The following is a 57,671-nucleotide window of genomic DNA, read 5'->3' as shown; positions in this document are numbered from 1 at the left end:
AAATAAGAAAATAGTTAGAAGGAAATTTATAAAAAATTTTAGATTATCTCTAGTTTTTAAAAATCGAGGGGTAGTCTCTTTTGTTAATAATAGAATATATATTTTATTTAGTTTGTTTAAGTTCAATAAAATATGTATTCTAATTAAGAAAATATAGAGAGGGTTGTATTATTATGTGGATAAAGTTCTTAATGGAGTATTTTAAGTCGCCAAGAACTGTTGGAGCTGTAGCTCCTAGTTCTAAAAAGCTTGCGGAAAAAATGGCGCATGATATTGATTTTGACCATGCAAAATGTATTGTGGAGTATGGTCCTGGAACAGGAGTGTTTACTGATAGACTAATGAAAAAAATAAAGGATCATACGATGTTAATGCTCGTAGAATATAATGAAGAATTCTGCAGAGAACTAGAGGAAAAGTATGGTGAATATAATAACGTTGTAATAGTAAATGATTCAGCTGAAAATGTAGATAAATATTTAAAAGAATACAATATTAAAGAAGTAGACTATGTTGTATCAGGATTACCATTTGCTAGTTTGCCAAAGAATATGTCAAATAGTATATTGAAAAAAACAAAAGATATATTAAAAAAGAATGGATTATTCATAACATTTCAATATACATTGCTTAAAAAGGGATATATAGGAAGTTATTTTGAAGATATAAGTTTAGAAAGAGTAGTGTTAAATATACCACCAGCGTATGTTTTAAAATGTCAAAATACCTAATATGATTAACATAATTTTAAGTTATGTGAGAACTTGCTAAAATGATAGTAGTAAGTTTATTTTAGAAATTAAAGATGTTGGTATCTAGGAATATAAGTTTTGTACAAGCTTTAGAATTTCATATCAAGTTTTAAAGAAGTTTACAAATATATATTTTGAAAATAATAATTTTTAGCATTTAATTAATACAAGTGAAGCTCTCAATGTATGTTGAGAGCTTTTTATTTTTAAGGTTGATGTATAAGAATAATTATTATATATACTTTACCTTAAATCTCCGAAGTAATATTATACCGTAAAAATAACATTTATTAAGAAGTATAAAATAAAGGATTTTTGAAATTATTGTAGAATTATAGAAATCATAGAAGTATTTTAATATAGTAGTGAATATAACATTACAATAAGTTTGTATTAAAAAAGATAGTTTGCAAGGGAGGAATACAAGTTGTGTAAACGTTTTTTAAGAGGCTTATATTTGTTATAAATTTAACAAATATGATATCTAAGTAGTTATTGTGTATTAAAAGGATTGAATTACTAATATGATTAGATGCTACCAAGGAGGAAAGTCAAAATGGAAATATTAAATTTTAGGTTACGCAAATTAAGTTGCATTGTATTAATAATTTTGGTTGGAAGTATTTTATCAGCTTGTTCCCAAGTAGGTAAAGTAATTGTTGATAACGAACCAAAAGAAGACAGGCAAAAAGATTATATTGAAGAAGTTCCAACACAAACTGTAACAAATGAGAAATCAGTGGATTTGGCACCGTTGTACGATCAGGTAAGAAATTTAAAAGGACAAGAGGCATTGGATTTTTTTGAAAGCCTTAAATCAAAAGGGTTATCGGATAGTGATATATTAGAATTTTTTATTAATTTACCTCTTTCAGATGCAAATAAAGAGATTACGGATATATATAAGAATGAAAAATTTGAAACTTATATGAGTACATATCCTACGGGAAAGCCTTTCGGTAACTATAAATGGACAAATGGAGATGGAACTAAGATAAAAGGAGCATTTAGCGAGCTGGATTTGAAATTACCATTTTCAAATTATGTGGCCTTAAAATCAGGACCAGTTGGAGACTTAAATAAAAAGTATAGAATTGGTGTTGCTATTCATGGATTTGATCAGCCATGGAATGTTAGTTTAGCTGATGCAGCTCAATGGGAAGCAGAAAGACATCCAAATGTCGAAGTTGATGTTAAGGATGCTCAATGGGACAACGATAGAATGGCAGATATAATAGATAGTTTTGTTCTGCAGAAAGTGGATGGGATTCTAACTTGGCCTATGGTTGAATCAGAGACAACTATTGCACCAGTGAAAAGGGCAATTGAGGCAGGTATACCAGTTGTAAGCGTTGATAGAATGACAGGACTCGAGGAGACCACGAGTAGAGTTACTGGGAATTTTCCAGCAAATGGCGCTCAATGTGGTATGTATTTAATTTGGAAACTTGCAAAAGAAGGCAGCCTAAATGCAAATGTAGTTCTTCTTAGAAAGCCTTCTGGAAGCACTGCTGATGCTAATAGAACTGGTCATTTCCTTAAAGTACTAAGTTATTTCCCTGATATTCACATATTAAAATCATATCATGATGATGATAATACAGCAGAAGCACTTGCCAATATGCAATTAGCATTAAATGAGTATCCTTCTATTGATGTTGTATTTGGAACAGGTGATCATGAAGCTATTGCTGCTTATGATGCATCAAAGAATGCTAATAGATTAAATAGCAGAAAGGATGCTAAAAAGATGATGTTTTTATCAATTGATGATTCTAAAAAGGCAATTACATCCGTAAAAGATGGATTATTTGAAGTGAATACACCATACACGCCCTTAATATCTGATATTGGAATGAGAACTTTACTTAATATAATCACTAAGAATGGTTCAATGCCACATGATATTATTACACCTAATATACCTATGGTGACAAAAGACGGAGATACTATATTTGGATTGAAAACTCAAACACCTGATCAATGGTATGAATATACTTTTGGGGCACCAATTAAATAATATATAGATATTAATTTAGAAGTTAAAATTAGATCTGAAAATTTTACATAATCAATGACATAAGAGGAAGGAGAAACTTCAAGATGAAAAAAATAAGCTCAGTTCCAGGAAGAATTCCCTTAACAATAAAATCAAAGCTTATTATAAGCTTCTCATTAATAGTATTCTTGATATCTACAGTAGGAATAACATCTTATATGACTATGAGGTCTTACTTAGTACAAGAAAATATTATGATTGAAAAAAACGTTATGGCGAACGATATCATAATTTTAATAAACTCAATTCCTCAGGATATATCAAAATATATATTAAATCCAACAGCGGAGAATAAAAAAATTATAGATGATAAGTTTATAAATATTAACAAAAATCAAGAGTTTATTAAAGATAATCTATCGGGAGAGAAGACACTGAAATCTTTTGATGCTGTAAGCAGAATGTTAGAGTCCTATTCTGAGGAAAATATAAAACTTTTTGAAAGTAAGAATGCCACTGAAATGGTGGAAAAAAATAAACTTATGAACAGGTTTTCTAAACTAATTCAAAATAGCATGCAGGAATATATGTCAGTCGAATTAGATCAACAAAATAAAGCTAGAGCAGATTTGGCTAAAAAATCTAATTTTACAGGAGTGCTAATCATTGTTTTTATAGTATCCATAGGTTTTTTTAGCATAATTTTTGCTATTTTCTTTTCGATAAAGTTAGGAAAATCATTGAATAAAATTGTACTATTAGCTGATGATATTGCTAATGGAAATTTACAGGTAGAAGAATATAAAGTGAATTCTAACGATGAAGTATCTTTATTGACAAGTTCTTTTAATGAAATGACAAAAAATCTAAGAACTATGATTAAGGGGATTATTAATAATAGCAAGGATTTATATGAATCTTCTACTATGATCAAGGATAGGGCGAAGGAAAGTGTCAAAGCAGTTAATCAGATCGCAGTATCTACTCAAGATGCTGTCGATGGTTCGCAGTATCAATTTAGTGAAGCAAAAAGGACTGAAGAAGCAGTTAATAGACTTATTAAAATGAATAGCAAAATAAAAGAAAAGTCAAATAATGTTTTGTCCTCGGCTAATAAATCTCTTAAAATAGCTGAAGGTGGAAATGAGAAAGTTAGATCCATGTTAAATCAAATGAACACTATTAAAGAACAAGTTATGAATATCCAATCGGTAACTGGCATTTTAAAAGAAAATTCATCGCAAATAGAAACCATACTAGATACTATTTCTAAAATTACAGCCAGTACGGAGTTGTTGGCTCTAAATGCTGCGATTGAAGCAGCTAGAGCAGGTGAATATGGAAAAGGATTTGCAGTTGTATCAGATGAAATTCGCAAACTAGCAACAAGTTCTGCAACATCTACTGTAGAGATATCTAAAATTTTAACTCAAATTCAAAATTACATTAATGTATTGATTAAAAGTATGTCCATTGCGGTTAGCGAGGTAATGAGTGGCTCAGAAAAAGTTTTGGAAGTTGAAGGAGCATTTAAGAATATTGTGGAGTCAAACAATGATGTTGACGGTGAAATAAAAAATATTTCAGATGAAATTTTAGTAATGGTTAATGAAATAAATGCAATTGAAAAAATATCTAAGAATATATGTGAAATTTCAAATAAATCACTAGAAGGAAGTACAGATATATCTGCAATAGTGGAAGAGCAGCTAGCAACTCAGGAAGAATTCTTTGCATCTGCCACTACTTTGGCTAACATTTCAAGTGAGTTAGCCAACGTTGTTTCTAAGTTTAGGGTTTAAGCGAACTTTAGAAATTTTAATAGTAGTGATACAAGATTATTGGAGTGCCGAAGCATATGTTGAGTTAGTGAAATTTTTAGGAATAGAAATTGTGATATAATAACACTAGATTTAAATTATAAATATATTTCGTTTTAATTTAATGTAGGAAGAGGAGCGTATTATATGAAAAGTCTATGTGTAATTGGAAGTTTAAATATGGATTTAGTAACTACAGTAGAAAATTTTCCTGTGGCAGGACAGACTGTCATGGGGAAAGCGTTTAATACATTTCCAGGAGGAAAAGGTGGTAATCAAGCAATAGCACTAGGTAGGTTGGGTTCAGATGTGCTTATGGTAGGAAAAATAGGGGAAGACATGTATGGAAAAAGATATCTAGAAGTTTTAAGAAGTAATAATGTCAAGTCTGATGGAGTAAGCATTGAAAAAGGCATGTCTTCTGGAGTAGCAGTGATACAAGTAAGTAATAATGGAGAGAATAATATAATTGTTGTTCCAGGAGCTAATGCAGAAGTTGATATAAATTATATTGAAAGCAAATGGAGTTTGATTGAGAGAGCAGATATATTTTTGTTTCAATTAGAAATTCCATTAGAAACAGCAATTGCAACTATGAAAAAACTAAAGAAACAAGGTAAGACAGTAATACTTGATCCAGCACCAGCGGTGGGTCTTCCCGATGAAATTTTTAAATATGTGGATTATTTAACACCAAATGAAACAGAGTTGGAGACTTTAATTGGAAGAAAGATAAATAGTGAAGAAAACCTTGTAGAAGCAGCAAAAACATTATTTGATAAGGGAGTAAGAGTTATAGTTGCAAAGTTAGGTAGTGATGGGGCTGCAATTATTAAGAAAGATAAATGTACTAGAGTTCCAGGATTTATTGTTGATCCAATAGATACAACGGCAGCGGGAGATTCTTTTAATGCGGGATTTGCTTTTGCCCTAGCAAAAGAAAAAGAACTTAAAGAATGTGTAATATTTGGAAATGCAGTAGGTGCTATTTCAACAACCGCACTAGGAGCTCAGGAAGCTATGCCAACTTTTGAAAGAGTTGACAAATTTATTAGAGATAGATAAATTTATCAGAAAAATTAATAAAAGGCGAAAGAGTTTTTGATATTGCAGAGGCATATAATCTTTCAGATGATAGTATAAGAAAAATTATATTTAAGTTAAATAATGAAAAATTAGAATCATCACATATAGTGCTAAAAAGTAAGGCCAAGTAAAGACAAAGTTCATATTTATAATATAAAATGATTTGCAAGGTACAGGAATCCTATAAAGAAACTGTTGTAAATAATATACAACTCAATATCTAATTAATTATTAGTTGGATATTGCGTTGAAAATTATATTCAGCAGTTTTTTGCTGATTCTAAATTAAAGAGTCGGAATTAAGAAAGTTTAATTATAATAATTTTTTACATATCATTTAATTTGTGGTAAGGGTAAACTATTATTGTGGTGCTAGTTTATTATTAAATAAGCTGTTTCAAAAATTTTAAAAATACTAAAAAAGGAGTGAGTTAAATGGAATATCATGAAGCAGAATTTAGGGAGTATTCAAGGAAAGGAATTATAAAAAATACGGAATGAAATTTGGAATTAGTAGAGGTAAGATAAATATGAAGAATAAAAATGAAATAGGAAACTTATTTGTTAAGTTAAAACGAAAGGCTAAAGCTTTTATTGTAGCAATCTTTAATTTCGCGCCTAAAGATACTATAGAGAGTTTTGATTACTACAAGTTTAGAAAGCTAAAATCTAACGATTATGGGGAATGCAGAAATAGAATTAGCATTCAGATGCAAAGAGATAGGCTCTTATTTTAGAATTATAATAATAGAATTTCAAATCTGAAAGTATTAAAAAATACAAGTAAGTTTTAAGATATATCTAATATATTAATAGGTCAACCATAAACAATAAATAGAGATGGTTGGCCTATTTTTATTTGAAATAAATAGAACATTGAAAAATCCTATGAGGTGTACTCAGAAAGTTTATGCTGATAAAATTGTAAACTTTAGTGATAAATGTTTGTTTATATATAGACAAAATAAATAAAAGTCTGTAATATATTAAATAGAAAGTAGTTATATTGAAAGGGAATGAGATTAATGGATATAAAATCAAATGAATTATTTTGGAATGCTACTATAAGTGAGCTCAAAGAAGGGATTATTGAAGAAGATGATGGATACAGGTGTATAATATGCGAAGAAGAATTCCAGAGGGGAAGAATATATGAAATAAATTCAAAGCTATATGATGCAAAGAAATCAGCAGAGTTGCATCTTGAAACAAGTCATGGTTCAATGCTTGAATATTTATTAAATATGAATTCAAGTTTTACTGGAATATCAGATGTTCAAAGAGAATTAATAAAATTTATTGCTATGGGATTATCTGATAAAGAAATTTCAGAGAAACTTAAAGTTGCGCAATCAACAATACGAAATCACCGGTATAAATTAAGAGAAAAGGAAAAGCAAGCAAAATTATTTTTAGCTATGATGGATTTGCTTTCAAAAACAACAAATAAGAAAATTAATAAAATTGGCAAAGAGACTATATGTGATGCTTATAAAACAGCAACTACTTTAGATGATAGGTATAATATAACAGATAAAGAAAAGAAGAGTGTTGTTGAAACTTATATGAATGAAAATGGTGGTTTAAGGAGTTATCCAGCTAGAGAAAAGAAAAAGATTATTGTATTAGAAGAGATATCAAGAAATTTTTCAAAAGGAAAGCAATATTCTGAAAAAGAGATAAATAGGATTCTAAAGAGAGTGTATGAGGATTACGTAACCATAAGAAGAGCTTTAATAGAGTATGGTTTTATAGAAAGAAAAAAAGATGGAAGCAGCTATTGGATTAAGGAATAAGTTTTTATGCCAAAGTGGAATTGTTTAGATGATAATAGACCTAATTTTTGATATAATGATTTATAGCAAAATTAGTAGAGGGGGATATATATGGCAATTGGAAGAAGTAAAGTAGTAATAGTTGGAACGGGTTCTGTTGGGGCAGCAGTAGCATTTGACATGGTAATGAATCATGTTTGCGATGATTTAATACTGATTGATATAAATAAAGAAAAATCATGGGCTGAAGCGACGGATTTACAACATTCTCTTGGATATAGCGGAAGTAAGATGAGGGTAAAAGATGGGGAATACGAAGAATGCAATGATGCAGATATAGTTGTAATTGCAGCTGCATTACCTTATATTACAGGGCAAACAAGATTAGATATGTTAGAAAAAGCTGCAGGAATAATGAATAATATAGTGCCGAACATCATGAAAAGTGGATTTTCAGGCATAATAGTTGTGATAACAAATCCTGTAGATGTTATGTCATATTATGTGCACAAACTTTCAGGTTTGCCAGCAAGTAAAGTCATTGGAACAGGAACAGCTCTAGATTCAGCACGTTTGAAATATCATTTAGCTGATGTTATGAGTGTTGACCCACAAAGTGTTCATGCTTTGTGCATGGGAGAACATGGAGATTCACAGATAATTCCATGGAGTCAAATTACAGTTGGGGGTAAAAAGTTTTTAGATATAATCAATGACAATAAAATGAGATTAAAAGGTTTTAATTTAAATTCAGTAACGGAAGATATTAAGAAAATAGCATATCGTATTGTGAATGCTAAAGGTGCAACTACTTTTGGTATTGCAGCAACTACTGTTCAGATTGTAAAAGCAATATTACGCGATGAAAATAAAGTTATTCCTGTATCAGCTATGCTTAATGGAGAGTATGGGGAAAGTGACACATATGCAGGTGTTCCGGCGGTTTTAAATAATCAAGGAGTGAAGGAACTTGTTGAATATCACTTAGTTGAAAGTGAAAAGGCAGAATTAAAAGAATCTATTGAGATTATAAAAGACTACAATAAAAGACTAAAATTATAAAATATGATATTTAATATTTTTGTATAAATGATATTTTATATAAAAAATTGAGAATGAAAGCATTTCTTTTTATAGAAATACTTTCATTCCTAAAATTTATAATCGTTCTTCAATTTATTATGTTACGATTTTAGTAAACCATATTTAAACTAAATCTATTAGTTAAATAATTCTATGACTCCGAGGCTTATAAGTAAGAGTCCTGAAATTAACGGAGCAAATTTACCTAAAAATTTGCCTAAGATATGGTTTCCAGCTCTTTCGCCAAGTTTAAGTGTGCAAATACTTATTATAAATGTTAATATGACTGTAAGTTCTATATTAACGCCTGTTACGCTTGCAGCAACTCCTGTACCAAAGTTATTAAATGTTAATGCAAAAGCTACCAAAAGTGCCTCTTTTTTATCTATATCTCCTGATTTATCTAAATCTGATTTTTCTGCATATTCGATCATATCATTAGTATTCTTTAAAGCGAGTTCTTTTATTTTTTTATTATTTATAAGTTTAAAAATACTTTGAATTACAAAGTATAATCCTAGAATTATAATAATTCCAGCACCTAAGCTATTTGATAAAAAGCTTGGTAAAAATTTAGATACATATATGCCAAGTAACATAGATAAAAATGTTCCAGTAGAAGTTACAAGTGCTACTATAAGATTTGCAGCTGTGTCTATTCTTATTTTTTTTATTCCATATGCAATACCTATAACTAAATTATCTAAGTTAGAAGATAAACTAAATAATAAAGCAGATAAAATTAATATCATATATGTCATTCCTTCTTAATTATTACTTATATTTAATATATGGTTGTAAATTTGTGTGGTGATTAAGAATTTTTAAGAGAAATTACGTTTAATTACTAATATCTATTAAATACATAAAGATATTTAAGTTATATTTTATAAGATGTCCATACAAAAATGTGTAGATTAAATTAATAGTGGGAAGAAAACTCTTCTAAGGCTCTGGAAGACCGAAAAGAAGAGTTTTTATCTTTTAACATGTTAATAGACTTAATCACAAAACACTCCTAAAATATTACTATTAAGCTTGGCCAGTAAATGTTAAATATAAGAGAACCATATTTAGTGATATGATTATAGCTGCGATGATAATACCTAAAATTCTTACCCAATTGCGATTTGCCATAATACCCATTAAATCCTTACGTCTAGCTATAGTTAGCATTTGTATTATCGGAAATGGCAATATGAAGCTAAGTGCTACTTGGCTTAAAACAAGGGTATTCATTGGATTTATTCCAAGTGCAATTATAGCCAATGCAGGCATCATAGTTATAAGTCTTCTAATATTAATTGGTATACTTAAATTCACAAAACCCTTCATAATTGTTTGACCTGCCATAGTACCCACAGCAGATGATGACAAACCTGAGGCAAGTAATGCTATTCCAAAAGCTCCGCTAGATAATGAACCTAGTAAAGGTTGTAATGATGCATGGGCTTGCTCCATTGTATCAACAATTAATCCATTTTTATTGAATACAGCAGCGGATACAATAACCATTGCAGCATTCACTATAAAGGCAATATTCATAGCTATTGTTACATCAATTTTTTCCATTTTTAAATGTTTTAGCTTTCCTTCAATGGATGTATCAGTTCCTCTATGCTGGACCAAATGTGAATGAAGGTATATTACGTGAGGCATAACTGTTGCACCAAGCATTCCTACTGCGATTAATAATGCCTGACTATTTGGCAGTGATGGAATTATTGTATGAATTCCTACTTGAAACCAATCAGGTTTGGCAAGAAATAATTCTATTGTATATGCAATACAGATTACTGCAACAAGAATTGATATTATTATTTCTATAGTTTTTTGGCCATACTTTTCCATATAACAAATGAAGAATGTTATTATTCCTGTAATAATCCCAGCATATATCATTGGTATATGGAACAATAAATATAATCCCAAAGTTCCACCTAGAAATTCTGCTAAGTCAGTTGCCATTGCACCTATTTCTGCAACAATCCAAAATACCCAATTTGTTTTTTTAGAAAATACTTTGGCACACATTTCTGGAAGGTTATGGCCTGTGGCTATTCCTAATTTTGCAGACATTATCTGTAAAAAGATAGCCATTAAGTTACTAAATAAAATTACCCAAATTAACGCATAGCCAAATTCCGATCCTCCACTAATATTAGTTGCAAAGTTTCCAGGATCTATATATGCTACACTTACAATAAAAGCTGGACCTAAATATTTTAATAGTTGCCTAAATTTACTAATATTAGCACTCCTGTCTTTTTTAAATGGAACAAATCCAGTGACAGATACATCAGTGCTTCTTAAACCTCTTTCGTTCTCCAAGAAAATACATCACCTTTCTTACTTTATTTTTTTATGTGTCTAATTTTTTAATCTTATATGTAATTAAGATAGTTATTAACAGTTAACTTTCTTAGCCTAGTCTAAATTATTTTATATTATAAGTTATGCAATAATATTCTAAATGTTACAGTAAAGTAACTTTTTCGCCATTAAAGCATATAATTTATTAAGTAGATTATTACGGGGAGCGAGTAAGTATATGGGCAAAAATGATTTCTATACTTTTAACGAATATATGAAGAAAGAAGACAGCAAGCTAACTGCGTCCATGGAAGATTATCTTGAGATGATATATAGATTGTCATTGAATAAAGGGTATTTAAGAATTAATGAACTTTCAAATGCACTTAATGTTCAACCTCCTTCTGCCACAAGGATGGTACAGAAGTTATCAGAGGAAAGACTTGTAAAGTATGAAAAATATGGGATTATAATACTTGAAGAAAGTGGTAAAGAACTTGGCGCAGCACTTCTTAACAGGCATCATATTATTGAGAATTTTCTAAGGATACTTGATATTCCTGATAAAGAAATATTAGATGAAACAGAAAAGATAGAACATACTGTAAGTAAAGAAACATCAAAATGCTTTCAGGATTTTGTACAATTTATAGAAAGCAATCCTAGTATAGCTAAGGCTTTTAAGGAGTATAGAGAGTCTATAAAATAGAAAGATGGAGATTGTTTATTTAAACATTAATAAAGATAAATCAGATAGCAAGTTAGATCTTAATTATAAGGCTTAATTTATTATCTGATTTATTTATGTTGCTTTTATTTGAGTTTGAGTAGATATAATTAAATAGTAAATATAGTTTTTATTATTTTTTAAATAAAGATGCCTGTTGAAATTACACTATATTTAAAAAAGTGAGCCACAAATTGTATTTTTGAATGTTCTGTTTTATAAGTGGAAGAAACTTAGTTAATTGTTGTATGTCTATGTAAAAATCTTTATTACTATCTGTATACATAATAATGTGATTAATTAACATAGACTATATAAGAAATATATATTCAAAGAATAAGGGGAGAAAATTTTCGATGGTAAAATGTAAGAATCTTTTTGAAAATAAAAATATTGAAATTGTAGAATCAAGAGGGGGCGTTAAGGTTCTTGAATATAAAAAAGATTTGAGTGTAAGCACTACAACTGCAATGGCAGCATATTTTGCTTCAGAGATGAATGTTAGAAAAAGACAGGTTTTAATTGAGTTGAATGGTAATGCTTACACAATAAGTTCCGGAGTAATGCAGTGGACAGCAGGATCTGTGAGTATGGCTGCTGATATTAAGGGAATTGGTGATTTTTTTGGAAAAGCTATATCATCAAAGGTAACAAAAGAGTCTGCTATTAAACCAAAATATCAGGGAAATGGTTTATTGATGTTAGAACCAACATATAGGCATATTTTGCTTGAGGAAGTTTCGGAATGGGGAGGGATGGTTTTAGATGATGGACTTTTCTTAGCGTGTGAGTCTAAGGTTCAGCAAAAGATAGTTGCGAGGACAAATATCTCTTCGGCAATGCTTGGGAATGAAGGACTATTTAATTTGTGTCTAAAAGGTGAAGGGATAGCCGTGCTAGAAAGTCCTGTTCCAAGAAGCGAATTGATAGAATTTATATTAGATAATGATGAGGTGCGGATTGATGGGAATTTTGCAATTGCTTGGTCTAATTCTTTAGAGTTTAGAGTTGAAAAGTCTAGTAAAAGTTTAATTGGATCTGCAGTCTCAGGAGAGGGATTGGTTAACGTATATAGGGGAACAGGAAAAATACTTATGGCTCCAATATCATAGAAATACGGATGTGAATATTTAATTGTAGAAGGATTGGTAAGAAATATTATAATCACCAATCCTTTTGCTATAAGAAATTAAAAGGTAAGTCAAAAATAATGTTTATTTGGGATTAATAGTAAACAGGATAATATAAAAAGTTAATAGAATAATAAATATAAATATTAAGATTGCTTAAAAACTAATATTCGGAATAATTTTACATGCGAGGAATTATAGCTATATTATTAGATTTTTTTTGCCCAAAACATATAAAAACACGAACATTAGATAAATAAAAATAAAAAAAATACATAAAATATTTAATTTACTATTGATTTATAGTCCAAAGTATTGTAGCATTAAGTATGTAAAATAAAGAGCTATATATTACGCACTGAATATATTACATTTTATTTATTCTATGCTTTAACATTCGATGATTGTATAGAAATTCAAAAAGTAATTTATTAGTATGTCATATATAAATAATGAAATTTTACCCGTATATGCTTGAAAATAAGGTTCAAGCGTTTCTACCGGACTACCGTAAATTGTCTGACTATGGGTGTTTATAGGTACTTGTTACTTATAAGCCCCTTTGTAAAAAAACAAAGGGGCTTATATTTTACAAGAAATCTTTAAATTCTTGTTATTATCTTTTATATTTTTTTCAACGTTAGTGCATCCTACTAACAGATGTATTATTTTGGAGTAGCAGTGTTAATTTGTGTAGCTCAAAAATAGGAGGAATCTATATTGGACAATGTATTAAAAAAATCGGTAAAAACAACGGAGGAGAACGGTATGTTAGAAAAAATATTTCACTTATCAAAAAATAAAACAACTGTTAAGACAGAAATGTTAGCGGGGTTAACAACCTTTTTAACTATGGCGTATATCTTAGTAGTAAATCCTAGTATCTTAAGTCAATCAGGTATGGATGTATCAGCTGTATTTACTGCAACTGCATTGGCTTCTTTTATTGGTACTGTAATTATGGCGCTTATTGCTAATTATCCATTTGGTATGGCACCAGGTATGGGATTAAATGCTCTTTTCACATTCACAATTTGTTTGGGAATGAAGTTCTCTTGGCAAACAGCTTTGGCGGCTTCATTAATCGAAGGATTTATATTTATGGCGCTTAACATATTTAAAATTAGACAAGTAATTATTGATAGTGTTCCGCCAACATTAAAATATGCAATTAGTATTGGGATTGGTTTCTTTATAACATTTATAGGTCTTCAAGATGCTAAGATGATTGTTGCTAATCAAGCTACATTAGTTGGAATAGGAAATTTAAAAGATCCAACAGTACTTTTAGCTGGTCTAGGTGTTATTATAATATCAATATTATATTATAAAAATGTAAAAGGTTCATTCATTATTGGAATGTTTTCTGTATATGTATTAGGAATGATTTTTGGAGTTGCTAAGGTACCTACAGGAATAATATCTATGCCACCATCAGTTGCTCCAATATTTATGCAATTTGATTTTAAGAGTGCAATGGTAATTGGTATAATACCAGCAATTCTTTCTATGTTATTTATAGATGTTTTCGATAGTATAGGAACTCTAATTGGTTTAGCTTCAAAAGCTGGATACTTAGACGAAAAAGGTAATGTTAAAAATGCAGATAAAGTTTTAACAGCTGATGCTATTGGATCTGTAGTAGGTGCATGTTTAGGAACATCTACACCTGTAGCGTTTGTTGAGTCAGCAGCTGGTATTGCTGAAGGCGGAAGAACAGGACTTGCTGGTCTTACAATAGCTGGATTATTCTTCTTGTCATTATTCTTTTCACCAATTTTAACTGCTATACCAGGTTTTGCTACAGCGCCTGTTCTAATAGTTTTAGGTGCAGTAATGATGGAACCAATATCAAAGGTTAATTTCTCAGATTTCACTGAAGGAATGCCTGTATTCTTAACATTGATATTAACTCTTTTAACATATTCAATTACAGATGGGTTAGCATTTGGATTTGTTTCTTATGTATTAATAAAATTATTTACAGGTAAATCAAAAGATATTCCTGTACCAATGTATTTTATTGCCTTAGCATTTGTAGGATTATTCGCGCTTATGTAATAATAGATAAGAAGAGCCTCATGGTGTAAGAAAATTCACCATGGGGCTTTTATAAATTAATTACTAACTATTAATTTTCTATGTTATTTGTTAAAAAATAATGATAATAGTGCTTTGACTTATTATTTAGTTGGCAATTTTGATTTTATATTGAAGATATTTTTAAGGACGTCCGAAGATTTATAATTCCATACGTAACTTTACATACTTCTTAATATATTTTACGCATTTCTCGAAGCCGAGCTTGCTGGTATCTAGAGACAGATCATAGTTTCTTACGTCCTCCCATTTATTACCAGTGTGGTAATAGTAGTAGTCACTTCTATATTTATTTAATTTCTTAATTTCCTTAATTGCTTCTTTTTCAGAAGCGCCAAGGATATCCATTTCATGCTTAATACAGTAATCTTCTGATGCATGAATAAAAATTTTAAATATATTTGGTTTATCCTTTAAGATATAATCAGCACAACGCCCTATCACAACATAAGATTCTTTATCGGCTAATTCACGTAATATCTTAGCTTGATAATTGAACAAATTGTCATTTGAAGTAAAATCATTACTTTCAGGTGGGATTAATTCACCATTATATACTTTCTTTGAAACCTTATATAACAAACTATTTTTTACACCTTCGTCTGCATTGGCAAATAGAGCTTCATTTATACCACTGTCATCTGAAGCCAAACGTAATAACTCACGGTCATACATATTTATACCCAAATCTTTAGATAACATTTTTCCTATTGTTGTCCCACCGCTTCCACAAGTTCTTGTTATTGCAATTACAAACTTATCCATATAATCTCACTCCTTCCCTATATAGAAATTATACCACATTCTATTAAATTATTTTCATAAATATGATATTCAAACGAAAGATAATAGAATAATTTAGATGGATTTTGTTAATATGATCAAATCAGAAAAGTTCTTTTGCATTTTTATTTGTTTAAAGATATCTAGGAATAATACTGAGAAACAATAATAAAATATTATCAGCATGCAATTTATAAGCGTTTTTAGAAGGGAGGAATTTTATGATTTATAATATTTTAATTGGAGGAGCAGCTGGGCTAGGAATGGAGACTATTTCCTCTATATTAGAGAAAGTTTTAAAAAGGAAAGGCTTCGAAATATTTACTATACAAGACTATATGTCAAGGGTAAGAGGCGGGCATAATTTTTTTCAAATACGCTTTGGAAATGAGCAAATAAATTCCCATTGGGATGATATCGATGGAATAATCGCTTTAGACAAAGAAACAATAGATCTTCATATCGGCAGATTAAAGGAAGACGGGTTTATAATTGCTGACGAGCAAATTAAGCTTGAAGATAAAAGATTCTTTGGTCTTACGCTTAAAGCTTTAGCTAAAAGCATTGGGAATTCAAAAGTATATGGTAGCATAGCTTTGGGCGCTTTTGTAAAGTTATTTAATTTGGATTTAAGTGGCATTAAGGAAGTATTAGCAGAAAAGTTCAAAGAGGAAATCGCCAATAAAAATTTCAATGCCTTTGAAGAAGGATACAAGCTAGTTGCACCAAAGTATCAAATTGAACCTAAGAACAATGATAAGAGTATTTTAATTGGAGGAAATGATGCTATTGCTCTTGGGGCTATTGCAGCTGGATGTAAGTTTTATTCTGCTTATCCAATGACACCATCTACAAGCATAATGAATTATCTTGCTTCAAAGATGAATGAAGCAGAAATTGTAGTTGAACAGGCTGAAGATGAAATTGCTTCAATAAATATGGCTATTGGAGCTTCTTATGCAGGTGTTAGAGCAATGACAGGATCGTCTGGAGGAGGATTTGCGCTAATGGTAGAGGCTGTAGGCTTATCGGGAATGCTTGAGGTACCTCTTGTAATAGCAGAAATACAAAGGCCTGGGCCTACTACAGGTTTGCCAACAAGAACAGAACAAGCAGATTTGAAATTTGTTATATCCTCATCACCAGGGGAAATACCTAAAATGGTAATAGCATTAAGGGAACCTGAAGATGCATTTTATCAAACTATAAGAGCATTCAATCTTGCTGATAAATATCAAATACCAGTTATTTTACTTGGAGATCAGTTTTTAGCTGATAGTATAAGAACTGTAAAGCCTTTTAATTTTGATAAGATTAAAATAGAAAGGCATTTAAAAGATGATGAATATATAAATGCTAAAGATTATAAGCGTTATGAATTAACAAAGACAGGTGTTTCGCCACGTATAACGCCAGGTAAAATACCAGGATTAACAGTATTGGTAGATAGTGATGAACATGATGAATATGGACATATTACTGAATCAGGTGAAGTAAGAAATAAAATGAATGATAAGAGACTAAGGAAAATGGAATATTTAAAAGAAGAGCTTTTAGAACCTGAATTCATCGGTGAAGAAAATGCAGATACTTTAATTTTAGCATGGGGATCATTATATAGTCCGGTTAAGGAAGCTATAAAACTTCTTAATGGACGTTCAGGAAATAATAATAAATACTGCTCATTAGTATTTGGGGATGTCTGGCCTTTACCTGAGAAAAATCTTAGGAAGTATGCAAAAAAAGTAAAAAATATAATAAACATAGAGCAAAATGCGACAGGACAACTAGCAGGACTTATTAGAGAATATACAGGTATTGAATGCAATAGCAGTATCTTAAAATATGATGGAAGACCTATTTCATCTCAAGAAATATACAGTAAGCTAATTGGAGGTGAGCAATAATGAATAATGAAATATTTCTAACATCAGAAACAGCTTGGTGTCCAGGATGTGGGGATCATAATATTCTTGATGCTCTAAAGCAAGCACTTATAGATTTAGGTAAGGCTCCACACGAAGTACTTATTGTTGGTGGAATAGGTCAAGCTGCTAAAACACCTCAATATATAAATACTAATGGATTTTGTGGACTTCATGGAAGATCATTACCACCTGCAGTTGCAGCAAAGATTGTAAATAAAAGATTAACTGTAATAGTAAATACAGGAGAAGGGGATTCTTATGGAGAAGGAGGAAATCACTTTATTCATAATATTAGGCGTAATGTAGATATAACACATTTTGTTCACGATAACCAAATATATGGGTTAACAAAAGGACAAGCATCGCCTACAACTGATATCGGACATGTAACAGATGTTCAGCCAAATGGGTCAAATAACATTCCTATGAATCCAGTAGCACTTGCAATAACACTTGGTGCCGGTTTTGTTGCTAGAGCATTTAGTGGAGATAAAGAGCACTTGAAGAAAGTTATGATTGAAGCTATTAATCATAAAGGCTACTCTCTTGTTGATATCTTACAGCCATGTGTGTCATTTAATAAAGTTAATACATTCCAATGGTATAATAAAAGAGTTTATAAGCTTGGAAAAGGATACGATCCAAGCAATAAATTGAAGGCTATTGAAAAATCAATGGAATGGGGAGATAAGATTCCTTTGGGAATTTTATATAAAGAAGAAAAATCCACTTTTCATGATAAAGTTAGCTTTTTAAAAAATGGAGAATCACTTGTTGAAAGTGAAGTTAAAATAGATAAGATCAAGGAATTTATGAAAGATTTCCTATAAAAATAGCATAGAAAAAAATTAATGATCAAAAGTAATTACATTTTAGTAGTCAAGGCCTGATTTTTATTAAATCGGGCCTTTTAAATGCGAATAATTGTTATAAAGCTTATATATTTTCTTAAACAGATAATTTCTAATGAAATCTTAGTTTGTATTTTAATAAATGTTATATTTTTATATTACATTTATCGAAATAGATATAAATGAAAGTATATTATGCAGATTTTAAATAAAAACTTATAAAGTAAGATATGCTATAATTATGATAATAAAAATTAAGGAAAAATGTGGAGGAAAGCAAAATGAATACAGATACATTAAGAAAGTACGCAGAGCTCGTTGTTAAGAAGGGGATAAACTTACAAGATAAGCAACAATTGCTTATAAATTCACCAATAGAATGTGCAGAGTTTGCTAGACTGATAGCAGAAGAAGCTTATAAAGCTGGTGCTATTAATGTTATAGTTGATTACAATGATGAAGAACTTGCTTTAATAAAATACAATAAAGCTCCTATGGAAAGTTTTGAAAGGGAGCCAAAACATGCTGTATTATCAAGAGAGCAACTTATAAAGGAGAAAACTGCATTTATAAGTATTTCTGCTAGAGATCCAGAGCTATTAAGCGGAGTAGATCCTAATAAGATTTCCACTTTAGCAAAAACAGCAAATAGAGCTATGAAAGATGTTAGCGCTGCCATGATGAGTAATGAAGTTCAATGGTGTGTTGTTTCAATACCTACAAAGGGATGGGCAAGAAAAGTATTCCCTGATTTATCAGAAGCAGATGCAGTAGAAAATCTTTGGGACTCAATTTTTAGTATAGTAAGAGCTGATAAGGAATCACCTATTGAAGCGTGGAATGAACATTTAGAAAAATTAAAAAATAGAAAAGATTATTTAAATGAAAAGAATTTTAAATATCTTTATTATAAATCAGAAGGCACAGACCTAACTGTAGAACTTCCAGAAGGACATCTATGGTTAAGTGGTGAAGAGAATTCTAAATATGGTATTAACTTTGTTGCTAATATACCGACAGAAGAGGTATTCACCCTTCCAAAGAGAGATGGAGTAAACGGCTATGTAACTAGTAAAAAGCCACTTAACTATGGAGGAAATTTAATTGATAACTTTAAGTTGACATTAAAAGATGGTAAGATAGTTGACTTTACTGCAGAAAAGGGAGAAGAAATATTAAAAGGATTACTAGATACAGATGAAGGTGCTAGATATTTAGGAGAAGTTGCCTTAGTTGGTTATAACTCACCTATATCAAATTCAGGACTAATTTTCTTTAATACATTATTTGATGAAAATGCATCATGTCATTTTGCTTTTGGAAAAGCGTATCCAACTTGCCTAAAAGATGGTGACAATATGTCGGAAGAAGAACTAATAAAAAATGGAGCTAATGATTCGTTAACTCATGTAGATTTTATGGTAGGATCTGAGGAACTTGAAATAATAGGTGAAACTGCCGATGGAGAAAAGATCCCAGTATTTAAAAATGGTGATTGGGTGATATAATTGTGTTATCTATATAGATTGCCAAGTGAAAACTTGATGAGAGATTAACCAATATAAATGAAGATAGACATTTGTTTAGGTTGTTAAGTGTTCAGAATTTGGTTATCTATTGAAAAAATCAAAATTATTAAATTTGAACCTAATAATTAAAAAAGGCTGTTAAATATCAAAATTTACTAGATATTTAACAGTCTTTTTAATTATTAAGGATTTTATATTAATTTATAAAAGTTGCTATTTATACAAAATGGGCATAAAAAAATACCATTGACTTTCCATATAGCCGATGATAGAATTAATTGTTAGAAAGAAATTTTATTTATCTGTATATAATAATCATAACATATTTAGAAGGTAAAGTCAATACTTAAAAATAAAAAAGTTTGGATGGTGTTATTTATGAAAAATTATCTTATGTCTATTTCTGATTCTATAATAAGTAAACAAACTTTTGAAGAGATTTTGCAGTGTAATGAGGAAACAGTGGAATATGGATTAAAGCTGAGTGAAGAAAATGTTAAAGAGATAGTTGAGATAAGAAGCGAAGCTTTAAGTAAGAATGGCAGAGTTGAATTTGGTGGAGGTATAATAAAACAAATAATATCAACCTTTTGCGAGTCGCCATATATTTCTCAATATAATTATATTGAAACTATAGAGGAGCTAATAGAAACATTTTATTATTATAAAAATGAAACTATGGAAGAAATAGGTGACATTGAATTAATTAATTTAATGAAAGGCTATTTCGATAATGAATGCCAAGGATCTTTAGAGCTACTTAGATATAAGTATTTGGATACTATAGCTCATAATATTAAATATGGGGTTTCTGATTATTTAAATGTGGATGGAGATGAAGAGTTATAATGGATAATTATATTACTGACAGAAATGATACCATTGAAAATTTATTAAGTAAGGAACATTATTTTCAGTCATTACTACAAGTACTTCATTCAAATGATATATTAAATAATAAAGAACTAGAAAATATTCAAGTTCAAATATTAGATATTTTAAGAGAAACTGCAAATTATTATACAAAAGCTGAAAGCTATTCGGTAAGAGTTGAAGTTGCAGAGCAAATAATGTTATCAATTTATTATACTATAGGTAGCTTTCTAAAAGGTAAAACATCAATAAAGGAACGGATTACGTTAATAAAAGAAAATACAATGAAATATTTATTTTCTGAAGGGGAAAAAGTTTTAAAGATTAAAATAGAAGAAAGTAAAGAACTATTAAAGAATGTGCAAAAAAATAAATTAAAGACAGGTAATTATGCGTATATAGATACTATAAATTATGGGATTCCATTATTTTTTATAGAATACGATAGTAGATTCGCAGCTCATGAAACTCAGGGGTCTATAGATTATCCACTAGCTATAGATGAGATGGATTTAGTAGGCATAGAATATATAAACGAATATTTAAGAAAAATAGACTTTGAAAATCAATTTTGTTCCCACTTTGATAGTCATGAAATTGAAAATTTGCTTAAAAGTTTTGATAAAAATTCAGATCATATATTAATAAATATCTTTGAATTAGTTCTGACTAATTATTTAGGATGTATGCTATTAGGGAAAGAAGGAATAACTCTAGATATAACAGATATTGAAAAACGTTATCTTAAAAATAAATTAGGAAAATTGAAAGAAGAGGAATTTAATGAAGTAATATCTAGGATAGTTGAAGATATTTTCAAGGAGTTTACTATAAATGATATAAATTTTATTAATTATATAAATAAAACTATTTACAAGATTATGCCAAATATTAAGAAGAATATTGAAATTAATAAATTGGAAAATACATTTATAACATTTAAAAATGCAAATGAAAATTTAATTAGATATGAAGATGGAGAAAGTTTAGAGAACAGCAGATTTAAGGGTATAACTGAAGAAATTAGAGAGTGTGATAAAGTAGAGAATAAGATACAAATTATAAGGGAAGAAATTCATAGTCTTAGGGATTTAGTAGATGTTCTTGGCTCTGATTGCATATTTGATTATGAATTTATTGAGATATTTAAGGTCTTAGATGATTTTGAAATATCATTGCTACTTAAATATATTCCAAATGATTCAGTTATGGATGTGGATTATGGAACTGAAAGTGAGAAGGAGTGGCATGAAAAGCTTAAGGAATATCTTAATATGATTAATGAAGAGAAAAAAAGTAAAATAATTGCTGAATCCTTGAATATTATATTGTAATACTAGTTTGGCATATATAGGCAGTGGGATATGTCCTAGGTTTATAACATGAAATATATCCTGACTTAAAATAAGAGATACGTATAATGTGATTATTATCTAGAGCTATTGCTGATAAAAATAATGTGGATTATTATGGTATTATAAATATATTTCTATTAGACTAAAACATTAAATATAAGGAGTAGAGAAAGATATGAGATTAATAATGAATGCAGATGATTTTGGTATTTCAAAAGCAATTAATTTAGGTATAATTGAAGGATTCAAAAATGGAATAGTAACATCTACCACATTAATGTGTAATATGGAGACAACGGAACATGCGGTTAATTTGGCAAAAGAAAATCCTAAATTAGGTGTAGGAATTCACCTGGTTCTTACCGCAGGCAGACCATTATCAAAGAACGTGAAAACCTTAGTTGATAATGAAGGGAATTTTTTAAAATATGATAATATTGTTGAGTCAGCGTGTATTGAAGATATACGAAGGGAATTTAGAAAACAATTTGAAAAGTTTTTATCTCTTGGGATAGTTCCAACACATATAGATACACATCATCATGTACATTCTATTGAGAGTGTTTTTGAGGTAGTTGCTGAGTTGGCAAAGGAGTATAATATACCAGTTAGGCATATTAAGGCAATTAGAGAAGAAAAGTATGAAAGTATTAAAACAACAACTAAGTTTGTTGATAGTTTTTATAATATTTCTATGATTGAACCCAAAATGTTAATAAACATTTTGGAAGATAATATTAATGTAGATTCTTTAGAAATTATGTGCCATCCAGGGTATCTTGATTCTAAGATTATTAGTAGTAGTTCATATGCATACCCAAGAGTAAAGGAATTAGAAACATTAACTAATAAAGAAGTAATACAGTTTATTAACGAAAAAAACATTGAATTAATAAATTTTAGAGGTATATAACTAAAATTTAAAAATGATTCTTATATATGAAGCAATACATTTAAAGGTTACAATTATTTGGAAATAATGGTTAAGGTTTTTGGTAAAGATATTATTAAATATATTGATAAATAGTATTTTGCTATTAAAGTGCTTCTGAATTTAATAAAAACACAACTGTACTAGCACAGTTGTGTTTTTATATTATTGAATAGGGGATTATATTGAGTTACGATATAGAAAACAGATCTGTTATAATTTTATGAAAATAAGAGAAAATACAATTTTTATATAAAGTATAGAAGAGGAAATTTCCTATAAGAGTATCTAAATAAATTACTTAAAGAATAAAAAAAAAGTATACCAATATAAACAAATACTTAAATTATTAAATCAAAATTTAAAAATGATTATGCTTATATTTTATAATATATAGGAGGATATCTGATGGAAAAAGGAATTAAAATAGTAACAATTGGTGGGGGATCGAGCTATACTCCAGAATTAGTGGAAGGGTTTATAAAAAGATATAATGAACTTCCGGTAAGGGAATTATGGCTAGTTGATATTGAAAGCGGAAAAGAAAAATTAAATATCGTAGGGAAATTAGCTAAAAGAATGGTTAAAAAAGCTGGTGTACCTATGGAAATTCATTTAACTTTAAACAGAAGAGAAGCATTAAAGGATGCGGATTTTGTAACTACACAATTAAGAGTTGGTCTGTTAGATGCTAGGATTCAGGATGAAAGAATACCATTAAGCCATGGAGTAATAGGACAAGAAACCAATGGTGCTGGAGGTATGTTTAAAGCACTAAGAACAATACCTGTAATTTTAGATATAGATAAAGATATGTCAGAGCTATGTCCAAATGCATGGCTTGTAAATTTTACAAATCCTGCAGGAATGGTAACAGAAGCTCTTCTTAGATATGGAAAGAATAAAAAGATTATTGGATTATGTAATGTTCCAATTGGCATGGAAAAAGCAGTAGCGGACATGCTTGAAGTAGAGCATAGCAGAATTACTATGGATTTCATGGGATTGAATCATATGGTATTTGGTAGAGAAATTTATTTAGATGGTGAAAAAATTACAGATAAAGTAATAGACTCACTAGCAGAAGGTAAACTGGGGTCAATTGTAAAAAATATTCAAGATTTAGAGTGGAACCCAGAATTTATTAAAGCTCTTAGAATGATGCCATGCCCATATCATAGGTATTACTTTCAAACAGCAGATATGCTTGAAGAAGAATTAAAAGAATTTTCTAAGGGAGAAACTAGAGCAGAAGTAGTTAAGAGATTAGAAAATGATTTATTTGAACTATACAAAGATGAAAATTTAGATATTAAGCCACCGCAATTGGAAAAGAGAGGAGGAGCATATTATTCAGATGCAGCTTGCAGATTAATTAACTCTATTTATAACAACAAGGGAGATATTCAACCAGTTAATACTAAAAACAATGGGGCTATTGAAGGAATAGAGAATGACTCAGCAGTTGAGATTTCATGTATTATAACTAAGGATGGGCCTAAACCTATTGCTATGGGGAAATTACCAGTAAGTGTGAATGGATTGGTTCAAACAATAAAATCATTTGAACGTTTAGTGGTTGAAGCAGCAGTTGAAGGGGATTATAATAAAGCACTTCTTGCATTAACTATTAATCCATTAATTCCATCAGAGAAAATAGCGAAAATATTATTGGATGAATTACTAGAGGCACATAAAGATTATTTACCACAATTTGCTTAATATTATAAAAGATTTAAGGGAAAGAATATGACCCTTAGATCTTTTATTATTGTATTTATGATAATTTTAATATTTCATCATAAATAATATTTAATGCTAATTTCAAATCAGTAGAATTAATTCTAGCAATACTGAGTCTTAGACTATTGTCAAAATTCTCTGTATTGTAGTATGAGGCCGAATTATGGGCTAGAAGAATATTTTTATTTTTTAAATTGTCTAATAATTTATTACAGTCGATATGAGGAGCTAATCTTATAGTAGAATAATAACCAGAACTTCCGCCAAGTATATTAACTAAATTTGAATCCCAAGCAGAAGTTATTTTCCTAAATAATTGTAAAGTGTCCTTTAAATTGCTAGAAAGAATGGCTACATGCTTATTATATATAGAGCTTTTTATATATGATTCAAGTGTTGCTTGAGAAACCAATGATGGCATATAATATGAAAAATAATATGAGTATTTCATCCATTCCTTAAAGCTATTAATTAAATCATCAGGGATTATAGCTACACCAATTCTTATATAAGGTATTGTCTTAGAAAAGCTTCTAAGATATATACAATTTCTAAAATCCGAATAATAATAAATAGGTGAATATCTTGACAAGGTACTTAAATCTGAAAAATAATCATCTTCGATAACATATACATTGTAAGTATGGGCAAGCTTCATTATTGCTTTTCTTTGATTTAATGAATAATAAGTGCCTAAAGGGTTATGATTTCTAGGAATCGTGTAAAAGAATTTAATACTTTGGTTTTTAAATATTTCTTCAAGTTCATATAAATTAATTCCATTCTCGTCTCTTTTTATAGTTCTAACTTTCATATTCTCATACTTTAAAAAGTTTATATAATAAGTATAAGAAGGATCTTCGATAAGTATAGTATCATTGCCATTTGGAAATTCCATCTTTGAAAAAAGAGTTAATACTTGCAGAATACCTTGGGATAGAATTAAATTTTTACTTTTAGAATATATATCATCTCTCATAAGTAAATCAGTTAACAGTTCACGTAAAGAAGGAAGGCCTTCTAAATCCATGTTTAGAGACATGTTGCTGTGGAGCTCCAGAGCTGAGTTTAAGCAATGCTGAATATCCTTTATTGGAATATTGCTAACCAAAGAGTTACCAGTTGATAGATCATAAATATTAGCTTGATTTGTGCCAAATCGTACAAGGTTATCAGCAACGTAAAATCCACTCTGAGGTGAAGAGTAAACTATATGTTCATTACATAGGTTATTGTAGGCTTTAATCACAGTTCCTTTACTGCATTTGTATTCCTTGCAGAGGGAGGTGAGTGATGGTAGTTTAGCACCTTGAGACATTTGATCAAGGATTATTTTTTGTTTTATGTCGTATGAAATTTGTTCGTATATCTTCAACAATTTAATCCTCCCTAAATTTTTATAAAATTAGTTTAACATATGTAGATAATTTTATAAATAATCTCTAAATGGCTATTAGAGATTATAGTATATAATTGTTATTTTCAAATATTGAATGATAGGTTTATTTAAAAATAATTTTAGTATTATAGTAGGAAAAATTCTACAATGTCACATTTTATATTAATAATTATATATATCAATATATTTACTCTAATTAAGTCTAAAAATTCGATATTTTAATGAAAGAATATGTTATAATTTTCTTGTTAAAACAGAACATATTTAAATAAAATGTTGAAGTTAGAAATCAGAGAAGGCAGACAATGTACAGTAAAAATAATTAGTAAATTATATATAGATAAGAAGTAAGATGGACTTGTTTAAAAATAAACTATTTAATATTAGTAGCTTAGGAGAAAATAATGGAGAAGAATTCAGTTAGATATACTAGAGTTATAAAAACTATAAGAAAGAGATATATATTAGCATTGTGCATAATTATTTTTGCATTATTACTAAGCCAGATAATAGTTCAATGTAATATAAATAATGAAATGAGCTATTCTAGGATAATCAATAAAGATTAAAAATAATAGAAGATTCAGATGGTAAAACATATAAACTAGAAATAAGTTTTGCATCAACTAGCTATAAGCTGAGTGAAGCAGATAATTTAGAGGAGCTGTTAAGGAAAGCTGATTATAAAATGTATGAAAATAAAAAGTTGAAAAGAGTTTCTAGGTAATGAAATATATGCCTCTTATAATCTCAATGAAGGAGGTATATATTTCATTATAAATCTGGAACACGTGTGCAAAAAGCGTTATTTAGTTAAGATACATATGAAAGGCAAGCTACATGCAAAAGTGAAGATTATATAATGAATAAGAATTTAAGCATGGTAGGAGAAAGTAAAAATGATAAAATATTTACAATCTAAAACTCTTAAAATGGCACTATCAGCTACAATAGCGATTATTATATCAAATTATATTGGTTTACAATTCGGAGTGACTTCAGGAATTATTGCAATACTAAGCATTCAAGATACAAAAAAAGAATCTTTATTAGTTGCAGGAAGAAGAATAATTGCATCTGCATTAGCCATTCTTTTGTCGTTTATGCTATATTTATTACTTGGAAATAACCCAATCATATTTGGATTATTTTTAATTATATTTATACAAACGACAACAATCTTAAAAATAGAGGAAGGAATGGTAGTTGGATCTGTATTATCAACACATTTACTTACAAGCACAAATATAAATATTTCATGGATTATAAACGAAGCACAATTAACTGTAATAGGAATTGGAGTAGCAATGATGTTTAATCTATATACTGCGTCATTAGAAGAACAATTTGAAAAGAATAAAGAAAGAATAGAAGATTATTATAGAGCTATATTATCAGATATGGCAGTAAGCCTTGTTACTCAGGCTGTACCAATTTATGAAAAACAAATATCAGTGAATGTTGAGGAATTAATTAATAAGTCTAAATTTATGGCACAGATAATAAATAATAATCGTTTATTTAAAAAAAATGATTATTATTTGAGTTATATAGAGATGAGAATAATACAGCTAGATACAATGAAAAGAATGAAGAGGCATTTTTCGAGATTTTATATGACTTATGATCAAACTAGAATATTATCAGAATTTACAAATGAAGTTGCAATGAATCTAAAGGAAGATAATGATTGTGTAGAGCTTATAAATAAACTAAATTTACTTAGAAAAGATTATGAAAAAATGGATTTACCTAAGAATCGAAACGAATTTGAAAACAGAGCGTTGCTATTTCAGTTTTTGAATGATTTAGAAGATTTCTTAGTTATTAAGAAAGAATTTAAAGAATCTTTTCAAAATAGGTAGAGATTATAAATATAACTTACTAAAATTAGTTTTAATGCCATTAATGGTAAAAATATTAGTATAAATATTGAAATTTATCAAAAATAAGTGTAAAATTATGCATATCATATGCATTGATAATAGCACACTTGCCGAAAGGCAGGGCCGCAAAGCTATGGGTCTAAAGAAATTTATTTTCAATGATTGCCAGGTTGCCAAAATGTAGTTATATAAACATTAGTCATTTGTTTATTTTTGGTGCCTATTAATAATTAATAGGCACCTTTTTATTTTAATAGAAAATCATTGAAATATGTGTATATGATAAGAATTTAAATAAAGAAAGGTTAGGTGTAGTAAATGAAAAAGTATCAGTTGTCTTTGGACAAAGCAAAAAAGGAGATTAATATAAGGATATGGGGAATGTTTGAACCAGACGATGCTAATAGTTTTGTTGAAGATTTTAGAAAAGAACTATCTCCTATACAAACTTCAGAATATGTATTAAATTTTGACGCAAGAGAGTTAAACGTTTCAAGACAAGAAATGTTACCGATGTTAGAAGGATGTTTTCAAATGTACAAGGCTTGCAAGTTTGTAAAGGTTATAGCAAATGTTGGTAGTAATATAACTTTAAAGATGCAATTATCAAGAATAAGTAGGAACACTGGATTGGGAATTGAAATAATTTAAAACAATACATAATTTATAATATTAAATTTAATTACATTAGCTAGGAGATTATTATGGGAATAAGATTAAGTTGCATTGATATTTGTCATGCATCTAAAGTTGTTTCAAATGATATTTATATAAAACATTTTGAAAAACAAGATAAGGATGTAGAACATTTATTGGTAGATGTAATGGGTAGAGATAAACGCTTTATGTTTAATGAACAGGAGACAACTTTATCTCTAGCAGTAAAAGTAGCAAAATCAGCATTAGATAAAGCTAACTTGACAGGTAGTGACATAGATGTGCTAGTATATTCATCTATATTATCTGAATATGTAGCACCAGCAACATCTATTTTAATACATAAGGAATTAAATGCGGGAAGAAATGTAATGTGTTTTGATATGAATGCAAATTGTGCTGGTATGACTGTCGCCTTAGAGAATATATCAAATTATTTAGAATCGTCAAAGCGAGCTAAAAGAGCATTGATTATTGGTTGTGATGATGTCGATTCGTTAGCTGATCCCAATAATGAGCTTTGCTATGGAAATTATGGACATGCTGCATGTGCAATGATTTTGGAAAAAGTTGAAGAAGAGTGTGGAATAGTTGATGCAGAATATTATATAAACACAGAGGAAAGTCATAATATTATGTATCCAAGTAAAGGATTCTCTAATTTCTTCAAATCAAATGATGTAGGTGAGCTTTATTTGAAATGGTTGCCATTCGATGGTGGGGCATGTGTTTATCCAGCAGCAGAGATTGCTAAAAAGATGCTGAAGAAAAATGGCTTAGAAAATGAAGACATTAAAATGTTCTGCTTTTCTCAGTTTGCGTTTATAAATATAAAAAATATAAGACAACTTTTAGATATAGGAGAAGATAAGAGTATATATATAGGGAATAAATATGGATATACTGGAACTACTAGCCCTTTCATAGCATTGTATGAATCGATAAAGGAAGGTAAAGTTAAGAGAGGGGACTATGTAATTTTCTGGACTATTGGATCTGGTTCTCAGAGTATAGTTATGTTATATAAATATTAGTATTAGAAAACGCACTTCATAAATATAACCTTCTGTAGTAAAATCTATAGAAGGTTATATTTATGAGTTTGATGCTATTATATGAAATGCAAGTAAGTAAATATACTTCAGATAAATATATATTAGAATATCACTAATTTAAGAATAAATGCTTATAGATGATTTAATGAAGTAGAAAAATATATAGAGATAGCGTTAGAATTTAAAAAATACTATATTAATTAAAGAATAACAGGGGAGATGGTTTGATAATGTACGATTATCCACTATATAGACCTCCAAGTGAAAGTAATAGTCTTATAATACAAGTAACTTTAGGGTGTTCTCATAATAAGTGTAATTTTTGTAATATGTATAAATCTAAAAAATTTACAATAAAATCTTTCGAAGATATCAAAACAGATGTAAATTACTTTAGAGAAATGTATTCGCATGTAGAAAAAATATTTTTGGCAGATGGCGATGCATTAATAATTCCAACGGAAAAATTAAAAGAAATATTAACGCTTATAAGAAATACATTTTCTGAATGTAGGAGGGTAACTCTTTACGGGACACCCAAATCAATATTAGGTAAAACTCATCAAGAGTTGAAAGAACTTAAAGATTTAGGCTTATATATGATATATATGGGCGTTGAAAGTGGAAGCGATGAGGTTTTAAACGATATAAATAAAGGAGTGAGTAGTAACGAGATAATTGATGCTGCTAGAATAGTTAAAAATGCTGATATCTTACTATCAGTAACAGTTATAGCTGGAGTTGGTGGCATTGAAAAGAGCGATATTCATGCAATCAAAACAGGCAAATTAATAAGCGATATGGCTCCAAATTATTTAGGCGTATTAACTCTTATGGTTGAAGAAGAAACGGATTTGTATAATAAAATATTAAAGAAAGAATTTAAACTTCTAAGTGATAGAGAAATATTAAATGAGATAGGGATATTAATACAACATATTAATGTCAATGAATCAGTTACATTTAGATGCAATCACGCATCAAATTATGTTTCTCTAAGAGGAAGTTTACCAGAAGATAAAGAAAAATTGCTTAATCAAATTAACTACGATTTAAAAACTAATCAAATAAAACAAGAGGAATATAGAAGATTGTAAGCAAACAATTGAAGTTAATAATCCAGCATTTGATGTTATTGGGATAAAATCCATTGATGGAGCAGGAGAGTTTAGAAGTGATACAGACGGTAGAATACAAAACTTTAGGGCAGCGATTAAGCAGTTAAAGGATATAGGGGAGACTCGGTATATCAAAAATATTGATGAGAATGATATTAGAATAATTGGAGCTGTAGTGGTTGGAAGACCAAAAGAACTAAAGGCAATCGAGAATAATCCTATTATAAAACATGCTGTCTTAGGCACTGTGGTTGATAAATATTAATTAAAGGGAAAAATTTAATTTTAGCAGTAATAATGCAATAGTTGACTATAAAAGTAACTTTTGGTTCTAGACTGAAAGTTACTTTTTTTATCCTCTAGTAGTTTATATTGTAATGAAATCTGAGGACATTGTGCTCCTTGTAAGTGTAAATTATGGAAAAGGCTGATTCACATTTTTAAGAATGTATATATTTTTCAAGCTAAGGTTAATATAGTAAATGATTTTATGAAATTAAAATATTAAGTATATTACAGGGAGGCAAAGTATGAGCATGTTTAGAACAAAGTTAATTGATAATATTATAGGGCTTGTTGAAAAATGTTATTACATTATATTAATAGCTATATTGTTAGTTGCCTCCTTTAATATATTTTACAATTTAGGTGTCATTCCTATATACAGCTGGGATGAGGCACGACATGGTGTTAGCGCTTATGAGATGATAAAAAATAGCAATTATATAGTAAATACATATGCTTATAAAAATGATTATTGGAATTTAAAACCGCCAATAAGCTTTTGGGCAATAGCTATGGGATATAAATTTGCAGGATTTAATGCTTTGGGGCTAAGGGTATTTTCTGCATTTGCAGCAATAATAACTATAGTACTTGTAGCAATTTTTAGTTTGAATATATATGGGAGATTGACAGCTCTGATTGCGACAACTGTTCTAACAACAACAATACCATTTATTACAGAGCATTGTGCAAGAACCGGAGATGCAGATGCCATATACGTTTTATTTTTTACAATATCGGTAATGTCTTTAATTTTAATGGAAAGGAGTATTAAATGGATATATGTATTTGGATTATCATTTTCAGCAGCTTTTTTAACTAAAAGTTTTCATGCAGGTAATATCTTTTTTATAGGAATACTATATTTAATATTTAGTAAAAATTTATTTAAATTAACATTAAAACAAATTTTGACATTTGTATTGAGTGCATCTTTTCCGATTCTTATATGGGCAATCTTGAGATATGCCAATGATGGAATAGCTTTTTTTAAGACCATGATAGAATTTGATTTGATGGCAAGAACATCAAGACCTTTAGAAGGACATATTGGAGGAAAGTGTTACTACATTGAACATTTGCAATGGTCATATTTTTACTGGAATCTTGTATTTGTAGCTGTTAGCATGACATATTTGACTATAGCGCATAGATATATTACAGACAGGAAACTAATAAATTGCAATTTGATAATATGGCTGTCGATGATTATTCCGTTTATATTATATACTATTTCAAAAACGAAAATTTCATGGTATGTTTTACCGATATATCCTGCCGCAGCAATATGGATAGGATATGCATCAAGTTTTATATTAAAAGAGCGTAATAGAAATTTTGCTACACAAATAGTATTGGTTGCTATGATTATATTATCGATATATAAAAGTGAAGAAGTTATAGTAACTAGAATTTCAAATCCAAAAGAGGACTTGAGTCAAGAGCTTATTCAGGAAATCGGAAACTTACCAGAATATCGCGGAGAAAAAATATATGTAAATCATTTTGAGCAAAGCTATTGGCTGGATAGCGAACTTTATGCAGATTTGACTCCATTAGAAGGTGGCATAGAAGGATTTTTGAAAGATAATGAAGATAAAACATTATTATTTATTAAAAAAGAAGATTTGGACTCACTTGGAAATGAAAAAGATAATTTAAAAGCTATACTCGAAAATGATGAGGCCTATATTTTTGCAAAATAATATAATTATGGTTTTTTGTTGACGAAATTCATTACGAATTATACAATAGAAAAAGTGTTTTGTTTAATATTATATATAAAAATTTAAAATTGAGTCAGGAGATGATTAGCATGAATGAGTCAACTCAAAAGAATAAAGAAAATGTTATTCCTAAAGGTTTAAAAAAAGAAATAGGACTTATTGAAGCTATTACTATAGTTATAGGGGTAGTTATAGGGTCAGGAATTTTCTTTAAGGCGTCAACAGTATTTAAAAATGCAGGGACACCAACTCTGGGAATAATGGCTTGGCTGATTGGTGGATGTATAACTATAGCTTCAGCTTTAACAGTTGCTGAAATTGCTGTAGCAATTCCTAAGACAGGGGGAGTCTTTGTTTATATTAAAGAATTATATAGTGAAAAATGGGCATTTTTGTTTGGTTGGATGCAGACTTTAATCTATGTGCCAGGGGTGGCAGCTGCATTATCAATAGTTTTTGTTACTCAAGCAACTTATTTTATTCCAGATTTAACACCAATGCTGCAGAAAATATTCGCTATATGCATTCTATTTTTTGTAATGGCTTTAAATGTTCTATCATCAAGACTTGGCGGGAAGGTACAAGTAATTTCTACAATTGGTAAGCTTGTTCCGATAATTTTTATTGTTATATTTGGATTAATAAATGGTACAGCTCATGATTTCTCGACTACGGTATTCTCATCAAATACATCAGGAGCAGCAGGATTTGGAGCTGCAATACTTGGTACTTTATGGGCCTATGACGGATGGATTAGCGTAGGAAATATGGCTGGGGAGCTTAAAAATCCAGAAAAAGATCTCCCAAAGTCAATAATAATGGGATTAATAGCAATAATAATAGTGTATATATTAATTAATGTAGCGATAATAAATATAATGCCAGTTAACGATGTAGTACTTTCTTCCAAGCCAGCTTCAGATGCAGCGGTAATATTGTTTGGAAATATGGGAGCGGCTTTAATCGCGGTAGGCATAATGATTTCTATTTTTGGAGCGCTAAATGGGTATCTAATGACAGGTGTTAGAATTCCTTTTGCTATGGCTCAGGATAATCTTTTCCCTTTTCCTAAATTTTTTGGGAAAATCAATGAAAAATTTGAGACTCCTATAAATACATTTGCTTTTGAAGTATTACTAGCAAGTTTATATGTATTAAGTGGATCTTTTGACAAACTTACAAACTTGGCTGTGTTTGTAATGTGGATATTTTTTGTTATGTGCGTATGTGGGATTTTTATATTGAGACGTAAACATAAAGAATTAAAAACTTCATACAAAGTTCCTTTATATCCAATTGTTCCATTGATCGGAATAGTTGGTGGGCTGTACATATTAATAAGTACTTTTATAACAGATTCATTAAGTGCAATATATGGAATAGGAATAACTTTAATAGGTCTTCCAGTTTATTTTTATATAAGAAAAAAATATAAAAGAGATTAATATTATATTGCAATACAGACTAAGTAATTAAAATCAATCGCTTAGTCTGTATTTTTTATCCTTAATTATGTAAGAAACAATTATGTTTTTATGATTAAGCACCTTTAGTAATATTTTCATTAATGGTATTGGTCCATTTTCCACAGCGATCTCCAAAGCATCCTATTATTATACTATCATCTTCTATTCGTACAACTTCGCACCGATTAGAGCAGCCTTCACATTCAAAGCTAGTGGATATAAAACTAGAATCAGCAATATCAAAGCCTCTAAAGTTAGTAGCGCCGGTCTTGTCAACAGTTTCTTTAGCAATAATTGCGGCACCTATGGCGCCCATAACATTATAATGTTCAGGAATGTATACTTCACATCCTAAAGCTTTTTCAAAAGATGCCTTCATACCCTTGTTAGCTGCTACACCACCTTGAAAGAATATTTTAGGGCATATTTCTTTTCCTTTCCCAATATCATTGAGATAATTTCTAACAAGGGCTTCGCATAACCCGTTTATAATATCAGGCTCATTATAACCAAGCTGTTGTTTGTGTATCATATCAGACTCGGCAAAAACTGCACATCTTCCAGCTATTCTTAGTGGAGTTGTTGATTTTAAAGCATAATCTCCGAACTCTTCTATTGGAATTCCTAATCTTTCAGCTTGCCTATCAAGGAATGATCCAGTTCCAGCTGCACAGACATTGTTCATCGCAAAGTCTATAGCAACTCCATCTTTTAATATTATTATTTTTGAATCCTGTCCCCCTATTTCTAAAATTGTCCTAACATCGTTATCTATAGCAAGTGCAGCACATGCGTGAGCTGTTATCTCATTTTTTACTGCATCTGCTCCAAGGATAGAGGATGCGATTTGTCTTCCACTACCTGTAGTACCAACAGCTTTAATTTGTTCATCATCATATTTCTCTTTCAAGATTTTAAACCCCTGTTGGATCGCATTTATTGGCTTTCCTTTTGTTCTTAAATATAGTTTATCTACGACATTCAGATTATTATCTAAAAGAACAATGTCAGTACTTACTGAGCCAACATCAACACCTAAATAATACATTTTTGCTTTCTCCTTTCCAATAGATCTAGGAATGCTTCTATTCTTGTAATATATCCTGTTTCACCCGTCATTTCGTCAACTACAAGAGTTAAAATAGGGAAATTCTTATCTTTAGATATGGAAGGAAGCACAGCTTTGCAAACAATTTCTGGCATACATCCCATAGGGAATATTTGTATGGCACCATCAAAGCCATCATGTGCCGCCATTACTGCTTCTCCAATGCATTCTCGTGCGTGTCCTCCAATATATAATGGAAGATATTCTTTAGAAGCTTTTCGTATGTCTAAAGAATTCATTCCAACAACTGACATAATAGAGTTTTTAGCCCACCAGCTTGGCGTAAGTTTTCTTTGGGTTGAAACTCCATATTCCATAAGTTTATCCTCAATAAAAAGGTTCGAAAATGGCTCTATTATTGTATAGATTTCTCCTATTATTGCTACTTTTATTGGATTCCTATCACTACATATCTCTAGGGAATCTAGTCTTTTATCATATTTGTTTAGTATTTTTATCATATCATTAGGACTATTACTATTTTCGGCATCAATTTTACAATTGCTTAAGAGTTTTTTACATTCATTTTTATTTTTTTCATACCCTGCTAAGTAATGTGCTTTTGCCTCTATTTTATCTATTAGATTTAAAACTTTAAATCCTATGCGTAATGCATTTAGCTTTTGCGGCATATTTTTATTGCTGCTAGATGAGATGGAAGATATCCTATTTAGAAATTCTTTTGGGCCTATTTCTGACGGTTTATCTAATACAATAAAATTTAAATTATGTCCTAATTTTTTTAGAGTGTTTATTTGGAGTTCGCAATATTCTCCATATCTGCAAGGTCCGCAGCTTCCAGTAATTATTATTGTATCTGCGCCTTGTTCGATTCCCTGTATGTAATTTCCCATCATAAGTTTAAATGGGAGGCACATATCATCTGGAGAATACATAGATCCTATTTCTAATGATTTTTTACTGTTGAATTCCGGAATTATATAGTCTATACCAAGAGTATCAAACACTGCTTTAGTAACCAGATATGTATTTCCTAAATGAGGCGTCATAATTTTCATAACATTACTTCCTTTCTAACATGTCGACAAAGGCTTCTATTCTTGTGTTAAATCCAGATTCTCCAGTATGTTCATCAACTTTTAATACTAAGAAAGGAAAATCTTTCACTTTTTGTTTTATAAGAGCTATAACAACAGAATCAATACCACAAGCAAACGAAGATATGTATACTATACCGTTAATTTTTTTATTTTCTGCTAAGTATGTAGATGCCCCATAAGCATTTTTTGCAAATGTCCAGAAAGGTCTTTTAAATAATTCAGTTGTTTTGTCAGCAATAGAGGCTTCGTCTATAAATTCTTCCGTTATAATACCAACACCTAATTTATTTAATTTTTTCACTAAGTTCATATTCACAAATTTATCATAAATATTGTAAGGATGGCCAATTAGAGCTATATTTAATTTATATCCATCGCTTTTAATTCCTATTTCATATTCATCTTGTGCTATTAAAGCTTTATCATAAGCATCCCGAATTCTTTTTTTGTTTGTTGTTATTAGGCTTCCAGTTGAAACTATCCATTTATATAATTTTTCTTTTGACGTTGCATAAATAGGAACCATAGTAACTTTTGGCATATTGGGAATGCTATTTATGATCATTTCAGGTAAGCCACAAAATTTTGGACAGATAAATTCATGTTCACTTAATTGCATAATTCTAGGGATAACCATTAAATCACATTTATCTTTTATTGCATTTACATGACCGTGAAAAATTTTAATAGGCAAACATGCTTCATTTACACAATTCTTTACACCTTCATCTAATATTGTTTTGTTTGTATCTGGTGATCTAACAATATCTGCACCAAGTTCAGAAAAGAACTTCTCAAGGAAAGCAGAATATTTGTAATTTAATAATCCATTGGGAATTCCAACCTTCATATACATTTCACTCCTATAAAATTCATGCTCATTATTATATTTTTTTCAAAATTACTAGAATTATTCATAAAAATTGGATTAATTTATATTTTACTTTAAAGTTTTACATTAAATTATTAAAATACCATTTTATCTAATATTAAAAACAAGAAAGTACTTTTAGATATATCTATATAAATTGTTGTAGATGGTATTTTTTTATAGTATACTTACTTGGAAATTTATATATTTAAGGGATCTATAATAACTTTTGAGTTCTTGACCTCTTAAGTTCATATTTTAAGATCTATGTACAAGGAAGGAAATGACATAAATATGAAAAATAAATCACATATAATTCCATACTTTACTGCTATAATAACTAATTTTATTTTTGGATTAAGCTTCTTATTTTCGAAGCAAGCATTAAGTGTAGCTACGCCAATAGAATTACTTTCGTTTAGATTCTTAGCAGCTTTGCTAATAATGACAATTTTGATATTTTTAAAAGTAATAAAGGTAAATTATAAAAATAAGCCTATGAAGTGGCTTATTATTTTGGCTGTTATAGAGCCTATAGTTTACTTTATATTTGAAACCTATGGAATTAAGAAAACATCTTCGTCTTTAGGCGGACTTATGATTGCTCTTATACCAATAGTTGTGACAGTTTTAGCTGTGTATCTATTAAAAGAAAAACCATCTCCTAAGCAAATCGTAAGTATAATACTTTCGGTATCTGGAGTAATACTGATAATTCTTATGGAAAATTCTAATGATTCAGGAGGGAGTACTCTATTAGGAATTATCCTTCTAGGAGGAGCTGTATTTTCAGCTGCATTATTTAATATAATAGCAAGAAAAATATCACAACAATTTACAGCGATTGAAGTAACATACTTTATGATGCTTATTGGAGCTATATTTTTTAATATTGTTTCAATTACTAATCACGTGATAAATGCAAATTTATCAGAATATTTTATACCATTAAGAAGTATAAACTTTATAGTATCTATATTATATCTTGGAATATTATCTTCAGTTGTAGCATATTTTCTGGCTAATTATACGCTTTCTAAAATGGAAGCTTCTAGATCAGCTGTATTTGCCAATATATCAACTATAGTATCTATCGCAGCTGGTGTGCTCGTATTACATGAAAACTTCCAATTATACCATGTAATAGGATCAGTGATGATTCTAGTGGGTGTATGGGGAACAAATTATTATCAAAAAAAGCTTAATTCAGAAGAGTTTACACCAACTGTTGGTTCTTTTGAACAATAAGCTATATGAATGTATTAGTCTTCTTTCTAATGGATTAAAGTTAAAACTTTCAAATTCTTCTTTAATTATGTAAAATATTCTGGTAATATTTACTATAGAGGGGGATGAGAAAGTTGGATAATTTTAAGGTGAAATTAGTTACTTTCGTACTTGGTTTTGCAATAGTGTCAAGTTTGGCTCCAGCAATACGTGTACAAGCATCAACATCAACACAAAGCACTTTAAGCAACCAGGCAATGACCGCTATAGCTAACCTTGATAAAAAGAAAAAGACAATAGTGGTTGATCCAGGTCATAACTACGGTGGTGATCTAGGAGCTGCATCTACAATTAAAGGCATAACGTATAAAGAAGTAGATTTAAATATGCAGGTTGCATCTAAGTTAAAAACGGAATTAGAGAAAAGAGGATATAATGTTGTAATGACTAGATATCCTAAGGAAGTACAAACGATAGGGACAAATCAGAGTCTTAAAGATAGAATTACAATTGCCAATACAGCAAATGCAAGTTTATTTGTAAGTATACACCATAATGCTGTAAAGGATGCTCCAGACGCAAAAGGGGTAGAAGTTTATTATAGTTCGGCACAGCAAAGTCAAAATTTTAAAGGTGGGGTATCTCCTAACAAGTTAACGATAAGTAAGAACGTAGCAACAGTTATTGATAACAATATTGTTAAGAAGTTTAATTTTAATGATAGAGGTGCAAAGGATAGCAGACTATTCATAAAAAGCACAAATATGCCATCAGTAATTGTGGAAGCAGGATTTATAACTAACGAGGAAGAGGCGAAAAGGTGTTCGGATCCAGTGAGTCAGCAAAAATTAGCAGAAAACATTGCTGAATCTATAAAAACTGTTATATAAATATAATAATGAAAATGAAGAACATGTTTTGGTATTAAGTTGATAAATACTTATATGAAACATGTTCTTTTTAATGTGAATACACTAATATATAGTTTTTAGATATATTGTTGTAATTTTATTTTGAATTATAAATGAAGATATTCTATAATTAAGCTTCATTCGCAGAATATAAAAGATCATTTAGCATTTTTTCGGTGAATGTTCCATTACTTAAGGTAGTAAATCTTCCTATAGGAATATTTTTAAAGTAATTTATAAGCTTTTCTTGCGCATTTGTATCAGAAGTTATGGATTGAGCAGCGCTGCTTAATAAAGGCTCTACAATTTCCTTAGTTTTTGGATTAATGAGAAAATCTTGTGCGAGTGTATCTCTAGTATAATTAGTCTTAGGTAGATATGGTGACTGAACATAAATGTTTTTAGATAAAGGAAGATCTCTAGAAGATTTACCAATTAAAATTTCATAAGGACCGCTTTCAATTACCCAGCTATTTGTGTTTATATCATAGTGAGAAAAATCTTTTGTATCAATCAAAAAACTCACCTCTTTTTCTTCATCTGGAAAAAGAGATACTTTTGTAAAGGCTTTTAATTCTTTTTCAGGTCTTAAAATGTTACTATCAGTATTCTTTATATATAACTGTACAATTTCTTTACCAAAATATTTTCCAGTATTTTTTACTTTAAGTTTAATTTCTAATGTATCATTATCAGTTAATATATCTTTATCAAGAGTTAAGCTGCTATATTTAAAAGTAGTATAGGACAATCCGAATCCAAAAGGAAATTCAACATTCATATTTTTTTTATCATAATATCTATAGCCTACAAAAACCCCTTCTTTATACTGTAAATTATTTTCTGAATCTATATAATCTAAATATGTTGGAGTGTCTGACAATTGTATAGGGAAAGTAGTTGGTAATTTACCGGATGGATTAGCGATGCCAAATAGGATTTCTGCAAGAGCACCTCCACTTGCTTGTCCTGGAAGCCAGGTTTCTAAAATAGAATCAGCATATTTGGCCCAAGATGATATAGTAACTGGAGATCCATTGCTAAGTACTACAATTAAATTTTTCTGGACTTTACCTATTTCCTTAATTAATTTCACTTGATCAGTGGGGAGATCTAGGTTTACATTGTCAGCATATTCTTTATCATAGTATTGTGGAGTTCCTACAAATAATATAACTATATCCGCGGTACGTGCAGTTTTTCTTGCATCTGCAAGAAGTGTGTTATCATCATCTTCTGAATTTTTAGAAGTATTATAACCTTTTTCATAATATATTTTGACGGAACTTCCGACGAGTTTTACTATTTCATCATAGGCATTTTCAAACATTATAGGTATGACGTTAGAATTACCATCACCTTGACATCTTGTTTCTTTTGCATATTCTCCAATTATGGCTAATTTCCTATTTTTTAACCTATCTTTTTTTAAAGGTAAAAGATTACGTTTATTTTTCAAAAGGACAATGCTATCTTCAGCAACTTCTCTTGCTAAATCATTATGTTTTTCTTTGTCATAAATATTGCATTCACATTCTTTTACAGGTTTAATAACTTTAGATATAGTATTTAATATATCTTCAATAGCATTATCAAGGATTGATGAATCTAAAGTACCACTAAGTACAGCTTCTATAATTTGTTTTGTATTATTAGGTGAGTTTGGAAATTCTAAGTCTAATCCAGCCTGTAATGAATTTATTATTGAATTTACTGCATATAAGTCTGATAAAACTAATCCGTCAAAATTCCATCTATTTCTTAAAATATCGATTAACAAATAGTCATTTTCGGTACAAGGTATTCCATTTATTTTATTGTAAGCAACCATTACAGCGAAGGGATTAGAATTTTTTATTACCCGTTCAAAGTTTGATAAATAAATTTCATTTAAAGTTTGTTCATCAATTATGTTATTAATATTTTGTCTATGTGATTCCTGGTTATTTCCAATGTAATATTTAACACATGCGCCAATACCCTCACTTTGGATTCCATTTATAAAAGCTGCACCCATTTCACCACTTAGAACTGGATCTTCTGAAAAATATTGAAAATTTCTTCCGCTTAATGGAGAACGTTGAATATTTACAGCAGGACCAAAGAGAATATTAACATTTTCAGCTAAGCATTCTTCACCAATAGCTTTTCCGACAGAATAAGCAAGATTAACATCCCAAGTTGCGGCCAAGGCAGTAGGCGTAGGAAAACATGTAGCTGGAACAGGGTCATAAGAATCACAGTTTATTTTTGATAATCCATAGGGACCATTCGCAAAAGTTATTGAAGGAATTCCTAATCTTTCAATTTCTTTAGTTTCCCAAAGGTTTTTTCCAGAACAGAGAGAGGCTTTCTCTTCTAAGGTCATTTCATTGATTAATTTCTTTATATCCACTCAGATACCACCTTATCTTTCTTAATAGTATTAATTTATACATTTGAAATTAAATTGCAACATATTTTAAGGAAAATTTAGCTCTCATTATTATATATTTAAAGTAAATAATATATATTACCTTTAACTTTTTTGGTTATTAATGTATGATATAGTTGTGAATGTAATTGTTTTTTAAGGAGGTAAGAATGGGAAAGAAGGCAGTTTTTTTTGATATAGATGGGACACTATATAATCATGAAGTTGGTGTGCCAAAGAGTACAATAAAAGGTATTAGGCAGCTAAGGGAGAATGGTCATCTTGCTTTTATATCAACTGGAAGGGCAAGAGCAATGATTTCACAAGATCTAATTGATATTGGGTTTGATGGAATACTCGCATCTTGTGGTTGTTATGTAGAATATGATGGAAACGTAGTTTATAACATAGATTTGGAAAAGCAAATAGCGGATAATGCAATAAGTGCTTTAAAAAATAATAAAGTATTTTGCATTCTAGAAGGACAAGATTATTTATATATGGATGAGGAGGAATTTATCGATGATAAAAGATCTTCAATAATGATGTTTAAAAATAAATATAGGGAAAAAATAAAGCCAATAACAGGAAATGAACATAGTTTCAATAAAATTACATGCAGAACATATGAGAATAGTAATTTTAAAGAAGCATATTCAATAATAGAAAAGGATTTTGACTGCATATGTCATAGTTCAGAATTTATTGAATTAGTACCAAAAGGATTTTCTAAGGTAAAGGGAATAGAGGCGATTATAGAGCGTTTAGAAATTGATATTGAAAATACATATGCATTTGGTGATAGTTTAAATGATATAGATATGCTAACATATGTTAAATATGGAGTTGCAATGGGAAACAGTAGTCCTGAGATTCTTGATGTTGTAAAATATAAAACAGATAATATTGAAAATGATGGTATTTATAAAGGATTAAAACAGTTTAAATTAATATAGCAATATAATTAATAACTGAGTATGATATTGAAATTATGTCACTAGTAATTTTAGCAGTACTAATATAAATTATATATTTTTCACTGTATATAAATTTATTTAGAATTAAAATATAAGTAAAATTAGTTGAGAGTTATCAGCCAAATATAAACAACTATCCAATTAGAGGGCAATTGGATAGTTGTTTTATTATTTATACTGGCTTATTTTACACTTTATGTTTGATTTGATAAAAAATAATATTATGTTAAAAAAATGTTGTAAATATGAAACATTGGTATAGTAAGAATATACAAATATGCTTAATTTTTAGAACAAACAGACAGAATAATACAAGCATTGACTTTTAAAGATAAATCATTTAAATTATAATCAGATAGTTGTTTACATAATACAACCAATTTATGCAAGTATTTCACCTATAAACGTTTGCAAATAAAATATGCTTGCAATTATTTTTAATATAATTTATAAAAGGCTATTATTTAAATAGATTGGAAGGATTATGTAGTAATATAGATTGAAATATTATTATCTTAATGAAGTTATGATGAAACTGGAGGGGATTATTTATGAAAAGAATACTTGTAGTTGATGATGCTGCATTTATGAGGTTATCTTTAAAAACAATGCTTGAAAAAAATGGTTATGAAGTTGTTGGGGAAGCAGAAAATGGTCGTAAAGCTGTTGAAATGTATAAAATGCTAAACCCTGAACTTGTGACAATGGATATTACGATGCCTGATATGGATGGCATTGAGGCATTAACTGAAATAATGAAATTTGATTCAAAGGCTAAGGTAATTATGTTAAGTGCTATGGGGCAAGAAACCAAAATTAGGGAAGCTGTAATTCAAGGGGCTAAAGGTTTCGTAGTAAAACCATTTAAAGAAGATTATCTTGTTAAAGCATTAAGCAAGTTTTAAGAGTGTTTACTAAGGAGGACAAGCATGGATACTAGAGAACCGATGCTAGAAATGTTTATATTCGAAACATTTGATATGATAGAACAACTTCAGCAACTCATTATTGATAGTGAAAAGAATAAGAGACTAGAAACAGAAGCTATAAATGAAATATTTAGAATAATGCACACAATTAAAGGTTCTTCTGGGATGATGATGTTTGATAACATTTCTAATCTTTCTCACACTATAGAAGATTTATTCTATTTTATTAGAGAATCAAAGCCAGGGAAAATAGATTATTCAAAACTTACAGATTTAGTTTTAGAAGGAAGCGATTTAATAAAAATAGAAACAGAAAAAATAAATAATAATAAAGACACAGATGGAGATTTTACTTTATTTATAGAGAAAGTTAAGGGGTTTTTAAAACTCCTTAAAACATACGATGAAAATTCAGAAGATTCGGGAAATGGCGGGTCAGATGAATTAGTAAGTGAGGAAGATGTAGAACAAAAATATTACTTAAGCACTGATAGGGTAAATTCGAACCTTAATTTATTTAGTGCTACTTTGTTTTTTGATGAAGAATGTGATATGGAGAATATAAGATGCTTTACTGTTGTGCATCAGCTTAAAGAGATTTCTGAAGTTTCATATTATTATCCTGAAGATATTATTGAAAATAATGATACGTGTGAAATTATAAAGAAGCAGGGATTTAAAATATTTTTCAAGACAAATCAAAGTATTGAGGATATTAGAACACTTTTGATGGAAAATGCTTTTTTGAATAATGTTGATATAAACAAATTTTATAGTGAAATTGAATTCAGTGAGCAATTTAGTAAGAAGAACGAAAAACCACAAGAAGATATTATAAAGTCAATTAATAATATAGTTAATGATACAAATGACAATGAGAAAGTAGCTTCTAAAAGCTTATCGTATAAACAAAGTTTAATTAGCGTAGATGTAAATAAATTAGATAAGTTAATGGATTTAGTAGGAGAATTAGTTATTTCAGAAGCGATGGTAACTAAAAATCCAGAAATATCTGAATTGCAATTGGATAGTTTTAATAAGGCAGCGAGGCAGCATAGAAAAAGGCTTTCTGATCTTCAAGATGTTGTTATGTCAATAAGAATGGTATCACTTGCCCCGACATTAACTAAAATGAATAGAATAGTTAGAGATATGTGTAAGAAATTGAATAAGGAAGTAGAACTTGAAATAATAGGACAAGAGACAGAAGTAGATAAAAATATAATTGAGCATATAGGTGATCCATTAATGCATATAGTAAGAAATTCAATGGACCATGGAATAGAAACCAAAGAAGAGAGGTTAGTAAATGGGAAACCTTCAATTGGAAAAATAACTATTGAGGCTAAAAACACTGGTGGAGAAGTTTGGATTATTATAAAAGATAATGGTAAAGGCCTTAATAAAGATAAGATATTAAAAAAGGCAAAAGATAATGGACTACTAAAAGTAAAGGAAAACGATTTGACAGATAGAGAGATATATTCAATGATTTTTCTACCTGGTTTCTCAACCAAGGAAAATGTTACAGAATTTTCAGGACGTGGGGTTGGAATGGATGTGGTTACAAAGGAGATTGAAAAAATCAGGGGGATTGTGACAGTCGATAGTATACCTGGTGAAGAAACAACAACTTCTATAAAAATTCCATTAACTCTTGCGATTATTGATGGCATGACAATAAAGGTAGGAAAATCAGTTTTTACTATTCCTGTTACTTCAATAAGGCAATCATTCATTATAAAAAAGGAAGATATTATAAGAGATATAGATAATAATGAAATGATATTAATAAGAGGAGAATGTTATTCTATATTAAAGCTTCATGAGTTCTATAATATAAAAACTAATGTAGTAAATATAGAAGATGGTATTGTAATTATGGTTGAAGATCAAGGTAAAGCAAAATGTATTTTCGCAGATGAACTTATTGGAGAGCAACAAGTTGTTATTAAGGCACTTCCAGAATATATAAAAAAGGTGAAAGCAATAAGTGGTTGTTCATTATTGGGAGATGCAACTATAAGCTTAATATTAGATATATCTGAAATTGTTAACTTATAAAATTGCGTTATGGGAGGATTAGAATGTCAGAGTTAGTGGATGTAATGATTGAAAATGAAGAAGATACTCAAAAGGATAAATACCTAATATTTTCGATCGGTCAAGAGTGCTATGGAATTGATATTAAATATGTAATAGAAATAATAGGAGTTGAGCCAATAACAGAGGTGCCGGAATTACCTAAGTATATTAAAGGTGTAATAAATCTAAGAGGAAAAATAATACCAGTGATGGATGTCAGGATTAAACTGAAAAAAGAGGAAAAAGAATATGACGATAGGACATGCATTATTGTAGTTGAAATTGAAAATATAGATATCGGTTTAATAATAGATAAAGTTATAGAGGTTGCCAATATTGATGAAAGTAATATTTCTCCTCCTCCAAAAGTAAATTTAGAGAAACACAATTCAAATAGTTATATAAAGGGTATTGGAAAGATTCAGAATGAAGTAAGGCTTCTTATAGATTGTAATAGGCTTTTAGAAGATGATGAAATAGAAGAATTAGGAAATGGAGAAAGTTAACAATTATAAGAGCATATTAAGTAAGTTTTAATGAAATTACGTTCAGATAAAATTTGAAGAAGATGAGAGGTAAAGAATATGAAGTGGTTTTTGAATTTAAAGATAAGGAGTAAAATTTTAACGGCGTTTTTAGGAATTGTTATATTAATGGGAATTGTAGGATCGGTGGGGATTTTTAATTTACAAAAAATCAGTAAATTAGATAGTGATCTATATGAAGACAACACAAAAGCTATTAGTTTTGCCAGTACTATACAAGTAAATTTACAAAAAAATAAGGTATTGTGCAGAACTTTGTTAATTGAAACTGATACATATAAAAATAATGAAAGTAAGAACATAATATCTAAAAATGATGAAGAAATAGATAAAGCTATGGAAGAGCTTAAGCTCACCCTTAAAGATCAAGAATTAGTTAATGAATATAATAATTTAAAAGTAAATATGGATAAATACAGACCACTTAGAGATAAATTTATTGATTTTGCGTTGCAAAATAAGGATACAGAGGCTGTAGGTATCATGAATGGTGATGCGGGCATATTCTCTAGTAATATTGATAATTCAGCTACCAAACTTATTGAGCTAAAAGAAGCAGAAGGTAAAGTGAAGGCTGACATTAATTCAAAAGCTGCGAGTAGTGCAATTATTATAATGCTTGTAGTAATTTCTATGGGAATAGTTATTGCCTTAGTATTTGGAATTATAATATCGGGATTAATTAGTAGACCAATAAATAAAGTATTAACTATTCTTGGTGAAATGAGTAAAGGACATCTTGGTGAAAGGGTAGACATATCAACTAACGATGAAATAGGACAAATGGCTAAAGTTATGGACTCGTTTTCTACGACATTACAGAATGATGTTATAGGGGCTATGAATAAAATAGCTAAAGGTAACATGGATATTAATATAGTTGCGAAAGATGAAAAAGATGAAATAGCTCCTGCATTAAATAAGGTGGTAGAAAATGTAAGGATGCTTGTGACAGATGTAAATATGTTATCAAATTCGGCAATAGAAGGAAAGTTTGAAACAAGAGCTGATGCAGGAAAACATGAAGGAGATTTCAGAAAAGTAATAGATGGAGTAAATGGAACTTTAGATACTGTAGTAGATAAGGCTGTTTGGTATGAGGCTATTATAGATGCTATACCTTTCCCAATTCACGTTACAGACAATGATATGAATTGGACGTATATGAACAAGTCATTTGAAAATTTAATGATTAATCAAGGTGTCATTAGAGATCGAAAATCTGGTTACGGTTTGGCGTGTAGTCATGCGGGGGCTAATATATGTAATACTGAAAAATGTGGTATAAAACAGCTACATAAGGGAAAATCAGAAAGTTTCTTTGAATGGTGTGGCATGAGCAATAAGCAAGATACGTCTTACTTAAAGAATAAAAATGGTGAGAATGTAGGATATGTGGAAGTTGTAACGGATTTAACACCTATCATTAGGGTAAGCGATTATACAAAGGGTGAAGTTAAGAGACTTGAGGGAAATCTAAAGCTTTTGGCATGTGGAAATACTAATTTTGACTTAAAAATTAAAGAAGCAGATCAATTTACTGATGAAGTTAGCCGACAATTTGAAGGAATATCTAATAGTTTAAAAGATGTTAAGAGTGCAATAGATAATCTTATATTTGATGCCAAAATGCTGTCAAATGCTGCGATAGAAGGAAAATTAGATATAAGAGCAGATGAAACAAAGCACAGTGGAGACTTTAAACAGGTTGTAGAGGGCGTAAATCAATTGATTGGAGCTATGGTAGAACCAATTAAGGAAGTTACAAGTGTTATGAGTGAAATATCTAAAGGGAACCTTGATGTTCCAGTAAGTGAAAATTATAAAGGGGAATTCGGAATTCTAGCTAAAGCTGTCAATGAGACTGAAAATGGATTAAAACGTGTTGTTGGAGAGATTTCTGATATAATAGGACAAATTTCACAAGGTAATCTCAATATTGAAAATGCAAAAGAGTTTCATGGTAATTTTAATAGCATATCAATTTCTCTAAATACAATAATAGATTCATTAAATTCAGTTCTTAGTGAAATAAATAATGTGTCAGAACAAGTTTATACAGGTGCGAGCCAGGTTTCAGACGGTAGTCAGTTATTATCACAGGGAGCTACAGAGCAAGCAAGTGCGATAGAACAATTGACATCGTCAATAACCGAAATTGCAGCACAAACTAAGGAAAATGCTTTTAATGCGAATCAGGCTAAGGAGTTAGCTCTTGAAGTAAAAGTAAATGCAGAACAAGGAAGTAGGCATATGAATGAAATGCTTAAATCTATGAGTGAAATAAATGAATCTTCAGCGAATATTTCAAAAATTATAAAGGTAATAGATGAAATAGCATTTCAGACCAATATACTTGCGCTAAATGCAGCAGTTGAGGCCGCAAGGGCAGGACAACATGGAAAAGGCTTTGCAGTAGTTGCTGAAGAAGTTAGAAATCTAGCAGCTAGGAGTGCAAATGCAGCGAAAGAAACAACAGCTCTTATTGAAGGTTCTATAAAGAAATCGGAAAATGGAACTGAAATTGCTAATAATACAGCAAAAGCTTTATACGAAATAGTTGATGGGGTATCTAAAGCAGCGACTCTTGTATCAGAAATAGCAGCGTCTTCAGATGAACAGGCTACTGGAATATCACAAGTAAATTTAGGAATAGAGCAAGTATCACAAGTTGTTCAAACAAACTCAGCAACAGCTGAAGAAAGTGCGGCAGCTAGTGAGGAACTTTCAAGTCAATCAGAACTGCTTAAAGATTTAGTTTCTAGTTTTAAACTTAAAAATGATAATTCGAGAGGGAGAGTAAGCAAAAATAGTAAGAACTATATATTGAGACAATCGTATGATATTGGAGACAACTCGCTAGATAAAGAAGTGGCAGTTACTTCAAATAAAAAAAGAATAAAACTAAGTGATAGTGAATTTGGTAAATACTAATCTACAAAGATAAAGGTAGGAAGAGAAAATTAAGAGAAATTTTTATTTTGCTTCCTACCTTAATTATATAGAATGAGATAAGATAAGCGGTTTATTCCTCTAAAATAAGGATAGTATTAACAGGAGTTAATATATCTAAAGGGAAAGGTTGGGGAATATTGTGGGGAATGAAAGAGAAAATATGTATAAGTTTGACCGAGCACTGACAAAAGAAGAACTTTTCAAACTTAAAGAAGCAGCAGAGGCGGCCAATAGAGCTAAAAGTGAGTTTCTAGCAAATATGAGTCATGAAATAAGAACTCCATTGAATGGAATAATAGGTATGACAGATTTGACGCTTTCAACTAATCTTACAGAAGAGCAAAAAGAAAATCTGAGTATTGTAAAAAGTTGTGCTCATTCGTTATTATCATTAATAAATAATATTTTAGATTTGTCAAAAATTGAAGCAGAGAAAGTCTTGATTGAGAATGTGAATTTTAATATACAAGTTCTTATTAAAAATGTAATATATACTAACTTGCCAAAGGCTAATGAAAAGTATATACAACTTCACTATACGATTGATGAGAATATTCCGCAAGTTTTAGTTGGAGATGTATATAGACTTGAGCAAGTATTAAATAATTTAGTTTCTAATGCTGTAAAATTCACAGAATCTGGATTTGTAATTATAAAAGTAAGAAAGATAAACAAAAGTAAAAATCAATATGAAATTCAGTTTGTGGTCGAAGATGTAGGGATTGGAATTAGCAGAGATGAGATGCAACACCTTTTTAAGAGTTTTAGTCAGGTTGATGGATCTATAACAAGAAAATATGGAGGAACGGGACTTGGACTTTCTATATCCAAAAAACTTGTAGAATTAATGGGCGGGAATATAGAAGTAGAGAGTGAAAAAGGAGTTGGAAGTAAATTTTACTTTGCTATTAAATTAGAAAAGGCAATGAATGATATTGGAGAATTAGATCATCAAAAAATAAATGATGAAAATTCTAAGAGTGAAAAAATTCTCGTAGTAGAAGATGATAAGATCAATCAGATAGTGATTAAAAAAGTGTTGAAAGAGCTGGGATATATTAATATAAAGATTGCATCAAATGGAGTTGAAGCTTTGAAATTTATTGAAAATTACAGATTTGATTTAATTCTAATGGATGTACAATTGCCTGAATTAGATGGAAGTGAAACTGTTAGGATAATTAGAAAAAATGAAATAAAAACAGGAGGGCATATTCCTATTGTAGCGATGACGGCCTATGCTTTGAAGGGAGATCGAGAAAGATTTTTATCACAAGGCATGGATGACTATATTTCAAAACCAATAGATATAAATAAACTTAAAAAAATTTTAGAAAGGACTCTAAAGAACATCGACTTAGAGGCAAAAAGCACCATTCAACTATTCTTAAGAAATACTACATATAATAATAATTTTATTATAGTTGATAAAGAGATTAAGGAGACGTTGTTAAAATGGTTATATAGCATGGAGAGATATTTTATTAAAGAAAAAACGCTAGAAGATTACATTAAGATTGAAAATATAGCTCATGAAATAAAAGAATATTGTGAAGAAAATAGTTTGAATAATATTAAGATTTTAGCATTTAAAATTGAACTTGCGGCAAGAAAGAAAGATGAGTTGGGAATTAAAAATAACTACGAGAAAATTACAAATAGTTTATAAGTTTTATACTATATATTTTATAAGGGGGCTTAACAGTGAAAATTTTAATAGTAGAAGATGATCTTTCAAGTAGAAAGCTTTTGTTTAAATTTATGTCCAAGTATGGTGAGTGTGATATCACACTTGATGGAATGGAAGGATTAGATGCCTATTTAATTGCATTAGATGAAGGAGAAGCTTATGATTTGGTGTGCTTAGATATAATGATGCCAAAGGTAGATGGAGTAAAGGTTCTAAAGACTATTCGAGAAATAGAGAAGCAAAAAAATATTGAGAATAATAAAAAAGTAAAAATAATAATGACAACAGCTCTAAATGATGCGGACTTAGTCAAAAGTATTTTTAACAATGGTTGTGAAGTATATGCGACAAAGCCTATTGATATAAAAAAAATGGATCTTGTAATGGAAAAATTGAACTTTAAAAAGATAGAATAAGGCTTTTAAGTGTATTAAGTATATTATTCAATAGGCAGTATAAAATATATCATAAACAAATAATTAATAATATATATATGCTCAATGATAAATCTACATAATAAAACTTTTATCACACTAAGTGATAGTAATTACAGAATGTAGAGATTTAATTGCAAAATAGATATTAGAGAATGATTGTATTTTTGAAGAAAAATTCTTTATTTTTTTGGGATAAAGATATATAATATTATTAATTAATAATTATTATTTGTAAGTAAAAATTATTAAAAGATTTCAGGAGGATATGATATGAAGGTTATTGTAATTGGATGCACACATGCAGGAACAGCTGCTATTGTTAATTTAAAGGAATTATACCCAGATAGTGATGTCGTAGTTTATGAAAGAAACGATAATATATCATTTCTTTCTTGTGGAATTGCGTTAAGTATAGGAGGAATAGTTACTGAAACAGAAAAATTATTTTATAATTCACCAGATAATTTGAGCTCTTTAGGAGTTAAAACAAAGATGAAACATGATGTTTTAGATATCGACTTTGATAATAAAATTGTTAAAGTTAAGAATTTAGAAAATGATGAGATATTTGAAGATAGTTATGAGAAGTTAGTTTTAACATTAGGATCTTGGCCAATAATACCTAAGTTTGAAGGTGGAAATTTACAAAATATTTTATTATGTAAAAACTATAATCATGCAAAAGAAATTGAAGCTAGACGCAGTGATGCAAAGAATGTAGTTGTAATTGGTGGCGGATACATCGGTGTGGAACTTGCAGAAGCTTTCAAAATTCAGAATAAAAATGTTACATTAATAGACGCTGAAGAGAGAATAATGTCTAAGTACTTGGACAAAGAATTTACTGATATTGCAGAAAAGGAATTTAGAGATCATGGAATAAACCTAGTTTTAGGGGAAAAAGTTAAATTGTTCAAGGGAGAGAATGATAAAGTTTCACATGTAGTGACTGATAATAATGAATATGAGGCAGATTTAGTTATATTATGCATTGGATTTGCACCAAGCACTGCTCTTGTAAAAGGTAAATTGGAGACGCTTCAAAATGGTGCAATTATGATTGATGAATATATGCAAACAAGTAGAAAAGATGTATTTGCAGCAGGAGATTGCTGTGTTGTTAAGTTTAATCCGGCTGATGATACACGATATATACCTTTAGCAACAAATGCAGTTAGAATGGGAACTTTAATTGCTCATAATATAGTTGAACCTAAATTAAAGTATATGGGAACACAAGGTACATCAGGAATTAAGATATATGAAAAATGTATTGCATCTACAGGATTAACTGAAGAAGTTGCAAAAAATACAACATCATTTAATGTAGGAGCAGTTTCTGTTACAGATAATTATAGACCAGAGTTTATGCCTACTTACGAAGAAGCATTATTAAAATTAGTTTATGATAAAGACAGTAGAAGAATACTTGGAGGTCAAATAATTTCGAATTTAGATTTAACACAATTTATGAACACATTATCAGTAGTAATTCAAAATAAAATGACTATAGAAGAACTTGCAATGACAGATTTCTTCTTCCAACCACATTTTAATAAACCTTGGAGTTTACTAAATATAGCTGCTTTGCAGGCATTAAAAAATATATAATAAAAATTCTTATAATAGGTGTTAAGTAAAAAAATCATTGGCCATAATTTTGTGGCAATGATTTTTTTACTTTAATTAGATGCTAATTATCTAAAAGTCTTATATTTTTTCCTATTATTTCAATACCTTTTTTTATATCTTCATCACTTACTCGACCAAATCCAATTCTAAAAGTATCATAACCTTTTAAGCTTTTCTTTCTATGTGTAATAGGCTTGTTATCATCTGTTTTAGTGTGAAATTCTACATTGTCATTGGAATTTTCATAAAAAATATCACCAGGCATAAATAATACATTATCTTTATAGCAGAGTTCCAGAAGAGTTCTTGCATTTATGTTGTTCTTTAGCTTTATGAATACATGAAGGCCACCCTCACCAGTTATATATTCATATGGAATATATTTTTCAACCATATCTAGTACAAGATTGTATTTATCTCTATAATATTTTCTTACATTTTTAACATATCTGCTGAAGGCACCACTTTTTAGGTAATAGAAAAATGCGCTTTGATCTAAAAAAGAAGAATGAATATTTCTTCCACGTTTTACACTTTCTAAAGTTTCTATAAGATTATCATCTGCGAATATCCATCCTATTCTAAGACCGGGGAACAGTATTTTAGAAAGACTTCCTATATATATGACTCCATTACCAGTTCCGCATAGTGATGCTATTGGATCAATTGGGGAGCTTGAGTAGAGTAATTCTTCATTAAAGCCATCTTCTATTATAGGAACAGAATATTTTCTAAAAAGTTTATATATTTCCTTTCTTCTTTCAGTTTTAGTTACGATTCCAGTTGGATTATTGTAAGACGGGATCAAATATCCGAACTTTGGATTATATTTGCTTAAAGCATTTTCAAGAGATACTAAATCTAAGCCTTCTTTATCCATTTTTACTTGAATTATCTTTAGTCCATAGGCTTTCATAATTTTTAAAGCTGTATTATGTGTTGGTTCTTCACATAAAATAATATCACCATTATTTGTTAGCGAACTAATTACTATATCAAAGGCTTCGGTAAATCCATTAGTTACTAAAATATCTTTGTTATTAGTATCAACTCTTTTATCTCTCATATAATCTAAAAAATAATCTATTAGCGGCTTATATCCTTTAGCATAACCGTAATTCAATAGATTGGCTTCTTCGTAAGTCCAAGCATCTAACAGAGATCTTTTAAAATCATCAAGATTAAAGAGATGACTTTCAGGGGAAATGGATTTGAATGATATCATTCCCTTCTTATACGGCAATTCACTTTTTATGATATCAAACTTCTTTAAGGTAGTTCCATAATTGTTAATTCTTTTAGAAAAATCTACATTATATTCATAACTTTCATTTTCACTTTCTATGGAGATAAAAGTGCCTATCCCTCTTTTTGTTGTTATTACTCCTATGCTTTCTAATTCTTCATAGGCTGAAATTACAGAATTTCTACTTATATTTAAAAATTTACTTACTTCCCTTGTAGATGGAAGTTTGCTATCTTTTTTTAATTCACCGTTTTTAATGCCTTGTTTTATATGTCTTTCAATTTGAATATAAATAGGTTCATCTTTATTTATATTAAGATTAGAAAATATCAATGCTGAATCACCTCACTACTTTAGATAAGTAACAATAAATCTAATAAGAAAACATCTAATGTTTAAATTATATTGTTAATACCAATATCTAATCAATTTTATAAATGTAATTAAACTGTATAGAATTAATTTATTTCAATTATTTTAGATTTACCATACTATTTCTTTTGTGTCAATAAAATGATGCGATAGTTATTGAAAATAAAGATATGGAGATATTAAATAATAATATATATTAACTAGTAATATATTTACTCACTAAAGCAAATAAGTGTATAATTATATTATAGAATAACGTGAAATATGATAAATGGAATGAAATACTGTTATAGAAAAGGAGGTAATGTGTTTATGAAAGGGACCGTTGTATCAACATGGATGAAGACAAATAGAAAGTTGTTTGGAGACTCAATTGTTAATGAAGCAATGGATTATATAGGTTGGGGAAAAACAAAAATATTTTCACCTATTGAAAATGTAGACGATGGAGAAGTTAAGAAAATAATATCATACATAGCTAAATCTCAAAATATAGAGGTAGGAGCTCTTTGGAGAAAAATTGGACAAGATAATATAAAAGCTTTTAGTCATGATTATCCGGCATTTTTCAAACATGACAATGTATATTCATTTTTAAAGTCCATGTTTGATGTACATGTAGTGATGACAAAAAAGTTTGCAGGAGCGAAGCCACCTTTGGTATCTATAGAACCAATATCTAGTAGGGAAGCTATCTTTAGCTATAATTCTTCTAGAGGAATGTTTGACTATTTTTTAGGTATGCTTGAAGGGACTTGCGAACACTTTAACGAGAAAGTAGATATAAAAGAAATATCAAGAACAAGCAGTGAGCTTAAATTAAAACTTACTTTTGAAAGAGATATATATTACAATAAAAAATACTTTTTTAATAGAGTTTTTTCTTTGGGTATTATAAAAAGTTTTGGGGCAAAGACAGGAGTATTTTCATTTATAATATCAGCTATAGTTTTTTTGATAATGTTAGGAATAAATGATATTACAAAGGTTTTAATAGGGAGCCTAGTATCTGCTTTAGCTACATTTGTAGGTGTTTCTTTAATGATGTCACCTATAGGAAAAATAAAAGAAGAAATAGAACGAATAATTAAAAATGAATACAATATTGATGGAAAAATCACCACTAATGATTTCTTTGAAGAAATTTATGATTTACTTAAGGAACATAAAAAAGTAATTCAGGCAGATTTCGTTGGATTTAAAGGTGTTACAGATGAAATGAATACTTTTGTAAATACAATAAACAAGATTTCTGATTCGATGAATCATACTTCAACAGAAATAAGTGGCGTTGTTGAACAGGTTGCAAATGGAGCTGTTACACAAGCTCAGAATACAGATAAAGCCGTACAAGCACTTAATGGAAACATCGAAGCCTTAAGGAATATAGTTGAAAACGAGAATGAAAATAAATCAGAACTTGAAGATGCCATGCTTAAGATTAATAATAGCTATGAAAATGTTGAAAATGCAAGTAAAAATATTTTGAAATCTTTACAGAGTTTTAATGAAGTTAAAGAGAAGGGCACACAGCTTGAAGGAAGGGCTAAAGATATAAATAATATTGTATCTATAGTATCAGGAATAGCAGAACAAACTAATTTATTAGCGTTGAATGCATCCATAGAAGCTGCTAGGGCAGGAGAGCAAGGGAAGGGGTTTGCTGTTGTTGCAGAATCAATAAGAAAACTTGCTGAACAGTCCAAAGAGGCAGTACTTGATATTAACTCTAATTTAGCTCAATTTGTTAAAGAAATAGGTTTCTTAGTGGATCACATAGATGTTCAATATGATGTGTTAGAAAGAGAAACCAATAACTTAGACGTTGTACGAAATATTAGCTATGAAGCTAATCAATCAGTGCAGAGTGTAGCAACTTCTATGATTGAGACTATAAGCAAGTTAAATATTGAAGCTGATTCTATATCTGATGTATATGGTAGTATAGAGTCGTTAGCAGCCATTGCGGAAGAAAATTCAGCATCATCGGAAGAAGTAAGTGCTAGTGTAATAAATTATACAAATGAGATAAAAAAACTTATAGATAATATATCTGATTTTAAAGGTATTACAAAAACCTTTAAAAATGATCTAGAGAAATATAAAATTTAACTTCATGATATATAAAAATACCTACTAAAAGAAAATGATTTACTTTTAGTAGGTATTTTTATTAAATATTAATTGAACAACTTGGTTGTAAATTAAGAGCAGCCCCAAATTTTTGAGAAGCTGTTATAAAGCATATTAGAGCAATAAGCTCTGAAATTTCTTTTTCAGAAAATTCATTATTTAAAGGGATGAAATCCTCATCACTAACTGCAGAATTTTTTGAAAATGAGTTTGCAAATTTGGTAGCTGCTAAAATTTTTGAATCGTTTATGTTATTTAATGGCTTACCTTTAGCCATACAATATTCACAGCCATTATTAAATGCCAAAGTGCGTCTTACCTGTTCTTTTAATTCAGAAGTGAATGTATTGGTAGAGAAAAGAAGATTCTCTAAATCGGACCACTTTAACATAATATCTTTATTGTGTCCTAATAGTTTTTGAAATGGTGTATTTCCTTCTTTTGAAAAATTGATTCTTGCCATAATAAATCTCCTTTTATATAATATTAACAATTAATATTATATAGGAGTTATAGTTTTATTTGCATTCCAAATGACATATAATACTAATGATAAAATTATATTTGAAATAAAAAACATACTAGGAGTGTTACAGATGAAATTTGATGAAATAGATATAGCAATATTATCAGAGTTGCAAAAAAATAGTAGGTTGTCAATAAGGGAATTATCTAAACGCATAAATTTATCACCTCCTTCCGTTACAG

General features: G+C 29.4%; 47 protein-coding genes and 2 riboswitches (1 of these 49 running past the window's edge). Of the genes, 37 read left to right on the top strand and 10 right to left on the bottom strand.

What is annotated here, in order from left to right:
- The first annotated feature begins 173 nt into the window (after positions 1-173).
- The 7 genes from KEC93_RS20420 (at position 174) to KEC93_RS20390 (ending at position 8,494) form a co-directional block, all read left to right on the top strand.
- The gene (locus KEC93_RS20420) at positions 174-731 is read left to right on the top strand and encodes a class I SAM-dependent methyltransferase (protein ID WP_012060236.1); all 558 of its coding nucleotides are present in this window, start codon (positions 174-176) and stop codon (positions 729-731) included.
- A 577-nt stretch (positions 732-1,308) separates the two neighbouring features.
- Positions 1,309-2,772, top strand: coding sequence for a sugar ABC transporter substrate-binding protein (locus KEC93_RS20415; protein ID WP_077869974.1), 1,464 nt, complete (start codon positions 1,309-1,311; stop codon positions 2,770-2,772).
- Positions 2,773-2,855: 83 nt separating this feature from the next.
- Positions 2,856-4,553 (top strand): methyl-accepting chemotaxis protein, encoded by a 1,698-nt coding sequence (locus tag KEC93_RS20410; protein ID WP_077869973.1) that lies wholly within the window; start codon positions 2,856-2,858, stop codon positions 4,551-4,553.
- Positions 4,554-4,718: 165 nt separating this feature from the next.
- Positions 4,719-5,636: a ribokinase gene (gene rbsK / locus KEC93_RS20405; protein ID WP_023973080.1), complete on the top strand. Its 918-nt coding sequence runs from the start codon at positions 4,719-4,721 to the stop codon at positions 5,634-5,636.
- A gap of 518 nt (positions 5,637-6,154) precedes the next feature.
- Complete coding sequence (locus tag KEC93_RS20400; RefSeq protein WP_017209057.1) at positions 6,155-6,394, top strand: hypothetical protein; 240 nt, start codon at positions 6,155-6,157, stop codon at positions 6,392-6,394.
- A gap of 288 nt (positions 6,395-6,682) precedes the next feature.
- Positions 6,683-7,453 carry a DUF2087 domain-containing protein gene (locus KEC93_RS20395; protein ID WP_077869972.1) on the top strand — a complete coding sequence of 257 codons (771 nt, stop codon included), beginning with the start codon at positions 6,683-6,685 and terminating at the stop codon, positions 7,451-7,453.
- Positions 7,454-7,543: 90 nt separating this feature from the next.
- Complete coding sequence (locus KEC93_RS20390; RefSeq protein WP_012060229.1) at positions 7,544-8,494, top strand: L-lactate dehydrogenase; 951 nt, start codon at positions 7,544-7,546, stop codon at positions 8,492-8,494.
- 158 nt (positions 8,495-8,652) lie between these two features.
- On the opposite strand, the gene ytaF is transcribed toward KEC93_RS20390, so the two are convergent.
- Together ytaF and KEC93_RS20380 are read right to left on the bottom strand one after the other, a co-directional pair.
- The gene (gene ytaF, locus KEC93_RS20385; RefSeq protein WP_077868409.1) at positions 8,653-9,267 is read right to left on the bottom strand and encodes a sporulation membrane protein YtaF; all 615 of its coding nucleotides are present in this window, start codon (positions 9,265-9,267) and stop codon (positions 8,653-8,655) included.
- Positions 9,268-9,547: 280 nt separating this feature from the next.
- A complete protein-coding gene (locus KEC93_RS20380) occupies positions 9,548-10,846 on the bottom strand; it encodes an Nramp family divalent metal transporter (RefSeq protein ID WP_023973074.1) in 1,299 nt (432 codons plus the stop codon).
- Positions 10,847-11,066: 220 nt separating this feature from the next.
- On the opposite strand from KEC93_RS20380, the gene mntR reads away from it, so the two are divergent.
- The 3 genes from mntR to KEC93_RS20365 all read left to right on the top strand — a co-directional run bounded on the left by mntR (position 11,067) and on the right by KEC93_RS20365 (position 14,746).
- Positions 11,067-11,537: a transcriptional regulator MntR gene (gene mntR / locus KEC93_RS20375; protein ID WP_023973073.1), complete on the top strand. Its 471-nt coding sequence runs from the start codon at positions 11,067-11,069 to the stop codon at positions 11,535-11,537.
- A 374-nt stretch (positions 11,538-11,911) separates the two neighbouring features.
- Entirely contained in the window at positions 11,912-12,667 is a 756-nt protein-coding gene (locus tag KEC93_RS20370; protein WP_012060225.1) for an AIM24 family protein, read from the top strand.
- Positions 12,668-13,129: 462 nt separating this feature from the next.
- Positions 13,130-13,231, top strand: a riboswitch (purine riboswitch).
- A gap of 222 nt (positions 13,232-13,453) precedes the next feature.
- Positions 13,454-14,746: an NCS2 family permease gene (locus KEC93_RS20365; protein ID WP_103698590.1), complete on the top strand. Its 1,293-nt coding sequence runs from the start codon at positions 13,454-13,456 to the stop codon at positions 14,744-14,746.
- Between the two features lie 180 nt (positions 14,747-14,926).
- Here KEC93_RS20365 and KEC93_RS20360 read toward each other — a convergent pair whose 3' ends face one another.
- Entirely contained in the window at positions 14,927-15,550 is a 624-nt protein-coding gene (locus KEC93_RS20360; protein ID WP_023973072.1) for a cytidylate kinase-like family protein, read from the bottom strand.
- Between the two features lie 239 nt (positions 15,551-15,789).
- On the opposite strand from KEC93_RS20360, the gene KEC93_RS20355 reads away from it, so the two are divergent.
- The 7 genes from KEC93_RS20355 to KEC93_RS20325 all read left to right on the top strand — a co-directional run bounded on the left by KEC93_RS20355 (position 15,790) and on the right by KEC93_RS20325 (position 24,757).
- Positions 15,790-17,475 (top strand): 2-oxoacid:acceptor oxidoreductase subunit alpha, encoded by a 1,686-nt coding sequence (locus KEC93_RS20355; protein ID WP_077868410.1) that lies wholly within the window; start codon positions 15,790-15,792, stop codon positions 17,473-17,475.
- Positions 17,475-18,326 carry a 2-oxoacid:ferredoxin oxidoreductase subunit beta gene (locus KEC93_RS20350; protein WP_077854624.1) on the top strand — a complete coding sequence of 284 codons (852 nt, stop codon included), beginning with the start codon at positions 17,475-17,477 and terminating at the stop codon, positions 18,324-18,326. The genes KEC93_RS20355 and KEC93_RS20350 overlap by 1 nt, the downstream gene beginning before the upstream one ends.
- A 302-nt stretch (positions 18,327-18,628) precedes the next feature.
- On the top strand, positions 18,629-19,855 hold the full coding sequence (locus KEC93_RS20345; RefSeq protein ID WP_077868411.1) for an aminopeptidase: 1,227 nt from the start codon (positions 18,629-18,631) through the stop codon (positions 19,853-19,855).
- Between the two features lie 399 nt (positions 19,856-20,254).
- Positions 20,255-20,725 (top strand): DUF6323 family protein, encoded by a 471-nt coding sequence (locus KEC93_RS20340; RefSeq protein ID WP_077868412.1) that lies wholly within the window; start codon positions 20,255-20,257, stop codon positions 20,723-20,725.
- Positions 20,725-22,083: a DUF6179 domain-containing protein gene (locus KEC93_RS20335; RefSeq protein WP_077868413.1), complete on the top strand. Its 1,359-nt coding sequence runs from the start codon at positions 20,725-20,727 to the stop codon at positions 22,081-22,083. The genes KEC93_RS20340 and KEC93_RS20335 overlap by 1 nt, the downstream gene beginning before the upstream one ends.
- A 196-nt stretch (positions 22,084-22,279) precedes the next feature.
- Entirely contained in the window at positions 22,280-23,017 is a 738-nt protein-coding gene (gene chbG / locus KEC93_RS20330; protein WP_077845098.1) for a chitin disaccharide deacetylase, read from the top strand.
- Between the two features lie 426 nt (positions 23,018-23,443).
- Entirely contained in the window at positions 23,444-24,757 is a 1,314-nt protein-coding gene (locus tag KEC93_RS20325) for a 6-phospho-beta-glucosidase (protein ID WP_077845099.1), read from the top strand.
- Between the two features lie 55 nt (positions 24,758-24,812).
- Here KEC93_RS20325 and KEC93_RS20320 read toward each other — a convergent pair whose 3' ends face one another.
- Positions 24,813-26,153 (bottom strand): aminotransferase-like domain-containing protein, encoded by a 1,341-nt coding sequence (locus KEC93_RS20320; protein WP_238892695.1) that lies wholly within the window; start codon positions 26,151-26,153, stop codon positions 24,813-24,815.
- Positions 26,154-26,581: 428 nt separating this feature from the next.
- On the opposite strand from KEC93_RS20320, the gene KEC93_RS20315 reads away from it, so the two are divergent.
- The 8 genes from KEC93_RS20315 to KEC93_RS20280 all read left to right on the top strand — a co-directional run bounded on the left by KEC93_RS20315 (position 26,582) and on the right by KEC93_RS20280 (position 34,350).
- Positions 26,582-26,746 (top strand): hypothetical protein, encoded by a 165-nt coding sequence (locus tag KEC93_RS20315; RefSeq protein WP_172462689.1) that lies wholly within the window; start codon positions 26,582-26,584, stop codon positions 26,744-26,746.
- Positions 26,747-27,076: 330 nt separating this feature from the next.
- Positions 27,077-28,042 (top strand): aromatic acid exporter family protein, encoded by a 966-nt coding sequence (locus KEC93_RS20310; RefSeq protein ID WP_077845102.1) that lies wholly within the window; start codon positions 27,077-27,079, stop codon positions 28,040-28,042.
- Between the two features lie 111 nt (positions 28,043-28,153).
- Positions 28,154-28,241: riboswitch (cyclic di-GMP riboswitch) on the top strand.
- A 140-nt stretch (positions 28,242-28,381) separates the two neighbouring features.
- Positions 28,382-28,714: a hypothetical protein gene (locus KEC93_RS20305; RefSeq protein WP_077838789.1), complete on the top strand. Its 333-nt coding sequence runs from the start codon at positions 28,382-28,384 to the stop codon at positions 28,712-28,714.
- 53 nt (positions 28,715-28,767) lie between these two features.
- Positions 28,768-29,754 (top strand): 3-oxoacyl-[acyl-carrier-protein] synthase III C-terminal domain-containing protein, encoded by a 987-nt coding sequence (locus tag KEC93_RS20300; RefSeq protein WP_077868415.1) that lies wholly within the window; start codon positions 28,768-28,770, stop codon positions 29,752-29,754.
- 251 nt (positions 29,755-30,005) lie between these two features.
- The gene (locus KEC93_RS20295) at positions 30,006-30,872 is read left to right on the top strand and encodes a radical SAM protein (protein ID WP_077868416.1); all 867 of its coding nucleotides are present in this window, start codon (positions 30,006-30,008) and stop codon (positions 30,870-30,872) included.
- Entirely contained in the window at positions 30,859-31,158 is a 300-nt protein-coding gene (locus KEC93_RS26965) for an anti sigma factor C-terminal domain-containing protein (protein ID WP_338422882.1), read from the top strand. Before KEC93_RS20295 ends, KEC93_RS26965 begins: the two co-directional genes overlap by 14 nt.
- 265 nt (positions 31,159-31,423) lie before the next feature.
- Positions 31,424-32,884, top strand: a complete 1,461-nt coding sequence (locus KEC93_RS20285; RefSeq protein ID WP_077868417.1) for an ArnT family glycosyltransferase — start codon at positions 31,424-31,426, stop codon at positions 32,882-32,884.
- 110 nt (positions 32,885-32,994) lie between these two features.
- Positions 32,995-34,350, top strand: coding sequence for an APC family permease (locus KEC93_RS20280; protein WP_077868418.1), 1,356 nt, complete (start codon positions 32,995-32,997; stop codon positions 34,348-34,350).
- A 94-nt stretch (positions 34,351-34,444) separates the two neighbouring features.
- Here KEC93_RS20280 and KEC93_RS20275 read toward each other — a convergent pair whose 3' ends face one another.
- The 3 genes from KEC93_RS20275 to KEC93_RS20265 are packed head-to-tail and all read right to left on the bottom strand — an operon-like array spanning position 34,445 to position 37,390.
- On the bottom strand, positions 34,445-35,419 hold the full coding sequence (locus KEC93_RS20275) for an acyl-CoA dehydratase activase (protein ID WP_077308881.1): 975 nt from the start codon (positions 35,417-35,419) through the stop codon (positions 34,445-34,447).
- Positions 35,407-36,498, bottom strand: a complete 1,092-nt coding sequence (locus KEC93_RS20270; protein ID WP_065418697.1) for an acyl-CoA dehydratase activase-related protein — start codon at positions 36,496-36,498, stop codon at positions 35,407-35,409. Before KEC93_RS20270 ends, KEC93_RS20275 begins: the two co-directional genes overlap by 13 nt.
- A gap of 4 nt (positions 36,499-36,502) precedes the next feature.
- Entirely contained in the window at positions 36,503-37,390 is an 888-nt protein-coding gene (locus tag KEC93_RS20265) for an acyl-CoA dehydratase activase-related protein (protein ID WP_172462690.1), read from the bottom strand.
- A 315-nt stretch (positions 37,391-37,705) separates the two neighbouring features.
- Here KEC93_RS20265 and KEC93_RS20260 point away from each other — a divergent pair, with 315 nt between their 5' ends.
- A complete protein-coding gene (locus tag KEC93_RS20260; protein WP_077308877.1) occupies positions 37,706-38,659 on the top strand; it encodes a DMT family transporter in 954 nt (317 codons plus the stop codon).
- Between the two features lie 104 nt (positions 38,660-38,763).
- Entirely contained in the window at positions 38,764-39,528 is a 765-nt protein-coding gene (locus KEC93_RS20255; protein WP_077308875.1) for an N-acetylmuramoyl-L-alanine amidase family protein, read from the top strand.
- A 151-nt stretch (positions 39,529-39,679) separates the two neighbouring features.
- On the opposite strand, the gene KEC93_RS20250 is transcribed toward KEC93_RS20255, so the two are convergent.
- A complete protein-coding gene (locus KEC93_RS20250; protein ID WP_077868419.1) occupies positions 39,680-41,944 on the bottom strand; it encodes a glycoside hydrolase family 3 C-terminal domain-containing protein in 2,265 nt (754 codons plus the stop codon).
- A 188-nt stretch (positions 41,945-42,132) separates the two neighbouring features.
- Here KEC93_RS20250 and KEC93_RS20245 point away from each other — a divergent pair, with 188 nt between their 5' ends.
- From KEC93_RS20245 to KEC93_RS20210, 8 genes are all read left to right on the top strand, one after another.
- Positions 42,133-42,918 carry a Cof-type HAD-IIB family hydrolase gene (locus tag KEC93_RS20245; RefSeq protein WP_012060178.1) on the top strand — a complete coding sequence of 262 codons (786 nt, stop codon included), beginning with the start codon at positions 42,133-42,135 and terminating at the stop codon, positions 42,916-42,918.
- A 572-nt stretch (positions 42,919-43,490) separates the two neighbouring features.
- Entirely contained in the window at positions 43,491-43,844 is a 354-nt protein-coding gene (locus KEC93_RS20240) for a response regulator (protein WP_012060177.1), read from the top strand.
- Positions 43,845-43,868: 24 nt separating this feature from the next.
- A complete protein-coding gene (locus KEC93_RS20235) occupies positions 43,869-45,932 on the top strand; it encodes a chemotaxis protein CheA (protein WP_077868420.1) in 2,064 nt (687 codons plus the stop codon).
- 23 nt (positions 45,933-45,955) lie between these two features.
- Positions 45,956-46,459 (top strand): chemotaxis protein CheW, encoded by a 504-nt coding sequence (locus KEC93_RS20230; RefSeq protein ID WP_077308871.1) that lies wholly within the window; start codon positions 45,956-45,958, stop codon positions 46,457-46,459.
- A gap of 78 nt (positions 46,460-46,537) precedes the next feature.
- Positions 46,538-49,432, top strand: coding sequence for a methyl-accepting chemotaxis protein (locus KEC93_RS20225; protein WP_077868421.1), 2,895 nt, complete (start codon positions 46,538-46,540; stop codon positions 49,430-49,432).
- A gap of 160 nt (positions 49,433-49,592) precedes the next feature.
- A complete protein-coding gene (locus tag KEC93_RS20220) occupies positions 49,593-51,122 on the top strand; it encodes an ATP-binding protein (RefSeq protein WP_238892689.1) in 1,530 nt (509 codons plus the stop codon).
- A gap of 35 nt (positions 51,123-51,157) precedes the next feature.
- Positions 51,158-51,559 (top strand): response regulator transcription factor, encoded by a 402-nt coding sequence (locus KEC93_RS20215; RefSeq protein ID WP_077308867.1) that lies wholly within the window; start codon positions 51,158-51,160, stop codon positions 51,557-51,559.
- Between the two features lie 291 nt (positions 51,560-51,850).
- Positions 51,851-53,191: an FAD-dependent oxidoreductase gene (locus KEC93_RS20210; protein WP_077868422.1), complete on the top strand. Its 1,341-nt coding sequence runs from the start codon at positions 51,851-51,853 to the stop codon at positions 53,189-53,191.
- Between the two features lie 82 nt (positions 53,192-53,273).
- Here KEC93_RS20210 and KEC93_RS20205 read toward each other — a convergent pair whose 3' ends face one another.
- Complete coding sequence (locus KEC93_RS20205; protein WP_077868423.1) at positions 53,274-54,791, bottom strand: aminotransferase-like domain-containing protein; 1,518 nt, start codon at positions 54,789-54,791, stop codon at positions 53,274-53,276.
- A 351-nt stretch (positions 54,792-55,142) separates the two neighbouring features.
- Here KEC93_RS20205 and KEC93_RS20200 point away from each other — a divergent pair, with 351 nt between their 5' ends.
- A complete protein-coding gene (locus tag KEC93_RS20200) occupies positions 55,143-56,942 on the top strand; it encodes a heme NO-binding domain-containing protein (RefSeq protein ID WP_077868424.1) in 1,800 nt (599 codons plus the stop codon).
- A gap of 61 nt (positions 56,943-57,003) precedes the next feature.
- On the opposite strand, the gene KEC93_RS20195 is transcribed toward KEC93_RS20200, so the two are convergent.
- Positions 57,004-57,426, bottom strand: coding sequence for a carboxymuconolactone decarboxylase family protein (locus KEC93_RS20195; protein ID WP_077838768.1), 423 nt, complete (start codon positions 57,424-57,426; stop codon positions 57,004-57,006).
- Between the two features lie 133 nt (positions 57,427-57,559).
- On the opposite strand from KEC93_RS20195, the gene KEC93_RS20190 reads away from it, so the two are divergent.
- Positions 57,560-57,671: the 5' portion of an Lrp/AsnC family transcriptional regulator gene (locus KEC93_RS20190; RefSeq protein WP_077868425.1), read on the top strand. 341 nt of this gene lie beyond the right edge of the window; the window shows 112 of its 453 coding nt (coding positions 1-112); it begins with the start codon at positions 57,560-57,562; its stop codon lies off the right edge, out of view.

The organism is Clostridium beijerinckii, from assembly GCF_018223745.1.
Lineage (GTDB): Bacteria > Bacillota > Clostridia > Clostridiales > Clostridiaceae > Clostridium > Clostridium beijerinckii.
This window is presented reverse-complemented; position numbering and strand designations above follow the sequence as displayed.

Coding starts and splice junctions, on each gene's coding strand:
- KEC93_RS20240 (WP_012060177.1), top strand. CDS start 43,491: ATGAAAAGAATACTTGTAGTTGATGATGCTGCATTTATGAGGTTATCT.
- KEC93_RS20395 (WP_077869972.1), top strand. CDS start 6,683: ATGGATATAAAATCAAATGAATTATTTTGGAATGCTACTATAAGTGAG.
- KEC93_RS20245 (WP_012060178.1), top strand. CDS start 42,133: ATGGGAAAGAAGGCAGTTTTTTTTGATATAGATGGGACACTATATAAT.
- KEC93_RS20365 (WP_103698590.1), top strand. CDS start 13,454: ATGTTAGAAAAAATATTTCACTTATCAAAAAATAAAACAACTGTTAAG.
- KEC93_RS20305 (WP_077838789.1), top strand. CDS start 28,382: ATGAAAAAGTATCAGTTGTCTTTGGACAAAGCAAAAAAGGAGATTAAT.
- KEC93_RS20370 (WP_012060225.1), top strand. CDS start 11,912: ATGGTAAAATGTAAGAATCTTTTTGAAAATAAAAATATTGAAATTGTA.
- KEC93_RS20225 (WP_077868421.1), top strand. CDS start 46,538: ATGAAGTGGTTTTTGAATTTAAAGATAAGGAGTAAAATTTTAACGGCG.
- KEC93_RS20275 (WP_077308881.1), bottom strand. CDS start 35,419: ATGTATTATTTAGGTGTTGATGTTGGCTCAGTAAGTACTGACATTGTT.
- KEC93_RS20340 (WP_077868412.1), top strand. CDS start 20,255: ATGAAAAATTATCTTATGTCTATTTCTGATTCTATAATAAGTAAACAA.
- KEC93_RS20295 (WP_077868416.1), top strand. CDS start 30,006: ATGTACGATTATCCACTATATAGACCTCCAAGTGAAAGTAATAGTCTT.
- KEC93_RS20195 (WP_077838768.1), bottom strand. CDS start 57,426: ATGGCAAGAATCAATTTTTCAAAAGAAGGAAATACACCATTTCAAAAA.
- KEC93_RS20255 (WP_077308875.1), top strand. CDS start 38,764: ATGAGAAAGTTGGATAATTTTAAGGTGAAATTAGTTACTTTCGTACTT.
- KEC93_RS20335 (WP_077868413.1), top strand. CDS start 20,725: ATGGATAATTATATTACTGACAGAAATGATACCATTGAAAATTTATTA.
- KEC93_RS20285 (WP_077868417.1), top strand. CDS start 31,424: ATGAGCATGTTTAGAACAAAGTTAATTGATAATATTATAGGGCTTGTT.
- chbG (WP_077845098.1), top strand. CDS start 22,280: ATGAGATTAATAATGAATGCAGATGATTTTGGTATTTCAAAAGCAATT.
- KEC93_RS20355 (WP_077868410.1), top strand. CDS start 15,790: ATGATTTATAATATTTTAATTGGAGGAGCAGCTGGGCTAGGAATGGAG.
- KEC93_RS20360 (WP_023973072.1), bottom strand. CDS start 15,550: ATGGATAAGTTTGTAATTGCAATAACAAGAACTTGTGGAAGCGGTGGG.
- KEC93_RS20415 (WP_077869974.1), top strand. CDS start 1,309: ATGGAAATATTAAATTTTAGGTTACGCAAATTAAGTTGCATTGTATTA.
- KEC93_RS20310 (WP_077845102.1), top strand. CDS start 27,077: ATGATAAAATATTTACAATCTAAAACTCTTAAAATGGCACTATCAGCT.
- KEC93_RS20270 (WP_065418697.1), bottom strand. CDS start 36,498: ATGAAAATTATGACGCCTCATTTAGGAAATACATATCTGGTTACTAAA.
- mntR (WP_023973073.1), top strand. CDS start 11,067: ATGGGCAAAAATGATTTCTATACTTTTAACGAATATATGAAGAAAGAA.
- KEC93_RS20410 (WP_077869973.1), top strand. CDS start 2,856: ATGAAAAAAATAAGCTCAGTTCCAGGAAGAATTCCCTTAACAATAAAA.
- KEC93_RS20400 (WP_017209057.1), top strand. CDS start 6,155: ATGAAATTTGGAATTAGTAGAGGTAAGATAAATATGAAGAATAAAAAT.
- KEC93_RS20230 (WP_077308871.1), top strand. CDS start 45,956: ATGTCAGAGTTAGTGGATGTAATGATTGAAAATGAAGAAGATACTCAA.
- KEC93_RS20325 (WP_077845099.1), top strand. CDS start 23,444: ATGGAAAAAGGAATTAAAATAGTAACAATTGGTGGGGGATCGAGCTAT.
- KEC93_RS20350 (WP_077854624.1), top strand. CDS start 17,475: ATGAATAATGAAATATTTCTAACATCAGAAACAGCTTGGTGTCCAGGA.
- KEC93_RS20390 (WP_012060229.1), top strand. CDS start 7,544: ATGGCAATTGGAAGAAGTAAAGTAGTAATAGTTGGAACGGGTTCTGTT.
- KEC93_RS20420 (WP_012060236.1), top strand. CDS start 174: ATGTGGATAAAGTTCTTAATGGAGTATTTTAAGTCGCCAAGAACTGTT.
- rbsK (WP_023973080.1), top strand. CDS start 4,719: ATGAAAAGTCTATGTGTAATTGGAAGTTTAAATATGGATTTAGTAACT.
- KEC93_RS20235 (WP_077868420.1), top strand. CDS start 43,869: ATGGATACTAGAGAACCGATGCTAGAAATGTTTATATTCGAAACATTT.
- ytaF (WP_077868409.1), bottom strand. CDS start 9,267: ATGATATTAATTTTATCTGCTTTATTATTTAGTTTATCTTCTAACTTA.
- KEC93_RS20300 (WP_077868415.1), top strand. CDS start 28,768: ATGGGAATAAGATTAAGTTGCATTGATATTTGTCATGCATCTAAAGTT.
- KEC93_RS20315 (WP_172462689.1), top strand. CDS start 26,582: ATGGAGAAGAATTCAGTTAGATATACTAGAGTTATAAAAACTATAAGA.
- KEC93_RS20200 (WP_077868424.1), top strand. CDS start 55,143: ATGAAAGGGACCGTTGTATCAACATGGATGAAGACAAATAGAAAGTTG.
- KEC93_RS20210 (WP_077868422.1), top strand. CDS start 51,851: ATGAAGGTTATTGTAATTGGATGCACACATGCAGGAACAGCTGCTATT.
- KEC93_RS20265 (WP_172462690.1), bottom strand. CDS start 37,390: ATGAAGGTTGGAATTCCCAATGGATTATTAAATTACAAATATTCTGCT.
- KEC93_RS20345 (WP_077868411.1), top strand. CDS start 18,629: ATGAATACAGATACATTAAGAAAGTACGCAGAGCTCGTTGTTAAGAAG.
- KEC93_RS20260 (WP_077308877.1), top strand. CDS start 37,706: ATGAAAAATAAATCACATATAATTCCATACTTTACTGCTATAATAACT.
- KEC93_RS20280 (WP_077868418.1), top strand. CDS start 32,995: ATGAATGAGTCAACTCAAAAGAATAAAGAAAATGTTATTCCTAAAGGT.